The sequence below is a fragment of the Paenibacillus sp. SER-28 genome (assembly GCF_052906305.1).
Genome location: NZ_JBRECM010000014.1, coordinates 1 through 57,671, shown reverse-complemented (window position 1 = coordinate 57,671; position 57,671 = coordinate 1). Strand labels below are relative to the sequence as shown.

The 57,671-nt window shown below is 46.5% G+C and carries 51 protein-coding genes, 1 tRNA gene, 1 pseudogene and 1 other annotated feature (1 of these 54 running past the window's edge); of the genes and pseudogenes, 50 read left to right on the top strand and 3 right to left on the bottom strand.

From position 1 onward, the window contains the following. Window positions 1-1,365, top strand: the 3' portion of a protein-coding gene (gene glpK, locus ACUYLD_RS23235) for a glycerol kinase GlpK (protein WP_446676091.1). The gene continues 129 nt to the left of window position 1, outside the view; the window shows 1,365 of its 1,494 coding nt (coding positions 130-1,494); the start codon falls outside the window, past its left edge; the stop codon is at window positions 1,363-1,365. An 85-nt stretch (window positions 1,366-1,450) separates the two neighbouring features. Here the strand turns inward: glpK and ACUYLD_RS23230 are convergent, their stop codons facing one another. Continuing rightward, window positions 1,451-2,491, bottom strand: a complete 1,041-nt coding sequence (locus ACUYLD_RS23230; protein ID WP_446676090.1) for a LacI family DNA-binding transcriptional regulator — start codon at window positions 2,489-2,491, stop codon at window positions 1,451-1,453. Between the two features lie 295 nt (window positions 2,492-2,786). On the opposite strand from ACUYLD_RS23230, the pseudogene ACUYLD_RS23225 reads away from it, so the two are divergent. The 4 genes and pseudogenes from ACUYLD_RS23225 to ACUYLD_RS23210 all read left to right on the top strand — a co-directional run. Then, a pseudogene (locus ACUYLD_RS23225) lies at window positions 2,787-3,288 on the top strand (carbohydrate ABC transporter permease); the annotation flags it as partial. A 23-nt stretch (window positions 3,289-3,311) separates the two neighbouring features. Further along, window positions 3,312-4,658, top strand: a complete 1,347-nt coding sequence (locus tag ACUYLD_RS23220) for a GH1 family beta-glucosidase (protein ID WP_446676089.1) — start codon at window positions 3,312-3,314, stop codon at window positions 4,656-4,658. Window positions 4,659-4,678: 20 nt separating this feature from the next. Further along, entirely contained in the window at window positions 4,679-5,950 is a 1,272-nt protein-coding gene (locus ACUYLD_RS23215; RefSeq protein ID WP_446676088.1) for a hypothetical protein, read from the top strand. A 17-nt stretch (window positions 5,951-5,967) separates the two neighbouring features. Continuing rightward, a complete protein-coding gene (locus tag ACUYLD_RS23210) occupies window positions 5,968-6,582 on the top strand; it encodes a hypothetical protein (RefSeq protein WP_446676087.1) in 615 nt (204 codons plus the stop codon). Between the two features lie 88 nt (window positions 6,583-6,670). Here ACUYLD_RS23210 and ACUYLD_RS23205 read toward each other — a convergent pair whose 3' ends face one another. Beyond that, the gene (locus tag ACUYLD_RS23205; RefSeq protein WP_165179222.1) at window positions 6,671-7,435 is read right to left on the bottom strand and encodes an exodeoxyribonuclease III; all 765 of its coding nucleotides are present in this window, start codon (window positions 7,433-7,435) and stop codon (window positions 6,671-6,673) included. A gap of 405 nt (window positions 7,436-7,840) precedes the next feature. Continuing rightward, window positions 7,841-7,914 (bottom strand) — tRNA-Arg (locus ACUYLD_RS23200). 257 nt (window positions 7,915-8,171) lie between these two features. Between ACUYLD_RS23200 and ACUYLD_RS23195 the strand changes: the two genes are divergently transcribed. The 45 genes from ACUYLD_RS23195 to ACUYLD_RS22975 all read left to right on the top strand — a co-directional run bounded on the left by ACUYLD_RS23195 (window position 8,172) and on the right by ACUYLD_RS22975 (window position 57,236). Next, window positions 8,172-9,080 carry a hypothetical protein gene (locus ACUYLD_RS23195; RefSeq protein ID WP_013311626.1) on the top strand — a complete coding sequence of 303 codons (909 nt, stop codon included), beginning with the start codon at window positions 8,172-8,174 and terminating at the stop codon, window positions 9,078-9,080. Between the two features lie 143 nt (window positions 9,081-9,223). Further along, window positions 9,224-10,537 (top strand): trigger factor, encoded by a 1,314-nt coding sequence (tig, locus tag ACUYLD_RS23190; protein WP_028541569.1) that lies wholly within the window; start codon window positions 9,224-9,226, stop codon window positions 10,535-10,537. A 410-nt stretch (window positions 10,538-10,947) separates the two neighbouring features. Continuing rightward, complete coding sequence (gene clpP, locus ACUYLD_RS23185) at window positions 10,948-11,538, top strand: ATP-dependent Clp endopeptidase proteolytic subunit ClpP (protein WP_016324659.1); 591 nt, start codon at window positions 10,948-10,950, stop codon at window positions 11,536-11,538. Between the two features lie 12 nt (window positions 11,539-11,550). Then, the gene (clpX, locus tag ACUYLD_RS23180; protein ID WP_013311623.1) at window positions 11,551-12,807 is read left to right on the top strand and encodes an ATP-dependent protease ATP-binding subunit ClpX; all 1,257 of its coding nucleotides are present in this window, start codon (window positions 11,551-11,553) and stop codon (window positions 12,805-12,807) included. 110 nt (window positions 12,808-12,917) lie between these two features. Then, the gene (gene ispG, locus ACUYLD_RS23175) at window positions 12,918-14,036 is read left to right on the top strand and encodes a flavodoxin-dependent (E)-4-hydroxy-3-methylbut-2-enyl-diphosphate synthase (protein WP_446676086.1); all 1,119 of its coding nucleotides are present in this window, start codon (window positions 12,918-12,920) and stop codon (window positions 14,034-14,036) included. Between the two features lie 213 nt (window positions 14,037-14,249). After that, the gene (gene lonB / locus ACUYLD_RS23170) at window positions 14,250-15,977 is read left to right on the top strand and encodes an ATP-dependent protease LonB (RefSeq protein WP_061828822.1); all 1,728 of its coding nucleotides are present in this window, start codon (window positions 14,250-14,252) and stop codon (window positions 15,975-15,977) included. A gap of 110 nt (window positions 15,978-16,087) precedes the next feature. Next, on the top strand, window positions 16,088-18,424 hold the full coding sequence (lon, locus tag ACUYLD_RS23165; RefSeq protein WP_134903684.1) for an endopeptidase La: 2,337 nt from the start codon (window positions 16,088-16,090) through the stop codon (window positions 18,422-18,424). Window positions 18,425-18,442: 18 nt separating this feature from the next. Beyond that, window positions 18,443-19,054 (top strand): ribosome biogenesis GTP-binding protein YihA/YsxC, encoded by a 612-nt coding sequence (yihA, locus tag ACUYLD_RS23160; protein ID WP_061828820.1) that lies wholly within the window; start codon window positions 18,443-18,445, stop codon window positions 19,052-19,054. Window positions 19,055-19,344: 290 nt separating this feature from the next. Then, a complete protein-coding gene (locus tag ACUYLD_RS23155) occupies window positions 19,345-19,932 on the top strand; it encodes a non-ribosomal peptide synthetase module (protein ID WP_134904425.1) in 588 nt (195 codons plus the stop codon). Between the two features lie 267 nt (window positions 19,933-20,199). Further along, window positions 20,200-20,598 carry an adenosylmethionine decarboxylase gene (speD, locus tag ACUYLD_RS23150; RefSeq protein WP_025365654.1) on the top strand — a complete coding sequence of 133 codons (399 nt, stop codon included), beginning with the start codon at window positions 20,200-20,202 and terminating at the stop codon, window positions 20,596-20,598. A gap of 249 nt (window positions 20,599-20,847) precedes the next feature. Next, window positions 20,848-22,242 (top strand): glutamyl-tRNA reductase, encoded by a 1,395-nt coding sequence (gene hemA / locus ACUYLD_RS23145; protein ID WP_069290219.1) that lies wholly within the window; start codon window positions 20,848-20,850, stop codon window positions 22,240-22,242. A 16-nt stretch (window positions 22,243-22,258) separates the two neighbouring features. Continuing rightward, on the top strand, window positions 22,259-23,086 hold the full coding sequence (gene ccsA, locus ACUYLD_RS23140; protein WP_061828817.1) for a cytochrome c biogenesis protein CcsA: 828 nt from the start codon (window positions 22,259-22,261) through the stop codon (window positions 23,084-23,086). Between the two features lie 8 nt (window positions 23,087-23,094). Then, window positions 23,095-23,742, top strand: a complete 648-nt coding sequence (locus ACUYLD_RS23135) for a precorrin-2 dehydrogenase/sirohydrochlorin ferrochelatase family protein (RefSeq protein ID WP_061828816.1) — start codon at window positions 23,095-23,097, stop codon at window positions 23,740-23,742. A gap of 1 nt (window position 23,743) precedes the next feature. Next, the gene (gene hemC, locus ACUYLD_RS23130) at window positions 23,744-24,670 is read left to right on the top strand and encodes a hydroxymethylbilane synthase (protein WP_446676085.1); all 927 of its coding nucleotides are present in this window, start codon (window positions 23,744-23,746) and stop codon (window positions 24,668-24,670) included. A 4-nt stretch (window positions 24,671-24,674) separates the two neighbouring features. Next, window positions 24,675-26,231, top strand: coding sequence for a uroporphyrinogen-III C-methyltransferase (gene cobA / locus ACUYLD_RS23125; RefSeq protein WP_250266511.1), 1,557 nt, complete (start codon window positions 24,675-24,677; stop codon window positions 26,229-26,231). A gap of 47 nt (window positions 26,232-26,278) precedes the next feature. Continuing rightward, a complete protein-coding gene (gene hemB, locus ACUYLD_RS23120; RefSeq protein ID WP_028541574.1) occupies window positions 26,279-27,277 on the top strand; it encodes a porphobilinogen synthase in 999 nt (332 codons plus the stop codon). Between the two features lie 30 nt (window positions 27,278-27,307). Beyond that, window positions 27,308-28,612: a glutamate-1-semialdehyde 2,1-aminomutase gene (hemL, locus tag ACUYLD_RS23115; protein ID WP_235308614.1), complete on the top strand. Its 1,305-nt coding sequence runs from the start codon at window positions 27,308-27,310 to the stop codon at window positions 28,610-28,612. Continuing rightward, a complete protein-coding gene (locus ACUYLD_RS23110) occupies window positions 28,609-29,523 on the top strand; it encodes an RluA family pseudouridine synthase (RefSeq protein WP_250266510.1) in 915 nt (304 codons plus the stop codon). Before hemL ends, ACUYLD_RS23110 begins: the two co-directional genes overlap by 4 nt. A gap of 126 nt (window positions 29,524-29,649) precedes the next feature. Further along, window positions 29,650-30,981, top strand: coding sequence for a LysM peptidoglycan-binding domain-containing protein (locus ACUYLD_RS23105; protein WP_446676084.1), 1,332 nt, complete (start codon window positions 29,650-29,652; stop codon window positions 30,979-30,981). Window positions 30,982-31,390: 409 nt separating this feature from the next. Continuing rightward, window positions 31,391-34,057 (top strand): valine--tRNA ligase, encoded by a 2,667-nt coding sequence (locus ACUYLD_RS23100; protein WP_446676083.1) that lies wholly within the window; start codon window positions 31,391-31,393, stop codon window positions 34,055-34,057. Between the two features lie 36 nt (window positions 34,058-34,093). Then, window positions 34,094-35,470 carry a bifunctional folylpolyglutamate synthase/dihydrofolate synthase gene (locus ACUYLD_RS23095; RefSeq protein WP_103050167.1) on the top strand — a complete coding sequence of 459 codons (1,377 nt, stop codon included), beginning with the start codon at window positions 34,094-34,096 and terminating at the stop codon, window positions 35,468-35,470. Window positions 35,471-35,476: 6 nt separating this feature from the next. Beyond that, entirely contained in the window at window positions 35,477-36,856 is a 1,380-nt protein-coding gene (murC, locus tag ACUYLD_RS23090) for a UDP-N-acetylmuramate--L-alanine ligase (RefSeq protein ID WP_013311605.1), read from the top strand. 166 nt (window positions 36,857-37,022) lie between these two features. After that, window positions 37,023-38,288 (top strand): SPOR domain-containing protein, encoded by a 1,266-nt coding sequence (locus ACUYLD_RS23085; RefSeq protein ID WP_446676082.1) that lies wholly within the window; start codon window positions 37,023-37,025, stop codon window positions 38,286-38,288. A 121-nt stretch (window positions 38,289-38,409) separates the two neighbouring features. Then, complete coding sequence (locus ACUYLD_RS23080; RefSeq protein ID WP_023989955.1) at window positions 38,410-38,652, top strand: DUF4321 domain-containing protein; 243 nt, start codon at window positions 38,410-38,412, stop codon at window positions 38,650-38,652. 22 nt (window positions 38,653-38,674) lie between these two features. Then, window positions 38,675-39,283 carry a Maf family protein gene (locus tag ACUYLD_RS23075; RefSeq protein WP_061828812.1) on the top strand — a complete coding sequence of 203 codons (609 nt, stop codon included), beginning with the start codon at window positions 38,675-38,677 and terminating at the stop codon, window positions 39,281-39,283. Window positions 39,284-39,296: 13 nt separating this feature from the next. Next, on the top strand, window positions 39,297-39,989 hold the full coding sequence (radC, locus tag ACUYLD_RS23070; protein WP_025722728.1) for a RadC family protein: 693 nt from the start codon (window positions 39,297-39,299) through the stop codon (window positions 39,987-39,989). A 105-nt stretch (window positions 39,990-40,094) separates the two neighbouring features. Further along, window positions 40,095-41,129: a rod shape-determining protein gene (locus ACUYLD_RS23065; protein ID WP_013311600.1), complete on the top strand. Its 1,035-nt coding sequence runs from the start codon at window positions 40,095-40,097 to the stop codon at window positions 41,127-41,129. Window positions 41,130-41,184: 55 nt separating this feature from the next. Then, entirely contained in the window at window positions 41,185-42,006 is an 822-nt protein-coding gene (gene mreC / locus ACUYLD_RS23060; protein ID WP_446676105.1) for a rod shape-determining protein MreC, read from the top strand. Then, complete coding sequence (mreD, locus tag ACUYLD_RS23055; protein WP_311079499.1) at window positions 42,006-42,536, top strand: rod shape-determining protein MreD; 531 nt, start codon at window positions 42,006-42,008, stop codon at window positions 42,534-42,536. Before mreC ends, mreD begins: the two co-directional genes overlap by 1 nt. A gap of 82 nt (window positions 42,537-42,618) precedes the next feature. Next, complete coding sequence (minC, locus tag ACUYLD_RS23050) at window positions 42,619-43,281, top strand: septum site-determining protein MinC (RefSeq protein WP_274482426.1); 663 nt, start codon at window positions 42,619-42,621, stop codon at window positions 43,279-43,281. 3 nt (window positions 43,282-43,284) lie between these two features. After that, entirely contained in the window at window positions 43,285-44,082 is a 798-nt protein-coding gene (gene minD, locus ACUYLD_RS23045) for a septum site-determining protein MinD (protein ID WP_061828810.1), read from the top strand. 340 nt (window positions 44,083-44,422) lie between these two features. After that, complete coding sequence (locus tag ACUYLD_RS23040; protein WP_250240093.1) at window positions 44,423-45,268, top strand: peptidoglycan DD-metalloendopeptidase family protein; 846 nt, start codon at window positions 44,423-44,425, stop codon at window positions 45,266-45,268. Next, window positions 45,261-46,139 (top strand): M50 family metallopeptidase, encoded by an 879-nt coding sequence (locus tag ACUYLD_RS23035; RefSeq protein ID WP_446676081.1) that lies wholly within the window; start codon window positions 45,261-45,263, stop codon window positions 46,137-46,139. Before ACUYLD_RS23040 ends, ACUYLD_RS23035 begins: the two co-directional genes overlap by 8 nt. A 48-nt stretch (window positions 46,140-46,187) precedes the next feature. Then, window positions 46,188-47,372, top strand: coding sequence for an Rne/Rng family ribonuclease (locus ACUYLD_RS23030; protein ID WP_446676080.1), 1,185 nt, complete (start codon window positions 46,188-46,190; stop codon window positions 47,370-47,372). 98 nt (window positions 47,373-47,470) lie between these two features. Beyond that, window positions 47,471-47,558, top strand: a sequence feature (ribosomal protein L21 leader region). Window positions 47,559-47,571: 13 nt separating this feature from the next. Continuing rightward, window positions 47,572-47,883, top strand: a complete 312-nt coding sequence (gene rplU, locus ACUYLD_RS23025) for a 50S ribosomal protein L21 (protein ID WP_013311592.1) — start codon at window positions 47,572-47,574, stop codon at window positions 47,881-47,883. A gap of 13 nt (window positions 47,884-47,896) precedes the next feature. Then, complete coding sequence (locus tag ACUYLD_RS23020; protein ID WP_013311591.1) at window positions 47,897-48,235, top strand: ribosomal-processing cysteine protease Prp; 339 nt, start codon at window positions 47,897-47,899, stop codon at window positions 48,233-48,235. 5 nt (window positions 48,236-48,240) lie between these two features. Next, window positions 48,241-48,558, top strand: a complete 318-nt coding sequence (gene rpmA, locus ACUYLD_RS23015) for a 50S ribosomal protein L27 (RefSeq protein WP_039272574.1) — start codon at window positions 48,241-48,243, stop codon at window positions 48,556-48,558. A 146-nt stretch (window positions 48,559-48,704) separates the two neighbouring features. Then, a complete protein-coding gene (locus ACUYLD_RS23010; protein ID WP_328800631.1) occupies window positions 48,705-49,442 on the top strand; it encodes a Spo0B domain-containing protein in 738 nt (245 codons plus the stop codon). A gap of 13 nt (window positions 49,443-49,455) precedes the next feature. Next, window positions 49,456-50,766 carry a GTPase ObgE gene (gene obgE, locus ACUYLD_RS23005; RefSeq protein ID WP_061828806.1) on the top strand — a complete coding sequence of 437 codons (1,311 nt, stop codon included), beginning with the start codon at window positions 49,456-49,458 and terminating at the stop codon, window positions 50,764-50,766. Window positions 50,767-50,922: 156 nt separating this feature from the next. Next, entirely contained in the window at window positions 50,923-51,360 is a 438-nt protein-coding gene (locus tag ACUYLD_RS23000; protein ID WP_013311587.1) for an ACT domain-containing protein, read from the top strand. Window positions 51,361-51,403: 43 nt separating this feature from the next. Next, a complete protein-coding gene (locus ACUYLD_RS22995; RefSeq protein WP_274482419.1) occupies window positions 51,404-52,690 on the top strand; it encodes a homoserine dehydrogenase in 1,287 nt (428 codons plus the stop codon). 27 nt (window positions 52,691-52,717) lie between these two features. After that, a complete protein-coding gene (gene thrB, locus ACUYLD_RS22990) occupies window positions 52,718-53,689 on the top strand; it encodes a homoserine kinase (RefSeq protein WP_446676079.1) in 972 nt (323 codons plus the stop codon). Further along, window positions 53,686-54,585: a prephenate dehydratase gene (gene pheA / locus ACUYLD_RS22985; RefSeq protein ID WP_446676078.1), complete on the top strand. Its 900-nt coding sequence runs from the start codon at window positions 53,686-53,688 to the stop codon at window positions 54,583-54,585. The genes thrB and pheA overlap by 4 nt, the downstream gene beginning before the upstream one ends. Window positions 54,586-54,602: 17 nt before the next feature. Next, window positions 54,603-55,487, top strand: coding sequence for a branched-chain-amino-acid transaminase (gene ilvE / locus ACUYLD_RS22980; RefSeq protein ID WP_322160115.1), 885 nt, complete (start codon window positions 54,603-54,605; stop codon window positions 55,485-55,487). 159 nt (window positions 55,488-55,646) lie between these two features. Then, complete coding sequence (locus ACUYLD_RS22975) at window positions 55,647-57,236, top strand: LysM peptidoglycan-binding domain-containing protein (RefSeq protein WP_446676077.1); 1,590 nt, start codon at window positions 55,647-55,649, stop codon at window positions 57,234-57,236. The last annotated feature ends 435 nt before the right edge of the window (window positions 57,237-57,671 follow it).

Sequence of the window (57,671 nt, the reverse complement as noted above, 5' to 3'; positions counted from 1 at the left end):
GTAGAGCAGAATGCGAATGAAATCTGGAGCTCTATTCTCGGGGTCATTGCCTCCTGTCTTTCCGAATCCGGTGTAAAAGCAAATCAAGTGGCTGCCATCGGCATTACCAATCAGCGAGAATCGGTGGCTGTATGGGACAAAAATACAGGAGTGCCCGTGTATAACGTACTCGTATGGCAATCACGCCAAACCTCGGACATCTGTGAAGAATTGAAGCGACAAGGGCACGAGGAGCTTTTTCACAGCAAAACAGGCCTGTTGATCGACCCGTATTTTTCAGGTACTAAAGTAAAGTGGATACTGGACCATGTGGAGGGCGCGCGGGAAAAGGCGGAACGAGGTGACCTGTTATTCGGTACGATTGACTCGTGGCTGATCTGGAAACTATCCGGCGGAACGGCACATGTAACGGACTACTCCAATGCAGCCAGGACGCTGATGTACAACATTTATGAACTAAAGTGGGACGAAGAACTGCTGGACATTCTGGGTGTTCCGAAAATCATGCTACCTGAGGTAAGACCTTCTTCCGAGGTATATGCGCACACTGTGGATTATCATTTCTTTGGTCAGAATGTACCGATCGCCGGTGCAGCAGGTGACCAGCAGGCAGCCTTGTTTGGTCAGGCATGTTACGAAAAAGGGATGATCAAAAACACTTACGGCACAGGCTGCTTCATGCTGATGAATACGGGGGATCAACCAGTGGAATCCAAGCACGGCCTGATTACGACCATCGCTTGGGGACTGGAGGAAGGCAAAGTGCAATACGCACTCGAGGGGAGTGTGTTTGTAGCAGGGTCGGCGATCCAGTGGCTGCGAGACGGACTACGTATGTTCCGTGAAGCGAAGGACAGTGAACCTTATGCCGCCCGTGTTTCGTCTACGGAAGGAGTGTATCTTGTACCCGCTTTTGTCGGACTGGGCAGCCCCTACTGGGATAGCGAGGTGCGCGGAGCGATGTTCGGTTTGACACGCGGGACCACGAAGGAGCATTTTATCCGCGCCACATTGGAGTCACTCGCTTATCAGACCAAGGATGTGCTTACAGCCATGGAGATTGATTCAGGTATTGCAGTGAAATTGCTGCGGGTGGATGGAGGAGCTGTATTGAACAATTTTCTGATGCAATTCCAGAGCGATATTCTGGATGCAACAGTGGAGCGGCCAGTTATCCATGAGACGACGGCACTGGGGGCTGCATGTCTGGCAGGTTTGGCTATTGGATATTGGAAGAGTACGGATGAACTTCGCAAGCGGGTGAGGGTGGAAACCTCTTTTGCCCCGAATATGGATGAATCAACACGTGAAAGCTTGTATGAAGGTTGGAAAAAGGCTGTGAATGCGACGATGGCCTACAAGTAATAGATTAAGCGATGGGTCTCTGAATATTAAACTGCAAAAAGATGACTTCTGAATTTATCAGGAGTCATCTTTTATAAGGCATATGCTAACTCTTGACCTTCGTATGGTCCCAATGTTGCCGGGCTCCGCAGGAGCTACGAATGACTAGTTCCGGCTCTACTTTAATACATTTCGTATCCATTTGTTTATTCATCAGGTCAAACAGCACCATAGCGGCTAGACGGCCTATTTTTTGCTTGTCTTGTTTTACAGTCGTCAGTGGAGGTTCGGTATATCGACAGGCTTCTATATCATCACATCCCACTACAGCAATATCCTCGGGTACCCTCAAGCCGCTTTCCTTGAAAGCACGTATGGCACCAAAAGCAAGCAGGTCGGTCGCCGCAAAAATAGCTTTTGGTAAATTTCCTTGCTGTATCCACGCCTTCGCGACCTGGTATCCATCTTCTGCCGCGTAGTCCTTACCATACACGACCCATTCAGGTCTAACGTCAAGACTAAACCGCTTTAGTGAGGCGAAAAAGGCTTCCTCTCTCTCTTTAATAACCAAGGAGGGGCGTTCAATGCCTATAAAACCCATTTCGCGGTATCCATTCATGTAAAAGTGCTCAACAACCTTCATTGAAATCTTCTGATTGTCGGACATGATATAGCAGGAACTAGCTCCGGTTAGCTCAATATCGACACCGATGCAGGGGATAGGGCTGGCATCGAGATCAAAAACACTCTTCTCCACCTCATCTCCAGCAATAATAATGCACCCGTCCACTGAAAAATATTTCGAGCGAGCCAAATAGTCCTCTCCATTATCCAGAAATTTCTCATTTGAGAAAAATAGCAGATCGTAACCGAGCAAGCCAATCTGTTTTTTGAAGACATTAATGATATCTACAAAAAAAGGATGACTAAAATCAACATTCAGCTTGCCGGCAAATATAACGCCTACCAGATTAGATTTTTTGGTAGCAAGCGTTTTAGCCGAGGAGGAGGGTCTATAGCCTGTTTCCTCCATGATTTTAAGTACCCGCTGTCGGGTTTCCTCACCGATATCTGTGTAATTGTTAATGATTTTCGAAACCGTTGCCACTGAAACGCCTGCCATGCTAGCTATTGTTTTTATATTCATGGAATCCTCCGCAACTAAACCGATTTAGTTAAATTGACTTTTCTTTTCAAACTTAATGATTACTCGTATTCTATGCTACCTCATAGAAGTGAGTCAACCGTGTGAATAAAGGATGTTGCCTAATATTTCAAGGAGTAATAACGGTGATTTATGTTTTATTTGATAATTTACAATTCTCTATTTACAAATACAGGCTATCCGATACATAATAGTAGCTGCAATTAACTAAACCGCTTTCGTAAAAGTGAATGCATTTATTCTAAGAGTACAGGGGGAATTTTACAATGCTGAAAAAGTGTTTTTCCTGATATCCATGTATCTCCCGAATCCGGCTGATTCCGCAATTTGCTCTCATTAATAGCCTGGACTTTACAATACCCAGCTTGGGTTTTATTTTGCTGAAAACAACAGGTACCGGCATCGCTTTCCTGATGTTTGTGGGGTATATCAAGTCTGTCTCCCGAGAGCTGGATGAAGCGGCTGCCATGGACGGGTGCGGATATTCACGATATTTGTTTACAATTCTTGTCCCGCTGATGAAGCCGGTGTTGGCAACAGGCATTATTTTGACAGCGATTGGGGCGTGGAATGACATTATAGGTCCTACTATTTATTTGTCTGATCCTGCTTATCAGCCAGTGACCAAGGGATTGTTCTCCTTCTACGGACAATACATGAACAACTGGCCGTTGCTCGCTTGCGGTATTTTAATTGTTACATTACCGCTCGTAATTTTGTATATTTTCCTCCAGCGCTTTATTGTCGGCGGTGCAATGGCCGGAGCTGTGAAGTCTTGATTCCTGAAAGGATGATACCGAGTATGAGTGAGAATACCTATACATTCCCCGCCACGTTTATGTGGGGAACTTCGACCTCTTCTTATCAAATTGAAGGTGGCGTGGATGAGGAAGGAAGAACGCCTTCTATTTGGGATACTTTCTGTCGAGCACCCGGGAAGGTGATAGGAGGGGACTGCGGAGATGTGGCTTGTGACCATTTTCACCGCTTTAAGGAAGACGTGCAATTAATGAAGCAACTTGGCTTTTTACATTATCGTTTTTCCGTGGCCTGGCCGCGCATTATTCCCGCACCTGGCGTGGTTAACGAACAGGGGTTGCTCTTCTATGAGCGTCTGCTGGATGAGATTGAGTCGGCCGGGCTAATTCCAATGCTGACGCTGTATCATTGGGATCTACCGCAGTGGATTGAGGACGAAGGCGGTTGGACGCAGCGAGAGATTATCCAACATTTTAAAACGTATGCTTCTGTAATCATGGATCGATTTGGACAGCGTATAAGCTGGTGGAATACGATAAATGAGCCCTACTGCGCCTCTATTTTGGGCTATGGCACAGGAGAACATGCCCCCGGCCATGAGAACTGGAGGGAAGCCTTTACTGCCGCTCATCATATTCTGATGTGTCACGGGATAGCCATGAACTTACACAAGGAAAAGGGCCTGACGGGCAACATCGGTATTACGCTGAACATGGAGCATGTCGATGCAGCCTCTGAACACCCCGAAGATGTAGCCGCTGCTGTCCGGCGGGATGGTTTTATTAATCGATGGTTTGCCGAACCATTGTTTAACGGGAAATACCCTGAGGATATGGTGGAATGGTACGGGGCGCACTTGAATGGATTGGATTTTGTACAGCCTGGTGATATGGAGCTGATTCAGCAGCCAGGGGATTTTTTGGGCATCAACTACTACGCCCGCAGTATCATTCGAGCGACTACAGACGCTTCGTTGCTTCAGGTCGAGCAGGTTTCCATAGAGGAACCGGTAACGGATATGGGATGGGAGATTCACCCTGAATCCTTTTATAAGCTGCTAACGCGGATTGAGAAGGATTTTTCCAAGGGGTTACCCATCCTGATTACGGAAAACGGAGCAGCGATGAAGGACGAACTGGTGAATGGAAAGATTGAGGACATTGGACGTCAGTATTACATTGAGGAACATTTAAAGGCATGCCATCGCTTTATTGTGGAGGGAGGTCAGCTTAAGGGCTATTTTGTCTGGTCATTCCTCGATAACTTTGAATGGGCCTGGGGATACAGCAAACGTTTTGGTATTATACACATCAATTACGACACGCAGGAACGGACACCCAAACAAAGTGCGCTGTGGTTCAAGCAAGTGATGGCGAATAACGGGTTTTAAATAGAAAAGGCGTCGAAGACTTGGTTTCACAGCAGTCTGTGACGACGAATAAAGTGCCTTGTGGGTTTAGCGGCTACACAGCACGACTGGCGGCAGGTACTGCCGTCAATCACTGTACGATCATCGGGCATGTGAATGATATTCACTCTATCAATGAACGGATTACGGAAATCGCAACCATGCCTTATATCGAGCGGAAGGCGGAGGAAGCCAAAGCGTTGATCGAAGAGTTGACGGATGAAATGGCAACGCGGACATCCATTCCGTTATTTGACGAATACTGCCGTCAGAACTATCTGGATAACCTGTTACGTGGTGGTTATCCATTGCTGCTGGACAACGGCACGGAGCAACCATTTGTATATCATGTATTTTCACGCAAGCATGGGGAGCTGGAACCGTTGCTGGGACAGGTGGAGGTGGCAGATCATTCGTCTTTGCGTGCTTTTTTTCAATCGTCGTTCACCCCGGGTGAGCTAATTCAACATATCATTCATGACAACATCGCGCTAAAGCAAACGGTTGAGACGTTTGTAACCGAAGCTCTCAAGCATTCCGAACAATGCTATGAGGCTGATTTTGGTGAAGGTTTCTGGATCGACCATTGGACATATAACATGGATCTAATCGAAAGTTATCTAAGTATCTATCCAGACAAACAAGAGGAACTCTTGCTCGCAACCCGAGAGTACATGTATTACGACAGTCCGGCATGGGTACAGCCACGTCGAAACAAATGCGTGCAGATGAAGGACGGACGTATCTGTCAGTACGGGGCGGTCGTAGAGAGCAAGGAGAAAGAAGCTCAGCTGCACGCCCGGGATCGCGATGTTCATTGGGTTCGAACCGAACATGGAAGCGGAGAGATTTATAAGTCAAATTTATATGAAAAGCTGCTGTCATTAGCAGCCATCAAGCTGTCCACGCTGGACCCAGAGGGCTTGGGAATTGAGATGGAGGCGGGCAAGCCGGGATGGAATGATTCCATGAACGGACTTCCGGGGCTGTTTGCTTCTGGATTCAGTGAACTGTGTGAATTACAGCGACTTGTAAGATTTTTAATACATGCACAGGTGAAGCTTTCGGGCGATTCTGTGCTACGGTTGCCGCGAGAAGTTGCTAAGTTGATCCAACAGCTGAAGCTCGCAATGGAGGAATACTACCACGATTCGGATGAGGCTGATTGCAGGGATGAAAGTAAGGATTACAGCTTCTGGTCACGGATTTCGGATGCTAGAGAAGCGTATCGCGAAACGGTTCGTTTTGGATTGAAGGGGCAGAAACACCATTAGCGTTTGAAGATGTACTGGTGTTTTTGGGCCAAGCTGAACGTAAACTCCAACAGGGGATGGATAAGGCTCTGCTTATCGGTGAGGGGATATATCCAACTTTCTTTTATTATGAAGCCAGAGAATTCGAGGTACAGGAGGATGACTGCGGGGGCAAGCTCGTAAACATACATTCCTTCGAACGTAAGGATACCCCATATTTTCTAGAGGGACCAACCCGGGCTATGAAAGTGGTTGGCGACATTGTAAATGGGCAGGAGCTATATCGGCAAATCAGGCAGAGTGGGCTTTACGACAGGAAGCTGGGTATGTATAAGGTGAATGAAAGTCTGGCGGGGCAGCCGTTTGGCTATGATCATAGGGGACTATCCTTGAGGCTGGAGCCCAAGCTGCCAGGCTGGCTGTTCACAGCTACAGGTGAGCTATCTTTCTGTTTTCTCGGAAGCTGCCAGGTGACCTATTTTAATACGGATCGTAAGGATACTTATGCACCGGAATGCAGAGTGACCCAATATGTACTGCATTACGTCAGTGGCGAAAAGAAGACGATATGCCAGGCTGTATTAGATCAAAAAGAAGCGCAAGATTTGAGAGATCGGTTGATTTCCCGTATCGAGGTATATTTGGGGACATAGCTCCATTAATTAAAGCCGTCATGCTGCCATAGCAGAGCATAACGGCTTTTTAAGGTTTCATAAATCCTTGTGTCAGGACAGGGGGGGCCTATGCTGAAATATCTTGCAAATCCAATATCACAGGGCAGTGGTCACTGCCTGTAATATGACAATCAATGCTCGCATCCATCAAAAGCGGACGAAGTCTCTCCGAGACGAGGAAGTAATCAATCCGCCAGCCGATATTCCTTTCTCTCACCTTTGGCATGTAGGACCACCAGGAATAAACATCCGTCCGGTCAGGATAAAAGGATCTGAAGGTATCTATAAATCCGGCGTCTAGCAGCTGTGACATGCGTTCCCGTTCCTCAGGTGTGAATCCGGCATTTCCGTAGTTAGCCTTGGCATTTTTGAGGTCGATCTCCTGATGAGCTACGTTCAAGTCTCCACAAACGATGACAGGCTTCAAAGCATCCAGTTGTTGCAGGTAGCTGCGAAAACGGTCTTCCCATTCCAGTCTGTAGGGCAGTCGGGATAAGTCCCGTTTGGTATTCGGTGTGTACACATTGACGAGATAAAATTTTTCGAATTCCAGAGTTATGGTTCGGCCCTCTGGTTCTTCGTTTTCCTCAAGTCCATAATGCACAGAGAGCGGCTTGATTTTGGTGAAAATAGCCGTGCCGGAATATCCTTTTTTCTCAGCGTAATTCCAGTATTGTGTGTATTCCTCCATGTTCTCCATGAGGATTTGGCCTTCTTGAAGCTTCGTTTCCTGTACGCAAAAAATATCGGCATTTGTTTCTTTTAGATAAGTATAAAACCCTTTGGTCACACAGGCTCTTAAGCCGTTTACATTCCAAGATATTAATTTCATTTGTTAATCTCCTTGCTAATTCACGCGGTCAAGCGATGTGATTTGTGTGTCCTTTGTTGACATAAGCTTATAAATATCTTCTAACTGGACTTCAAAGGTTTTTCATCAAAATGGTCCTGAAATGGTGCAACATGATAGATGATAGCAATTTCTGCGTTTTTTTGAAAGAGTAGAGACTTGAAACCAGCGCCTAAAGTAGCGTTGGGCAGACTAATCTTTCTACATTATTTATAATGAAAAAAAGCTCCCTTGCGGAAGCTATTTTTGGTGTAATTTATCAAGAGAGATACTCTTCCTATGGTCGGCTGCGAAGTATAGGCTAACGATAGCGATGACCCGACGTTCCCCCGTGGTTTATCTCATGAGAACAAAAAAAGCCTCCATTATGGAAGCTTCTTGTTATGACGTCCCAGGAGGGATTCGAACCCCCGACCGACGGCTTAGAAGGCCGTTGCTCTATCCAGCTGAGCTACTGGGACATAAAATTCAAGCGAATATTAATATATCATATGTATAAAAGAAATTCAAGTCTTATTTTGCATATATCGCTTATTTAGGCTTTATACAGCATAAATTCTGAGTAGACGTAGTTTTTTTTGCCTTATAAAAGGGTATGTTAGAATACAGGTGAATATGTGTAAGACGAGTGGTTGGACTTCGGCTACTGTTTCTCATATAATCTACAAATACTTGAGCTTGCGAAGGAGAGGGGGTGCCTTGAATAAAGGACTCCAAGGTGACGACAAAAGAAAATAATATTGTATTGTTTCCGAAGACACTGGACTATTATCAAATTCAACTTACTGTGATGCTTGAAAACGAACGTTACGGAGAGGCGATGGCGATGCTGCGTTTTTTAATGCAGTGTCAGGGACAGGAGCAGAAGCAATACGATGAATGGAACGCTCTATTACAATGGCTGGAAGCTGCATTTCCACAGTACGCTGACAGCGGGGCGGTAACGGACGCTGTGGAAGAAGAGGTCAGTGAAGTAGAGTTAGCTCGCCGTCATGCACGCTTTAAGCAGGAGCAGGATGCAGGCTACGGCAACAAGCTGTTGCGGATGGCTATGGATGAACCCTTATCCGAACAGACGATTTTAGCGTTGGAGCAGTTGTCCTATCTGGAACTGCCAGAAATCGACGATGCCTTGCTTCGCTGGATTACGGAACGGGAAATCCATCCTTTACTTCAATTCCGTGTTCTACAGACAATGCGACGACGCGGAATGGAAGGGACGATAGAAATCAGACGGGGTGATGAACAAGCGGAAATCGACATTGAAACGGTTCCGTTACAGCCAGGTGATTTTCCAGAGTCGATTATGCGTATTTTGGAACGGGTGGCCGATCAGACTGAGGTGCACGAGCCTACACTATTCTATTTCGCACAGGAGCTGTGGTCACAGTTTGTGATGGCAGTATACGGTACGAAAGATTATAGATCAATGTTGGTGGAAGAGGACGGGATGCCGGATATTTGGGCTGCAGCACTCCATCAGACGGTTTCGGAAAGTTTGAACGGAAATAATAATGAGGAAGAAACCCGGGCTATATATGGCATTACAGATGCGCTGCGCTTCCGTTTTGAGCAGGCGTATCGGTCGATGCGACTATTCGTAGCGGCGGGAATGAACACTCCTTAATGACCGGAAACGTTTACCTGTGAAGCATTCAAAGGGCTGCTCTTGAAAAAGACAGTAATGTTAGATATACTATAGTGGTTATTTTGTGTGCGTTGATTGTAATGAAAACTAAGTGAAGATTTTGTTGGAGGGGAAAGCATAAAATGAAAGCAACTTGGGAGAAAATAGAGAAGAACCTTGGGGTTCTTGAAGTTGAGGTTGACGCGGATCGTGTAGCCGCTGCACTCGACAAAGCTTTTAATAAAGTGGCAAAACAAGTAAGTGTACCAGGATTCCGTAAAGGTAAAGTACCACGTCCTATCTTTGAAAAACGCTATGGTATTGAAAGTCTGTACCAGGATGCAATTGACATCCTGTTGCCAGAAGCTTACAGCCAAGCTGTAGAGCAAACAGACATCTTCCCGGTTGACAGCCCTGACGTTGAAATTGACCAATTTGCTAAAGGCGAATCTTTCAAATTCAAAGCAAAGGTTACTGTTAAACCTGAAGTGACTTTGGGCGATTACAAAGGCGTAGAAGTGCCTGTAAGCAAACTCGAAGTAAGCGACGAAGAACTGGCTCAAGAACTGGAGCGCCTGCAACAACGTCATGCTGAATTGGTTGTCGTTGATGAAGATGCTGCTCAATCCGGTGATACAGCTATTATTGACTTCGACGGTTCCGTGGATGGTGTACCATTCGAAGGCGGACAAGCTGAGAAGTATTCTTTGGAACTGGGCTCTAACACATTTATCCCTGGTTTTGAAGAGCAAGTGGTTGGTTTGCACACTGGTGATTCCAAGGACGTTGAAGTAACGTTCCCTGAGAACTACCATTCTGCTGACCTCGCTGGCAAACAAGCGGTATTCAAAGTGAAAGTTCACGAACTGAAACGCAAAGTTCTTCCTGAACTGGACGATGAATTTGCTAAAGATGTAAGCGAATTTGACACACTGGCTGAATTCAAGGAAGACTTGAAAAAGCAATTATTGGATCGTAAGGAAAACGAAGCTAAAGCAGCCCGCGAGGGTGCTGTAGTGGAGAAAGTTGCTGAGAATGCAACAATCGACATTCCTGAAGCAATGGTGAAGAGCGAAGTGCAAAACATGGTTCGCGATTTTGACAACCGTTTGCGTAGCCAAGGTATGAACCTTGAAATGTTCCTCGGATTCTCTGGTCAAAGCAAGGAAGACCTGGAAGAGCAAATGAAAGCTGATGCTGAGAAGCGCGTACGTAACAACCTCGTGCTGGAGCAAGTGGCTAAAGCAGAAAACATCGAAGTTTCCGAAGCGGAAATTGATGAAGAACTGAAAAACATGGCTGAAGCTTACAAACGTTCAGTTGAGGAAATCCGCAGCATTCTGGAAGGTAACGGCTCGTTCGCTAACCTGAAAGAAGAAATTTCACTGCGCAAAACGATTGCTTTGTTGGTGGAAAACAGCAAAGAAGTAGAAGCGCCAGTTGAAGCTGCTGAATAATTCAGACGATAAAATATACGGAGTATGCTGTAACAAGCTGCAACGTAGCAATTAGATAGGGATAAGGCACGTAGTGAAAGTTACGTGCCTTATTTTTACCTTTGGTAACCCAAATTTTAGTCGTTTATGGAAAGTGCTGTGAGTCGTGTTTTTTGTTTTACATAAGTCACTACCGTATATTTGCACATACATACGAAACATGGTTAAATATGAGAAGGTCTCGGCAGAGTGTACTGTAAACAGCCCGCACTGCATATATGAGCGCATGCAAATATGACACGAGACTCTGAACATGTTAAAATATTTTGTAAGGTGTTCACGTTTCATGCTTGCTGCTTCCGTTTTAATGGGACATAAGGAAGCGGATGAATACAGGTGTTCATTTTAATAAAGAAAAGAGGTTGGTCGTGATGAGTCTCGTCCCTATGGTTGTGGAACAAACGAATCGAGGAGAACGATCTTACGATATTTACTCGCGGTTGCTTAAGGATCGTATTATTTTCCTAAGTGGCCCGATTGATGACGATGTCGCCAATCTCGTCATTGCACAGTTATTGTTCCTTTCTGCGGAAGATCCAGAGAAGGATATTAATTTGTACATTAACTCGCCAGGCGGTTCTGTAACTGCGGGCATGGGTATATATGATACAATGCAATTCATTAAGCCGGACGTATCGACGATCTGTGTAGGCATGGCTGCAAGTATGGGTTCGTTGCTGCTCACAGCGGGTGCGCCAGGCAAGAGATACGCGCTTACCAACAGTGAAGTCATGATCCATCAGCCGCTCGGTGGCATTCAAGGGCAAGCCTCCGATATGCTGATTCATGCGGACTGGATTATCAAAACACGTGCTAAGCTGAATCAAATCTATGTAGAGCGTACGGGTCAGCCCCTCGAAAAAATCGAACGTGATACTGACCGGGATTTCTTCATGGAAGCGGAAGAGGCAAAAGCATACGGTATCATTGACCAGGTGCTGTCTAAACCGATTAATCTGTAAAGGGGTGGCTCTATGTTTAAATTTAATGATGAAAAAGGACAATTGAAATGTTCTTTCTGCGGTAAATCTCAGGATCAGGTTCGCAAGCTTGTTGCTGGACCGGGCGTATATATATGTGACGAATGCATTGAGTTGTGCACGGAGATTGTAGAAGAGGAATTGGGTCATGAAGAAGAAGTAGATCTGAAAGACATTCCGAAACCAATGCAAATCCGTGACATTCTGGACCAATATGTCATTGGTCAGGATCAAGCGAAAAAATCGTTGTCTGTAGCGGTATATAATCACTACAAACGTATTAATACTCAAAACAAAATTGATGATGTGGAACTGCAAAAAAGTAACATTTTGATGCTTGGACCTACAGGTTCGGGTAAAACGTTGCTTGCGCAAACCATGGCTAAAATTTTGAACGTTCCTTTTGCTATCGCAGATGCCACTTCCCTTACGGAAGCAGGTTATGTGGGTGAAGACGTTGAAAATATTTTGTTGAAACTGATTCAAGCTGCCGATTATGATGTGGAAAAAGCCGAACGCGGCATTATCTACATTGACGAAATTGATAAAGTAGCCCGCAAATCCGAAAACCCGTCCATTACGCGTGACGTATCGGGTGAAGGTGTACAGCAGGCGTTGCTTAAGATTTTGGAAGGCACAGTTGCTTCTGTACCTCCGCAAGGCGGTCGCAAGCATCCACATCAAGAGTTCATTCAAATTGACACCACGAATATCCTGTTCATTTGCGGTGGTGCCTTTGATGGTCTGGAGCAAATGATCAAACGCCGTATCGGTAAAAAGGTTATCGGCTTCAACGCTACTAGCGAACAAAAAGATCTGAAACCAGGCGAATATACTTCAATGGTATTGCCTGAGGATCTTTTGAAATTCGGCCTGATTCCGGAATTTGTAGGACGCTTGCCAGTAATTTCTACGCTGGAGCCGCTTGATGAGAACACATTGGTTCGTATTCTGTCCGAACCGAAAAATGCGTTAACCAAGCAATACCAGAAGCTGCTTGAGCTGGATAATGTGCAACTGGAGTTTAAGCAAGATGCTCTGGAAGCTATTGCTCGCGAAGCGATCAAGCGTAACACGGGTGCCCGTGGCCTTCGTGCGATCATCGAAGGTATTATGCTGGACGTAATGTATGAGGTTCCTTCCCGTGAGGATGTGACTACTTGCGTCATCAATGAGCAGGTTGTAAAAGACAAAATCGCACCGGAACTCGGTGGTACAGATAAGGATAAAAAACAAGAAGAGAGCGCCTAAGGATTGATACTTCGCGATCTCTAAAACATGAGAAGCCGGATCTCCACTTCACTAAACCTGTATGAGGTTTTAAGGGGTGGAGGTTTGGCGTTAATGGGAGAGAAAAGTACATGTTCTTAAGACAAGACACACGTCCCGTTAAAGTCGGGAATCTGACGATTGGCGGCAGCAATGAAGTTATCATCCAAAGCATGTGTACAACCAAAACGGCAGATGTGGAAGCTACAGTAGCTGAGATTCTTCGCTTGGAAGAAGCCGGATGTCAGATAGTGCGGGTTACCGTCAACAATGAGGAAGCTGCCGCAGCTATTAAAGAAATTAAGAAACGGATTCATATTCCGTTGGTTGCAGATATTCACTTTAATCACAAGCTGGCTCTACTGGCAATTGAAAATGGAATTGATAAGGTTCGCATTAATCCAGGTAACATTGGACGACGTGAAAAAGTGGAAGCTGTCGTGAAGGCATGTAAGGAAAAAGGGATTCCGATTCGGATAGGTGTGAACGCCGGATCATTGGAACAGCATTTACTGGATAAGTATGGCTACCCTACGCCAGAAGCGATGGTAGAAAGCGCACTGTATCATATCGGGATACTGGAAGAACTTGATTTCCATGACATTATTGTGTCACTGAAAGCGTCTGACGTTCCTATGGCGATTGCAGCTTATACGAAGGCCGCTGAAATTATTAAGTATCCGCTCCATCTCGGTATTACCGAAGCAGGTACGCTCTTTACTGGTACGGTTAAAAGCGCAGCAGGTATGGGTGCTTTGCTGGCCTTAGGCATCGGTTCTACAATGCGTATTTCGCTCAGTGCCGATCCGGTGGAAGAAGTGAAGGTAGCACGTGAGTTGCTCAAGACGTTTGGATTGATCACAAACGCAGCTACACTGATTTCTTGTCCGACTTGCGGACGTCTGGATATAGATCTGTTCTCTATTGCCAACGAGGTGGAGGACTACATTGCAAAACTCAAGGTACCGATTAAAGTATCAGTACTGGGGTGTGCAGTAAATGGCCCGGGTGAAGCGAAGGAAGCTGATATCGGAATTGCTGGGGCACGCGGTGAAGGCCTTTTGTTCCGTTATGGAAAAATGATTCGCAAAGTACCAGAGGCTGATATGGTGGACGAATTGAAAAAAGAAATTGATATCATCGTCAAGGCATATGAGGAAACAGGGAAAATCCCTGGACGTGAAGAACGTCATACCGCCGAGAAGGTGTAGGCAAAGCAGTTATATAAAGAGGCATAGTCATAATCTATTGTCATCATTTAAACGCCGTGGAGAGCAGCTCTGCTACAGAACTGTTCTTCACGGCGTTTTTGTATTTCTCTGATCTTTTGAAAGACCGCCGTTTAGCTATCGCGGAAAAGGAAATACTGTTTTTCATAGAGCGGCATTTTTCAAATTGCTAAGATGAGAAACGGAGGAAATACGATGGACTTGACTATGATTTTGTTATTGGTGCAAATGTTTTTCGGGATTGTTATTGGTCTGTATTTCTGGAACCTCCTGCGGAGCCAGAAAACGAACCGTAGTGCGGTGGATCGGGAATCCCGCAAGGAATTGGATAAGCTGCGCAAATTGCGTTCTATTTCACTTACCAAACCGTTGGCTGAACGCACACGTCCTGCCACATTACAGGATATCGTGGGTCAGAAGGACGGACTGCGCGCACTCAAGGCAGCGTTATGTAGTGCGAATCCGCAGCATGTCATTATTTATGGCCCGCCGGGTGTAGGGAAGACGGCTGCTGCACGCGTGGTGCTGGAAGAGGCTAAGAAGAATCTGTCCTCCCCATTCAAGGGAGATGCCAAATTCACGGAGATTGATGCTACGACGGCCCGCTTTGACGAGCGCGGTATTGCGGACCCGCTGATAGGTTCAGTGCATGATCCAATCTATCAAGGGGCAGGAGCGATGGGGGTAGCGGGAATCCCGCAGCCTAAGCCCGGAGCTGTTACGAAGGCACATGGGGGTATGCTGTTCATTGATGAGATTGGTGAGCTGCATCCAACGCAGATGAATAAACTGTTGAAAGTACTGGAGGATCGCAAGGTATTTTTGGAGAGTGCGTATTACAACTCGGAAGATTCGAACACTCCTGCTTATATTCACGATATTTTCCAAAACGGTTTGCCAGCCGATTTTCGTTTGGTAGGTGCGACGACCCGTTCGCCGCATGAACTGCCACCTGCGATTCGCTCCCGGTGCATGGAGATTTATTTCCGTGCCTTGCAGCCACAGGAGATTGCTCGTATTGCAGAGGATGCTGTCCACAAGCTAGGCTTTGGCCCTTGCCCTGAGGCGGTAGAAGTTGTACAGCGTTACGCAACAAACGGTCGGGAAGCGGTCAATATGATCCAGCTGGCTGCTGGTTTGGCACTTACCGAGAAAAGGGAGCGTCTCAATGCTTCCGACGTGGAATGGGTAGCGGGCAGCAGTCAAATTCAACCACGTCCTGACCGAAAAATACCGGGCTTGCCGCAAATCGGATTCGTTAACGGATTAGCTGTATATGGCCCGAACATGGGGATGCTGCTGGAAATTGAAGTTACAGCAGTTCCGGTTCCTGAGGGAAAGGGAATTTACAATATTACGGGGGTCGTGGATGAGGAAGAAATTGGAGGTGGGTCCCGCACGCTGCGCCGTAAGAGCATGGCTAAAGGTTCTGTGGAAAATGTTTTAACCGTTTTGCGTACGCTTGGCTTGTCTCCATCGAATTACGATTTGCATATCAATTTCCCTGGGGGTACGCCAGTAGATGGCCCGTCCGCAGGAATTGCGATGGCAACAGCCATTGCTTCCGCGATGCGGGGAATTCCGGTGGATCATGAAATTGCTATGACTGGCGAAGTTAGCATCCATGGTCGTGTCAAACCGATTGGTGGTGTATTAGCCAAGGTTGAAGCCGCTTTTCAGGCTGGAGCCAAAAAGGTGATCATTCCGCAGGACAACTGGCAAGCTCTTTTTGACGGTATTGAGGGTTTAAAAGTCATTCCTGTGCAGTCAGTTACCGAAGTGTTCCGACATGTATTTGGGGAAGAAATGACGTCAGATTTGCCTGTGCATGCGCCAATTGAGACTTTTCGCCCATCCCAATCTTCCTTGTTACAGGCTGATGGAACGCATAACGGGACGATATCAGATACAGGATCTTGCTGATGAACCACCCTTTCATTGGTTTTTTCATAAAACATTTGATAAAATATGAAAGATAACAACGTGAGGATTGAAAAATCCGGAACCTGAGAATCACTGGAGGTGCGAAAGCGATGGGACCCACCAAGACAAAAGGTCGTCGTTTTCCTTTGCTGCCCTTAAGAGGACTTCTGGTCTACCCGAGCATGGTTCTGCATCTCGATGTGGGCCGGGAAAAATCGGTCAAGGCTTTGGAAAAAGCGATGGTTGAAGACAATTTGATTCTCCTGTGTTCTCAATCAGAAGTAAATATTGAAGAACCTACACAAGAGGACATCTTTCGAGTCGGCACGGTAGCCAAGGTACGCCAGATGCTCAAGCTTCCTAATGGAACTATTCGAGTATTGGTGGAAGGGCTGGAACGCGCCGAGATTATTCAATATACGGACAATGAAGAATATTACGAGGTAATGGCGAAGGAGCTGCACGAGGCAGAAAACGTACAGCCTGAGACGGATGCGCTTATGCGCACTGTATTAACTCAGTTCGAGCATTATATCAACTTGTCCAAAAAGGTAACACCAGAGACTCTCGCTGCGGTATCCGATATTGAGGAGCCGGGACGACTTGCAGACGTGATCACAAGTCATCTTACGCTCAAAATTAAGGAAAAGCAGGATATACTGGAGACGATCGACGTTACTCAGCGTCTGGAGAAGCTTCTGGATATTTTGAACAATGAGCGTGAAGTACTGGAGCTGGAACGTAAAATCAACCAGCGTGTGAAGAAGCAAATGGAGAAGACGCAGAAGGAGTATTATCTGCGTGAACAAATGAAGGCGATTCAAAAGGAACTTGGCGAGAAGGAAGGCCGCGCAGGAGAAGTTGAAGAACTGCGCAACCAGCTAAGTGAACTGGAGCTACCTGTTCCGGTGAAGGAGAAGGTCGAAAAGGAAATCGATCGTCTGGAAAAAATGCCGGCAAGCTCTGCCGAGGGTGGCGTCATCCGTAATTATGTTGATTGGTTGTTAAGCTTGCCGTGGAACAAGTTTACCGATGATGACCTGGATATCGTCAAAGCGGAAGAGGTACTCAATAACGACCACTACGGACTCGATAAACCCAAGGAACGTGTATTGGAGTATTTGGCTGTGCGCAAGCTGGTGAAGACCATTAAGGGACCGATTCTATGTCTCGTAGGCCCGCCAGGGGTCGGCAAGACCTCGTTGGCTCGTTCGATTGCCAAATCCATGGGTCGGGAATTTGTCCGCATTTCTCTCGGAGGTGTGCGGGATGAAGCGGAAATCCGTGGTCACCGCCGGACTTATGTTGGCGCGATGCCGGGGCGGATCATTCAAGGGATGAAGACCGCAGGAACGTCTAATCCGGTATTTTTGCTGGATGAGATTGATAAAATGGCTTCTGATTTTCGGGGGGATCCATCGGCAGCATTGCTCGAAGTGCTTGATCCTGAACAAAACAATACGTTCAGTGACCATTTTGTCGAGCTGCCGTTTGATCTGTCCAATGTGATGTTTGTAACGACAGCCAATGCTGCACACAACATCCCGCGTCCGCTAATGGACCGTATGGAGACACTCTATATTCCAGGCTACACCGAACTGGAGAAGCTGGAAATCGCCAACCGGTACCTATTGCCCAAGCAGAAGAGAGAGCATGGCTTGAACGAGGAACAGTTGGTCATCGGGGAGGATACGCTCCTGCGTGTCATTCGTGAATATACCCGTGAATCCGGTGTGCGGAATCTAGAACAGCAAATGGCTTCTCTGTGCCGCAAGGCAGCGAAGTCCGTTGTATCTGGTGGCGAAGGGCCGATTCAAATCACACCGGATAATCTGAAGGATTATCTGGGTATCGCTAAATTCCGTTACGGTGTTGCAGAACTGGAGGATCAGATCGGTACGGTTACAGGCTTGGCATGGACAGAGGTCGGTGGTGAAACACTGATGATTGAAGTGACGGTCGTACCTGGTAGTGGTAAACTGATTCTTACGGGTAAACTGGGAGACGTTATGAAGGAATCTGCACAGGCGGCATTCAGCTACACTCGTTCGAAAGCAGTTGATCTGGGCATTGAACTGGACTTTTATGAGAAAAATGATATCCACATTCATATTCCTGAGGGTGCGATTCCGAAGGATGGCCCATCTGCGGGAATTACTATTGCTACCGCATTAATTTCAGCTTTGACCAACCGTCATGTATCCAAGGATGTAGCTATGACGGGCGAAATTACTTTGCGCGGCCGAGTATTGCCGATTGGTGGTTTGAAAGAGAAGTCGCTGGCTGCCCATCGGGCAGGCTACAAAAAAATTCTGCTTCCCAAAGATAATGAACGGGATTTGAAGGATATTCCCGACAGTATCCGGCAGGATGTTGAATTTGTCCCCGTTGCCCATATGGATCAGGTGCTAAAGCATGCTTTGGTTGAGCAGGCAAGGGTACATTAGAGAGGAATTAAGAACACAATGAAAGTAACAAAAGCAGAATTTATAATAAGTGCGGTTGGCCCCGATCAGTTTCCTGTGGACGCTTTGCCAGAGATTGCTCTGGCGGGGCGCTCCAATGTAGGAAAGTCTTCACTGATTAATCGGTTGATTAACCGTAAAAATTTGGCGCGTACCAGTTCTACGCCAGGTAAAACCCAGCAACTCAATTATTACCGGATTAATGATGACCTCTATTTTGTCGATTTTCCCGGTTATGGTTATGCCAAGGTATCCAAAACGTCCCGCAAGGCTTGGGGGCAGATGATTGAGTCTTATTTGCTGGAGCGTGAGCCACTTAAGCTGGTGCTTCAAATGGTGGATTTGCGTCATCCGCCGTCCAAGGACGATATCATGATGCACGATTGGCTGCGCCATCACGGGCTTCCAGTCTGCGTTGTAGGCACTAAGGCAGATAAAATCCCTAAAACGCGGCGAGAAAAGCATTATAAGGTAATCAAGCAGGAACTCGGAATACTTCCCGGGGGATTGTTTATCCCCTTTTCATCCGAAGAAGGTATGGGCAAGGAAGAGCTGTGGTCTGTCATCTCCAGCTATATAGAGAATGACGACGAAGAGCAGACGGAATTGTAAGGTTAGGGACGTCCTTGAGGGCGTCCTTTTTTCATGATTCGGGCTTCACAAAATATTAAACTCACTAAAATGGTGGGAATAATATATAATAACTAAAGGAACTCGTGGAATTTAAGTAGAAGAGTGAGGATATGGGGTATAATGCAGTCTCAACCCTATCATTTTCCGTTTATTTCCGATGTATGGCGGAAATTTATGATTTGATGTGCAAGAAAAGCGTTGTAGGTCTGATGTATAATAAAGCATAAAGCTTAAACTTATAGGTTCAGGAAAGAATTGAGGAGATTGGTATGGCTCAGCGGTTAGCCACAGAGTATGTTAAAACCACTTTGACCTTGTCGGAAACTCAAATGGACGAATTTTTGCGGGCAGTGGATGATCCCCAGGTGCATTACTATATTAAAGTTCTAGATAACGGAAGACAGGAAATCGTTCTGGAGCATAGTGCGGGTGAGGAAGTTCATTTGTTTTTTGAAGCCCAAGAGGGAGCGTTTGTGTGTGAATTGACTTGCCGCTTAATTCATCCGCAACTAACCCTGTTTATACGCAAACTTTTTGTTCGTTTTAAGGGCGAAGGCATCGTTTACCGAATGTATCAAGGATTCACTATGGTGTATTTTTATAATGAAGGTACGGTTCGTAAAATTATGGAGAAGAATGCCGTAGGCTCCAGGCTGGTATTTGAATATAAAAATACGGTTCAGGAACTGCAACAGCTTTTTCAGCATCAGAACGTCGAAAATGAAATATCAGACGTATATCATCTCATTAATTCGTTGCTTGACCAGCGGAATTTGGCGCGTACTTTCTCGGAGTTGGAACAGATTGACCACAAGCTTCGAATGAGTTGCTCGAAATTATTTGCACTGGAAGCTTAATAAGGCATGAATACAAGGAATGAATCGTTATGCAGTGTAGTCCCTTTCTTTACCGAAAGGGGCTTTTTTATTCCAAAAAAATGATTGCATTTGCTTCACATAGATGTTATTTTTAATCTCGTTGAAAATGAATATAGGAACCAGGATTCACTCAGGACATTGAATGTTGCGAGAGGTTATTCCCTCGGGAAGTGAATGACGTAGGTCCTAGCGGATGAAATTTTTTCAAACATTTTATTCCTAGGAAGGGGGAACCGAAAGATGGAATTGGAGTACTCAACTTTCGGAAGACACGTTGCCGTAGATACTTGGGGTGTTGAGTTTGAATTACTGAATGATGCGCAGTTTTTGGAGGCTCAATTAGTTGAAGCAGCTGAAGCTTGCGGAGCTACGGTGATGTCCGTTCAATCCAAGCAATTCGAACCACAGGGAGCTACCGTGCTTGTACTGTTGTCGGAGAGTCATCTCTCTATTCATACGTATCCTGAGAGAGGATTTGCCGCTATTGATTGTTATACTTGCGGTGAGACTGTCGATCCGCAGCTAGCTATTGATTACCTGGTATCCGTTCTAAAACCGAAAAAAACATATGCGAAGAAGCTGATTCGCGGCTTGGGAGAACTTCAGGTGGAATCACCGGAGTGCAAGCTGGCCGAGTTGGTGTAAATCGTTCTTTTATGGAGCCATTTGTGCGTCCTATATTATAACCATGGAACATTTCCATGGTTATTTGTTTTAAAAGTGGTTTACACTAAATCAAATCCTACAGAACGTGCTAGATATTCATGAACGCCATCCAATTTTCATAAACAATTCATAAAACAGCCGGAGGACATTCGGACTTCTGTGATATAATTAACATAGTTTATGATAACAGTGGTTATTCTTATTACAGTTTAGGCAGGTGAATTTGCAATGCACATCGTCGTTGTTGGGTTGAATTATCGTACGGCGCCTGTGGAAGTCAGAGAGCGTTTTACATTTGCAGAAGAAGATTTGCCAAAAGCGCTGGAACAACTCAAACTTACCAAAAGTGTGTTGGAGGGCGTAGTTGTCGCAACCTGCAATCGGACTGAAATATATGTTGTGGTGGACCGCCTTCACATGTGCGGTTATTTTATACGCAGTTTTATGGAGCAATGGTTTGGCATTCCGCGTGATCAATTTACACAACATTTATATATATATGAGGACGAGCAGGCGATTCGGCATTTGTTCCGTGTGACTTGTGGCCTTGATTCTATGGTAATCGGAGAAACACAAATTTTGGGACAGGTAAAGAACGCTTTTCTTCAGGCTCAATCCCAGAAAATTACGGCAACGTGGTTTAATATGTTGTTTAAGCAGGCCGTCACATTGGGCAAGCGTGCCCATTCGGAGACGTCTATTGGAGAAAGTGCCGTATCTGTCAGCTATGCAGCAGTTGAGCTGGGCAAACGGATTTTCGGGATGTTTACCGATAAAAAGGTACTGATTCTCGGTGCTGGTAAAATGAGCGAGCTTACTGTTAAGCATTTGTACAGCGGTGGAGCAGCTGAGGTTATTGTAGCAAACCGAACCCTGTCCCGTGCGGAAGACCTTGCCTCTAAGTTCCATGGAACGCCGGTTACGATGGAGGAAGGCATGAATCGGTTGGCGGATGTGGATATTGTCATTAGCTCGACAGGTGCCCAGGGTTATATTCTGGATCGGACTCGGGTTGAAGCAAGTATGAAACGTCGACAGTCCCGTCCTTTGTTTATGATTGATATTGCGGTTCCGCGTGATCTCGACCCGGCTATTGGTGAATTACAGAATGTTTTCCTGTACGATATTGATGATCTGGAAGGGATCGTGGAGAGCAATTTGGAAATGCGCCGTACCGAAGCTACAAAAATCGAGCATATGATCGAAGATGAGCTTAGCGAGTTTTATCAATGGTTGAAAACGATGGGAGTGCGTCCGGTGATTCGTGCTTTACAGGAAAAAGCGGAGTCTGTACATCAGGATACGTTGGAAAGCTTGTTCAATAAGCTTCCCGAGCTGGATGAACGGCAACGCAAAGTGATTAGCCGCTTGACGAAAAGTATGCTGAATCAGATGATGCATGATCCGATCAATCGGGTAAAAGAACTGGCTGTTCAAAAGCAGGGAAATGAGGCCCTAGACATGTTTAGCCATATTTTTGCTCTGGAGGATCGTTTGGATGACGCCGCTCAGAAAGTAGATAAAAGCGATGCATCTGCGTTAATGAAACCGGAAGCCGGTGTTCATGAAAAAACCGTTCAGGCTCAGGCTTTGCCAGCGTCGTTTGCGCCGGCCAGCCTGTAAAGGTGGGTGAACAGAAGTGGCTTCAGGCATGCTTATATATGATTCAATGATTTATGTTTTTGCCCTGAGCCTTCTGTTTGTATTCTCGGATGGGATTCGTCGCAATGCGAATGCTAAACGGACAGGTACAGGGCTTCTTGTTGTCGTTCTGGTGCTCCAGCTTGCTTATATGGGGATAAGAACCTGGAATGAAGGGCATCTTCCTATTTTCGTGACCTACGATTTTCTATTTCTGTTCTCAGTTATTTTGGTACTGATTTCTTTGATTCTGACACGTTATCAGCGATCCGAATTTGCGGTATTGTTGCTTAATATTATTAGTTTTGCAGTGCTAGTGCTCAACAATATATGGATGGAGCCTCTCGACAACCCGCTTGGAAATTGGCATACCGTGCATGGTCTGCTCCTGATTCATATTGCGCTGGCTAATCTTGGTTTTGTAGCAATGACGGTAGCAGCTGTATTTTCGGGGTTATATCTGTTTTTGCATCGTAAATTGAAAGTAAAGAAATGGAATGACACGATCAGACGCCTGCCAAGTCTGGAAATGATGGATCGGTATACGCATATGGCGCTGTTGATTGGTACTCCTTTGTTGGGAGTCTCTATTGTAGTTGCCGTTATTTCTATTATTGCCGAGGAACGCTGGCGTCTCTTGCTAGATACCAAGGTGTTGATGACAGCGATTGCCTTGTGCGTGTATATTATATTTTTAGTGAGCAAAAGATTGAATCAGCGTTCAGGGCTTGTCATGGCAAAGTGGGCATTGGTCGGCTACACGCTATTGATTCTTAATTTTTTGCTGAATTCCTGGTCTGTATTTCATCAGTGGACGGGAGAGTGAAAAGCCTTTTGCAGCATTTTGTCCCGATTTCGTTGAATTGTAAGAATAAGATCTGTTGTGTTGTAGGTGGCGGTAGAATTGCGGAACGAAAGGTAAAGGGGATGATGGAAAGTGGGGCATTCATTACCGTCATTAGCCCGAATATAACGCCGGATTTACAGGTTCTGGCGGATCACAAGCAGCTCCACTGGGTAAATCGCGTATATCGCGAGGGTGACCTCCAGGGAGCCTTTCTTGTATATGCGGCGACGAACCAGAGAGAAGTGAATTATGAGGTTGCGCACGAGGCCAGACAAAGGGGTATACTGGTAAATGTGGCGGATCGATCGGAAGAGGGAGACTTTATAACGCCGGGTACCATTCGACGAGGAAGACTGACGATTAGTATTTCTACAGAAGGGGCTGGCCCTGCTGTGACCACTGATATTACATCAGCTTTGAATACGTTGTTTGGTAGCGAATACGAGCCATATCTGGATTTCATGCACGATATGCGACAGATCATCAAACGTAAGATAAGTTCCCCACAGCAAAGGACCAAACTACTGAGGCGCTTGGCGAGTAGCGGAATTTTGGATCAAATACGGCGTCATGAATTTATGGCTTGGACCGAAAAAGAAATAGACCTATGGATTGCGCAAAATCAGGAGGAATAACATGCGAACAATTGTGGTAGGCAGCAGACAGAGTGCGCTGGCGTTAACTCAGACCGGGCATGTCATTGAAGATTTGAACGCGCTGTGCGCGAAGCATGGAATGGATTTGCAATTTGTCGTGAAGAAAATCCTGACCAAGGGTGATCGAATATTGGATGTAACCTTGTCCAAAGTGGGTGGCAAAGGGCTTTTTGTCAAAGAAATTGAACAGGCCCTGCTGGCTGGTGAGATTGATATGGCAGTACATAGTATGAAGGATATGCCTTCCGAATTGCCGGAAGGGCTTGTCAACGGCGCTGTGCCGCGCCGTGAGGACCCACGTGATTGCCTGATCACATTGGGTGCCAAGAGCCTGGAGGATTTGCCTCAAGGGGCAAAGGTGGGCACGAGCAGCCTGCGCAGAGCCAGTCAAATCAAGTCCATGCGACCTGATCTACAATTGGAGCCTGTGCGTGGTAATATTGATTCCCGTCTGAAAAAGCTGGAGACGGAAGGTTTTGACGCTATCATTTTGGCGGCAGCAGGCTTGCATCGGATGGGCTGGAAAGAGCGAATTACATCCTATATACCGGAAGAAGACTGTTTGCCGGCGGTTGGGCAGGGAGCGCTAGGTATTGAATGTCGTGCGAGCGATGAAGAACTATTGGCCTTGCTGCGCCTTTACAACGACCGGGATACCTCGGCTACCGTTGCGGCAGAACGAACCTTTCTGGGCGTGTTAAATGGGGGGTGTCAAGTGCCGATCGGGGCTCATGCGGTCTGGGCTGGTCAAGAAATCAGCCTCACGGGCATGGTAGGCTCGCCAGATGGCGAGGTTATTTTGAAGGAAACGCTCCAGGGAAATGATTCGCAAAAGCTGGGAGAAGCGGTGGCGGCCAGTTTGATAGCCAAAGGAGCGGAACAGATTCTTGCGCAGGTGAGGGGATGATAGCATGGCAGGAAAAGTATATTTGGTAGGTGCAGGACCCGGAGACGCAAGATTAATTACGGTCAAGGGTTGGGAATGCATTCAATTGGGCGATGTCATTGTATATGACAGACTGGCAAGCCCGCGCCTCTTGGGATTAATGAAGCCAGGTGCCCAAAAAATCTATGTCGGCAAGTTGCCAGATCGTCACACCATGAAGCAAGAGGAAATTAATCAGCTGCTGGTGGATTTGGCCTTGGAAGGAAAAACAGTTGTTCGTCTTAAAGGGGGAGACCCCACTATATTTGGACGAGTCGGCGAGGAAGCCGGGCTACTGCGTAAACATGGTATTTCTTATGAAATTATACCCGGCATCACATCAGCAATCAGTGTGCCCGCCTATGCGGGCATTCCAGTCACACACCGGGATATGGCCTCATCGCTGTCTATCATTACAGGTCATGAAAGTCCCGATAAACTCGACAAAAGTATTCATTGGGATAAAGTGACGAACGCAACGGGCACACTGATCTTTATGATGGGTGTAGCAAAGATCGGCTATATCAGTGAACAGCTGATAAAACACGGCAAGCCGTCAAATACTCCTGTTGCCTTGATCCGTTGGGGGACCCGCGCTGAGCAGGATACGCTGGTGGGTACGCTGGCGGATATTGAAGCTAAGGTGAAGGCCGCGAATTTCCAACCTCCCGCCGTCATCGTTGTCGGAGAAGTGGTCAATCAACGTGAACAGTTAAAATGGGCTGAGGACATGCCTTTGTTTGGCAAGCGGATTTTGGTTACTCGCGCGCGTGCGCAGGCCAGCAGTCTGGTTCACCGGATTGAGGAGCTTGGTGGCGAGCCATATGAATTTCCAGTTATTCAGACGGTCGCCCCTTCGGACGAGCCAACCAAACAGGAAATTAAAGAGGCATTTGCGCGACTACCTGAATATGATTGGGTGTTTTTCACCAGCGTTAATGGAGTTGAATACTTTTTCACGCACTTAAAGGAACAGGGCAAGGACGTACGCATGCTGTTCAAAGCGCGTATTGCCGCAGTCGGACCAGCTACAGCAGCTGCGCTTCGGACACACGGAATTGTGGCAGAACAGATCGAAGGCCCTTTTCAGGCAGAAGGCTTGCTCGAAGGGTTTGAGCAGGATTTGCAGGCAGGGCAGAACGTATTTCTACCTAGAGGTGATCTAGCACGGCCGTGGCTGCCAGAAAAGCTGAGGGAGATGGGGCTTCATGTGACCGAGGCTGATTTGTATCAAACTGTGCTGGCAGCCAACACACAGGATGACGAGCTCCTCAAGCTGCTTGAGGAACGTGCCATTCATGCGATTACGTTTACGAGTTCCTCAACCGTCACCTTTTTTCTGGAAGCGCTCAGGCAAATGGGGATCCATGATCCGTTGTCGCTGCTGGAGGGAGTTACGATTGCTGTGATAGGTCCTTTGACCGGTGAGACAGCTACCCAAGCCGGTTTGACTGTGAGTTTTATGTCAGAGAAGGCAACCATTGAAAGCCTGATCCAATCGTTATGTGACTGGAAACGATCAAGTACTCTTATGACATTATAATTTTTTGTTTTTGCTAATGAATGTATAAAAAATGGAGGTTTGTATTCATGAGTGTTCCTTTTACTAGACATCGTCGTTTGCGCCAGTCGGCTGCAATTCGCAGTATGGTGCGTGAGACGGTATTAAATCCCGCTGATTTTATCCAACCGATCTACGTAACATTTGGCACTGGGGTGAAACAGGAAATTAGCTCTATGCCAGGTGTATACCGTTTTTCTCTGGATCGACTGGAGGAAGAACTAAAAGAGATTAGTGAGCTTGGCATTCCCGCCGTGCTCCTGTTTGGCATACCGGAAACAAAAGACAGTGTAGGGACTTCGGCTTTTGTGGACGATGGTATTGTTCAGGAAGCTACTCGTTTGATCAAGTCTCGTTATCCCGAACTGCTGGTTGTGGCTGACACTTGTTTGTGTGAGTTTACGGACCATGGACACTGCGGTATGGTACACATGCATGAGCATGATGGTGAGGTATGCGGTGAAGTATTGAATGATGAATCTCTTGAGGTGCTGGTACGTACAGCCGTTTCTCAGGCCAGAGCTGGTGCGGATATTATCGCGCCATCTAATATGATGGACGGTTTTGTACAAGCGATTCGGCAGGGGCTGGATCTGGAAGGCTTTTCACATATTCCGATTATGTCGTATTCCGTCAAATATGCGTCTGCTTTTTATGGTCCTTTCCGGGAAGCCGCAGATTCTGCGCCGCAGTTTGGTGACCGCAAATCCTATCAGATGGACCCTGCCAATGCACGTGAAGCATTGCGAGAAGCGGAGTCTGATGTGCTGGAGGGTGCGGATATGCTGATGGTGAAGCCTTCTCTTTCTTACCTGGACGTGATGCGCACGATTAAGGATCAATTTGATCTGCCTATGGTGGCTTACAACGTTAGTGGTGAATATGCCATGGTCAAGGCAGCCGCTCTCCAAGGCTGGATTGATGAAAAAGCAATGGTGCTGGAGATTTTGACAAGCATGAAGCGTGCGGGTGCAGATATGATTATTACCTATTCGGCCAAGGATGCGGCAAGATGGTTGAAGCAATAAGTCTATTTTCAGAAGATAGGAGTGGTCAGATTGATCGACGAACAACGAAAAGTGCGTAAGGATACGAACTCCAAAGTAGCCTTTGATGAGGCAAAACAATACATTCCGGGTGGCGTTAACAGCCCGGTACGGGCTTTTAAATCTGTTGGGATTACACCTGTGTATATCGACCATGGCGAAGGATCGCGTGTATATGATATTGATGGTCAATCCTATTTAGACTATGTATGTTCATGGGGACCGCTTATTATGGGCCATGCACATCCCGAAGTGGTTAAAGCTCTACAGGCTGCTGTTGTAAAAGGAACCAGCTTCGGCGCACCAACGTTGGCAGAAACCGAAATGGCCAAGCTCGTATGTGAGCGTGTTCCTTCTATGGACATTGTACGTATGGTTAACTCCGGAACTGAGGCGACTATGAGTGCGATTCGACTCGCACGCGGATTTACGAGCCGTAGTAAAATTCTTAAATTTGAGGGATCATATCACGGTCATGCGGACAGCTTGCTGATTAAAGCAGGCTCTGGGGTTGCGACATTAGGTTTGCCCGATAGTCCGGGCGTACCTGAAGTCGTAGCTACCCATACCATCACCGTCCCTTATAATGATTTGGCTTCGGTGAAGCTAGCTTTTGAGAAATTTGGCGAAGAGATTGCCGCAATTATTGTCGAGCCAGTAGCAGGCAATATGGGAGTTGTACCGCCACAGCCTGGATTTTTGGAAGGTTTGCGTGAGGTAACCCAGCAGTACGGAAGTCTGCTGATTTTTGATGAAGTGATGACTGGATTCCGGGTTGGACTTCATTCGGCTCAAGGTCGCTTTGGTGTGACGCCGGATCTTACCTGTCTGGGTAAAGTGATTGGTGGTGGACTCCCTGTAGGTGCTTACGGCGGACGTCGCGATATTATGGAGCAGATTGCTCCATCGGGGCCAATTTATCAAGCGGGTACGCTTAGCGGAAATCCGCTGGCTATGGCAGCAGGTTATTCGACACTTAAATTGCTGACGCCAGAAGTATACGATCGCCTGGAAGAGCGGGCAGCAAGACTTCAAGCCGGATTCGAACGTAATGCGAGCGAGCTGGGTATCCCTGTCACGATCAATCGCGTGGGTTCCATGGTTTGTCCATTTTTTACAGAAGAAAAGGTTGTCAATTTTGACACAGCTAAAACGAGTAATCAGGACCACTTCCGCCGTTACTTTACTGAAATGGTGAATGAGGGAGTCAGTGTGGCACCATCTCAATTTGAGGGTATGTTTGTGTCGGGCGTGCATACGGTAGAGGATATTGATGCCACCATTGAGGCGAACTATCGCGCGCTCAAACGTCTATGAGCTGGCAAGGTGGCTGGAAAAGAAGAGGACCGTGGCTGGAAGTCACGCCAGGACGGGAAATCACAGACGGGGAAAAAAACAATGCTGATGCTGTAGATCAGTGGTTGCTGAATCGTTTGGAATTACCGGAAAAGCTGTGGCGCAGACTGCGTCATGCAAAAGAGATTGAACTTACAGGGGACCGGCTGCGGCTGGCCCTTTTTCCTGTAATGAACCTTGGAATCACCCCTCGTTGGTATGATTTGAAGGTACTGTATGAAGATGATTTTTGCCTGGTAGTGCATAAACCGGCAGGTATGGCAGTACATCCGGACGGCGCTGTGCAGGATGGTCCGCTGACGTTGGATCATGCTGTCGCATCCTACTATGAGATGAATGGCATTCATGCGGCGGTACGGCATGTACATCGTCTGGATGTGGATACGACGGGCCCAGTGCTATATGCCAAAAATGAATTTGCGTTGCTCAAGCTGGACGAGCAAATGCGAGCTAAGGATATAGGCCGCAGGTATGTAGCTTTGGTACGAGGGAAAGTACCCCCATCGCTGCGAACGTTGGATTGGCCGATTGGCAAGGACAGGCATCATAAGCAGCGCCGTCGTGTATCTCCAACTGGGCAAAAGGCGGTTACCCATATTGAACTCGGGGAAGTATGGGGAAGCGGTCCAAGTGCAGTGAGTCTCGTATATCTGACGCTGGAGACAGGCCGGACGCACCAGATTCGCGTACATCTTAGTCATGCTGGCTACCCGTTGCTTGGGGATGTATTATACGGGGGGCGGGCTACTGATTTTGGCAGGCAGGCGCTGCACGGAGAGCGTCTTACCTTCTGTCATCCGCTGAGTGGCGAAACGATTACCGTGGAGGATGCTTGGCCGGATGATTTTCAAAAGCTACACAAACAGCTATAAAAGATGGCATGCCTTCTATTTTGGCGCATATACTTGAACCTAGAAACGGTTTGCAATATGGAGTTTCCGTGCGCCTGACCAGAAGTCAGAGGATGTGCGGAGACTGCCCAAAGGAGGATGCCATCCTTGAACAAACAACAGAATGATCAGCCGCAAGGCTTGCGTTTTGATATTTATGAACGCATTCATTTGACGGAGGAAGCTGCCGGGATTGCTGAGTTGGAGGAAATTGAGCTTCTGCCACGCATTCAGGTTGTAACCCACGGCGACCATGCCGCTTTGCGAGGGCATTTGCTGCTGGAGGGCGTGTACCGCACACCTGAACAGATCACGAGCGAGCTTCATCATTTGATCCCTGTGGAAATTACCATTCCGCTAAACCGCGTAGGGAGATTGGAAGATATCTCTGTCGAGATTGAAAATTTTGATGTGGACCTGCTTTCTTTACGTAGTCTAAACATTACAGGCGTTCTTTCTTTGCATGGCGTGGAAAGCTCGCACGCGGAGGAGACGGCGGTTTGGCTGGATGAGGAATTTACCGTAGTGCATGCACCTGAGCATCCGGTTCAATCCCTTTCCGCCGATGGAGAGCATCATCATGCAGAGGCCTATTCTACCAATGACTCGTCCTCCGATCACGTTACAGATCCTGAAACTTCCTACAGAGTGCCATCACAACAGGAGTCCGTTTCTTGGGAACAGCCGTCTGAGGACCATGAGGAACAGAAGTCATTGTCGGAACAGCAAGCTTATGAGTCGGCAGTAGATCCTAACCGATTCTATGAGCCTTGGACGGGCAAAGCAGTTGAAGACAGCTCTCCCGAGGTCAAGCATGAGCATGGGTCTCCGGAAGTGTGGGGATTTCAGCAAGAGGAAGCATGGGCAGGGGGAAATGAGCCCAAAGTATCTTCCGCATCTCCTAATATAGTATATGAACCTTTGCTGTCTGAACCGCATCCTGGCACGGAGTCCGAGGTCTATCTGGAGACACAGTTGGAAGCGAGTCAAGTAGATAACTTCGACTTCAGGCCTGAAGCGTCAGAACAGGTTAACCACGAGGCCCATGAGACCTTTACTGAGGATAAGCCAGAGATGCGTGTAGCGCTCAACAGTAAAAAGGATGAAGGGGCAGACGAGCCAGACCCGGTTGTCTACTCATCATTGCTCCAATCCAGCCGTTCGGTGAAGGAAGCCGAATACCAGCAGCAGTTGGAGCAGGAGCCGCAGGATCAGGATCAGAAAGCCGAAGAAGAGCGAGAGAATGCCAAGTGGAAGAACCTTTTTTTTCATACACAAGATGAAACACCTTTTCGCAAGGTGCGGTTATGCATTGTACAGCGCGAGGATACACTGGAAACCATAGCTGACCGTTATCAGCTCAGCACACGTGAGCTTCAACTGTATAACAGATTGGCGGAGCATCATGTGGAAGAAGGACAGGTATTGTATATCCCTTGATCCGGTTGCTGAAAAATGCACGGCGGGTGTTGACTATAGTCAATGGGAAATGTATGATGTGGTATAGTTATTGAAAGACTGAGATCGGGAAGAGTAGGCAGCAAGCCCTTCAGAGAGTGGAATTGCAGCGCTGTGAGGTTCCGCAGGAAGCTACTGGCCGAAGTCACCCGGGAGTCGCCTGTTTGAACGGTTCCTCATTTAATTCCTACGGAAGATAAGAGGCTCACGGTAGAATAAGGCCGGTCCGCAACCGTTATCTGCATAAAGTGTCACACCATGTGTAATGGATCAGTGGATACATACACTAGGGGTGAAACAAAGGTGGTACCGCGAGAGAACAGCCTTTCGTCCTTTGAGGATGAAAGGCTTTTTTTATTTGCCAATTGAAAAATCATGGAGGTATCCTGATATGTCAGAACAAGACAACAAGACAACCTTGGAAATGCCAACAACGTACGATCCAAAATCAGCAGAACAAAAATGGTACAAAACGTGGATGGAGAAGGGTTATTTCCGCGCTGGGCAACATCCAGAGGCAGAGCCTTTTACAATCGTTATTCCACCACCGAATGTTACAGGTATGTTGCATATTGGACATGCTCTTGACTTTACTTTGCAGGATATTATTATTCGCGCCAAGCGGATGCAGGGGTATGATGCCTTGTGGCTGCCAGGGGCAGACCATGCGGGTATTGCTACCCAAACAAAGGTAGAGCAAAAGCTGCGTGAAGAAGGCCTGACACGTTATGATTTGGGCCGCGAGAAGTTTTTGGAGAAAGTGTGGGAGTGGAAGGATCTTTATCTAGATAATATCCATAACCAATGGGAAAAGATGGGCTTTTCTCTCGATTATTCTCGTGAGCGTTTTACGCTGGATGAGGGACTGTCCCAAGCGGTACGTGAGGTATTCGTTAAACTGTACAAGAAAGGTCTGATTTATCGCGGTAAACGCATCATTAACTGGGACCCTGCTGCACGTACTGCATTATCGGACATTGAGGTGGAATACAAAGAGGTGAACGGAAATCTGTATCACCTGCAATATCCACTGAAAGACAGTAGCGGATTTATTACGGTAGCGACTACACGTCCTGAAACGATGCTGGGCGATACAGCTGTAGCTGTACACCCGGAAGATGAACGCTACAAGCAAATGATCGGCAAAACGCTTGTGCTCCCAATCATCGGACGGGAAATTCCGGTCATTGCGGATGATTATGTTGATAAAGATTTCGGTAGCGGCGCGGTTAAAATTACACCGGCTCACGACCCGAATGACTTTGAAATGGGACAACGTCACCAGCTGCCACAAATTACGGTGATGGACGAAACGGGAACGATGAATGCCGAAGCAGGCAAATATCAGGGCCTTGATCGTAGCGATTGCCGTAAGCAAATCGTCGCTGATCTGAAAGAGCAGGGCGTACTGATTCGTATTGAAGAGCACGTACACCAAGTAGGCCACAGTGAGCGTACAGGTGTAGTTGTAGAACCTTATCTGTCCACACAATGGTTTGTGGAAATGAAGCCTCTGGCAGCTAAAGCGATTGAAGTGCAGAAGGCTGGCAACGGAGTAAACTTTGTACCGGATCGCTTTGAACGTACTTATCTGCATTGGATTGAAAATGTGCGTGACTGGTGTATTTCCCGTCAATTATGGTGGGGACACCGTATTCCGGCTTGGTACGATGAAGAGACCGGAGAAGTTATTGTATCGGCGGAGGACCCTACAACTTTGCCTGAGTATGCTGGCAGAAAGTTAAAACAGGATGAGGATGTGCTGGATACTTGGTTCAGCTCGGCTTTATGGCCGTTTTCGACACTGGGCTGGCCTGAGCAGACAGAGGACCTCAAACGCTACTATCCGACTAATGTCTTGGTTACAGGCTATGACATTATTTATTTCTGGGTATCGCGTATGATTTTTACCGCGTTGGAGTTTACGGAAGAGATTCCGTTCAAGGACGTACTTATGCACGGGTTGGTTCGTGATGCGGACGGTAGAAAAATGTCCAAATCCCTCGGCAACGGTGTTGATCCGCTCGACGTGATTGACCAATATGGTACCGATGCCATGCGTTATATGATTTCCACCAGTAGCACGCCTGGGCAAGACCTTCGTTTCCGCTGGGAGCGGGTAGAGCAGGCCCGTAACTTTGCCAATAAAATTTGGAATGCGTCACGCTTTGCGCTGATGAATCTGGAAGGCGTCACTTCGGCAGATATAGACATTACTGGTGACTTAAGCACTGCTGATCGTTGGATTTTGCATCGTCTAAACGAAACTTCACGCGACATCACGCGTCTAATAGATGCTTATGAATTTGGCGAGACAGGCCGCCTTCTGTATAACTTTATTTGGGATGATTTGTGCGACTGGTACATCGAGTTTGCGAAGCTTTCCCTATATGGCGAAAATGCAGAGGCGAAAAAGAAAACGCAGTCCGTACTTGCATATGTATTGGATCGGACACTGCGCATGATTCATCCGTTCATGCCGTTTATCTCTGAGGAAATATGGCAGCATCTTCCGCATGAGGGGGAGACGATTACACTGGCCGCTTGGCCTGTTTATGATCCTTCTTTTGAGGATAAGGATGCAGTTGCAGAAATGAATTTGCTGATCGATGTAATTCGCGCTGTGCGCAATATCCGTGCTGAAGTCAACGTGCCGATGAGTAAAAAAATTGAATTACTCATAAAACCCGGTGATCAAGCCGTTCTCGATATCATTAACCGCAATGGGGAATATGTACGTAGATTCTGTAATACGTCTGAATTCGACGCGGGATTAGAATTCACCGTTCCAGATAAAGCGATGACATCTATAGTTAGCGGCGCAGAGCTATACCTGCCGCTGGCCGGACTGCTTGATATTGCCCAGGAAATTAGCAGACTGGAAAAAGAACTTCAGCATTTGAACAGTGAAGTGGAGCGCGTGGAGAAAAAGTTATCTAACCAAGGCTTTGTGGCGAAGGCACCAGCTAAAGTCATCGAGGAAGAGAAGGCCAAGCAAGCCGATTACTCAGATAAGCGCGCTAAAGTTATCGCACGTATTGAAGAACTCAAGGGATAATTTCACTCACAATAAAATGACCTGAAGGTGAAGAGGATGTCAGATACGATCAGGGGCGGAGACACGGCTCCTTTACAAAGCTATGATGAAGCAGTGGAATGGATTAACGGCTTGATTCCGTTTGGTATCAGACCCGGATTGGAACGAATTGAACAGCTAATGAGTAAGTTAGGTGATCCGCAACGACATCTGAAATTTGTGCATATTGCGGGAACCAACGGTAAAGGCTCGACTTGTGCATTTCTGACCTCTGTGCTACTGAAATGTGGGTACGATGTCGGAACTTTTACGTCTCCGTACATCACCCGATTTACGAACCGCTTTCAATTCAATGGGACCGATATTCCCGATGAAACGCTGGTTTTGCTTGCCAATCGCTTGTATCCGTTGGTGAAAGAAATCGCAGATAGTGAATTGGGATCACCTACAATGTTTGAGGTATCGACAGCGTTGGCTATTTTATACTATGCTACGGTATCTTTCCCAGATGTTGTGGTATGGGAGACAGGCCTCGGGGGAAGGATGGATGTAACTAATATCGTGAATCCAATCCTCTCGGTTATTACGAATGTCGGCTATGACCATACGGATATTTTGGGAGATACGCTCGAACAGATTGCAAGGGAAAAAGCCGGTATCATCAAACCGGGTGTACCTGTCGTCAGTTGTGTTTCCCAACCCGAGGCTATTCAGGTCATACGGGAAACGGCGACAAAGCAAGGAGCTACCTTGTACCTGGCAGGAGAACAGTTTACGTATGAACGGCTAAATGGGGATGAAACAGCTCAGACTTTTTCATTCGCGGGGCCCTTCCGACATATGGAAATTGACATCACGTTGTTAGGCGAGCACCAATGTTCTAATGCGGCAGGAGCTATGATGGCACTTGAGGTCCTGCGTCAGTATATGGCTTTTGTGTTGGATGATGCAGAATTGCTGGAGGGCTTTAGGCAAACTGCCTGGGCAGGGCGTCTCGAACAAGTCAGTACCTCTCCGAGAATTGTCCTTGACGGAGCTCATAATCCAGAAGGAGCACAGACGCTGGCCAAGAGTCTTCCTCAAGTGTATTCGTACAAAAAATTGGTTTTAATGATGGGGATGCTGTCAAACAAGCATCATGAAGCATACTTGCAGCATATACTGCCACTAGTGGATACGCTTATCCTGACCGAGCCCGATTTTCGCCGCAAAATGAATGCCGCTGAATTGGCTCATCTCGTGGAGAAGCTGCGGCCGTCTTATGCCAAAACGGATTTAAAAATAATTGTAGAAGGTGACTGGAAAAAGGCTCTTGGCCTGCTTCAGTCACATACGGAAGCGGAAGATCTGGGGGTGGTGTCCGGCACACTGTACCTTATTGCGGATGTACGGGCTACCCTTATGTATCAAACCGATTCGGAAAAAGGTTGGTGAAATTTGTTGATTACTTCGGAACATGTTCATTTTATCGGTATCGGCGGCTACGGGATGAGCGCGATTGCTCGGGTCATGCTGGAGATGGGTTATACCGTGACTGGCTCAGATGTGGCATCACAGGAGCTGACAGAAAAACTGGCGGCAAAAGGCGCAAAAATATATATTGGACACACGCCTGAGCATATTGCAGGCGCGGATATCGTCGTCTATTCAACAGCATTGTCACGTGACAATGTGGAGCGGGTGGCAGCGGAGGAATTGAATATTCCAACTCTGCATCGTTCGCAGATGCTGGCTCGCTTGCTTAACGAACGTAAGGGCATAGCTGTTGCGGGTGCGCACGGTAAAACGACAACTTCTTCCATGATCGCTCTGGTTATGGAGAGATGTAACGTTGATCCAACGTATATTATTGGCGGCGAAATCACGAATTTGGGGACGAATGCCAAAGCAGGTAAAAGCGAGTTTGTCGTTGCTGAGGCGGATGAGAGTGATGGTTCTTTCCTGCAATATCATCCTTGGCAAGGTATTGTAACCAATATTGAAGCGGACCATTTGGAAAATTACGATGGCGACTTTAATCGTCTGAAAAGTGCCTATGTACAGTTTTTGAGTCAAATTCGACCGGATGGAGCGGCTATTGTATGCGCAGATGATCAGAACATTCGGGAAATGTTGCCTCAACTTCAGACTCGGGTCATTACTTATGGAGTGGAGCATGAAGCGGATTATATGGCGACAGATATCCAATTAGGTGACCGTCGATTAAGCTTCACTATGAGCCGTAAGGGAACAGCACTCGGAACGATCGAACTATCTGTACCGGGTAAACATAACATGTATAATGCGATGGCTACTGTGATTTCCTGTTTGGAAGCAGGGATTCCATTTGATCAAATTGCTGCTACTATTGTAGAATTTCACGGAGCGAAGCGTCGTTTTCAAGTACTAGGTGAAAGCAATGACATACTGATTATTGATGACTATGCGCATCATCCAACAGAGATTGAGGCTACGATTAGCGCAGCGAGAGCGACTGGCAAGCGTATTATTGCTGTATTCCAGCCGCAACGCTATAGCCGTACCTTTTTCCTGCTCGATGCGTTCAGCCGCGCGTTTAGCGAGGCTAGTGAAGTCATAATTACCGATATTTATTCACCAGCGGGAGAAAAACAGATTGAAGGCGTGCATTCTTCCAAGCTCGTGGATTTAATCGTCCAAAACAGCAATGCTAATGCAATCTATTTGCCGACCAAAGAAGCCGTGATCGAGGAGTTGAAAGATCGGTTACAGCCGGGTGATCTTGTGCTGACGATGGGAGCGGGAGATATCTGGAAAGCAGGTGACGCGTTAGCGCGCCATCTTCGCGGACAGCAAGTGTAATACGTATATAATGAGTTGTTACGCCAATGAATTACATTTATTCAAGGGTATTCCGAACACGACTGTGTTTCGGGATACCCTTTTTTTGTAATGCTGGGGCATATATTCTTAGCTTGACTCATACAACAGACTATGAGGAAGTATGGGACAAGGAGGGAGTGCATCCATGAACAAGACCAAGATGACATTCCGGTTCGACCAACAGTTGCCGGAGACAAGCCGGGAGGATAAGCTACAGGTGCTTCCGTACAAAAACGAGTCGATTACGAACGAACAGCGTGAAACGATTAGAGATAAGGGGTTATATCAAAAAGATAAGCTTCATCAAGCTGATAACCCGCAAAAAGAAACGGAACGGATTAGAGGAATGAAGAAAAATACTGAAACTACGCAAGAAGCAGAGCTCAATGAGCCTGAGGATCTGAATAAACGCATTTCAAGTCGGCGCTTTGCTCCGACATTAAGAGTAGAAGAGGGATGGGATGACCCCTTTGGCCGTTCGGCGGCTTCTTGGTCAGATGCGGACGTTCTACCAGATAGCCTGGAAGAGGATGAGGAAGCTTATCATTCTGGCCAAGAGTACAGAAAGCGTCCGCCCCACCCTTCTAGATGGAAACTGGTTGGCTCTGTAGCCAGCGCACTGGTGACCGGGGGTATGTTTGGATATATTATGTTGTTACTGTTTAACGGAGGAGGCATGGTCCCGGGAGCAGACCCTTCAGTAGAAGAGGCTGTACCGGTCTTTAAAGAATCTGTTGGTGTGGATGAAATATCTGCAAAAGAGAATTCTGCCCCTGTCACTGTCATAGAGGCTCAGGTACCTCCACAAACCTACTATTTGCTGCAATATGGGGTGTTCAGCACTCCAGAACGTGCCTTGCAAGCAAAAGAAGAACTGTTGAAGGCAGGCATTGCAGCAGGAGGGGATACCGAAGACCAAAACCGGGTATATGCAGGAATATCACCAGATAGGGAGCAAGCCAAGTTGCTCAGCAATCAGTTGAAAACACAAGGAGTCGAATTGTATGTCCGTGAACTTGAATTGCCTGGATTCGAAAAAGCGGCTTACGGAGGCGAAGGTGATAAACTCATTAGCTTTTTTCAGTTAAGCAGTTCATTGGTGGGTAAGTTGAGCGGACTTTCCTCGACCTTGCTCGGAGAAGGAGGTCCGAATACGGTGCCAGCCTCCGACATGAAGGAGCTGAACGACTTGCATCAGCAGTGGACACAAAATATCACTGCACTTCCCACCGGTCTTTCGAAGGAAGCGACTGTCTCCGCAACCTCACTTGAAAAGGCGATGAACAGTGCGATCTCTGCACTTGGGGAATATAATAAGAATACAGCCAAGGAACACATTTGGGAGATTCAGTCCTCCATGATGGAATATGTTTTGCGTGAGAAGGAATTTATCCAATTCATAAAACAATAGGCTAACCATATTTTCCGGCAAGGAACTGGAAATAGTTCCCCATGCCGGATTTCTGTTTGTATTGCAGTACAAATCACCGTATAATAATGAAGGTGTCAAAAAATGGCGAGGGAAGATCAGGATGAAAAAAAATGTAGGAATGCTTATACTGTTTTTGTTGCTCGGTTGGCTCTTGGGTGCATGGATTGCCAAAGCCCTTCAATCGATCAAATTCCTTTCCTTTCTGACCCACCCCACTAGGATATCTTGGTCGCCGAGAGCGGACCTAGATATTATCAGCTACAACATAACGATAAATTTTGAATTGAGCCTGCTTAGTCTGATCGGCATCATTGCCGCGTTCTGGCTGTACCGCAGGCTCTAACTGATGAAAAGGAGCTTCCCTTATGGACGGGAAAATTACGCCCCGCATTATTCTGGCATCGACTTCACCAAGAAGGAAGGAATTGCTCGCATTTTTGAGACTCCCCTTTGAAGTGGTGCCGAGTCATGCGGATGAGAGCACGCCTGAGAGCTGGACGCCTCAGCAAATCGTGGAGACCCTTGCGGCACGCAAAGCCGAAGCGGTCGTGAACACCGCCACTCAGTCGAAGGAAGCCGGACTGGTGATTGGCAGTGATACCATTGTCGTGCTGGATGGCTCGGTACTGGGCAAGCCTGCCGACCATGCGGATGCGGTTCGTATGCTGACTGCATTGCAGGGAAGAACACACCGTGTGTACACGGGGGTAGCCTGCATACATACCGGAACCGGCGAAATGCTTGTCAGACATCGCCAAACGGAGGTTACAATGAAGCCTCTGAGTCAAGAGCAAATTGTGGCATACGTGAATACTGGTGAACCGTCTGATAAAGCAGGAGCGTATGGCATTCAAGGCATGGGTGCTACGCTGGTGGAATCTATTCAGGGTTGTTATTTTAACGTCGTAGGATTGCCGCTTTCCTTGCTGTCGGACATGCTGTCCGATTTTGGAGTGAATGTGTTGCGTCCATAAAGGGGATAAACATATGCTGGAGTCGCCAATACTGATGCTTCGCGACCTCCCCCATGAAGAACGACCAAGAGAGCGCATGATGACATATGGGGCGGATGCCTTAAGCAACGCGGAGTTGCTGGCAATATTGCTGCGTACAGGAACGCAAAATGAGTCTTCGGTGCATTTAGCGCAGCGTATTTTGCAGCAGGCAGGAAATTTGCGTCAACTGGTGGATATGAGCTTGAGCGAGTTGACCCAGATTAAGGGCATTGGGGATGCTAAAGCGATACAGCTAAAAGCGGGTATCGAACTGGGACGTCGATTAGCGTTGTCTCGCCATTTGGAGACCCCGGTGATTAGTTGCCCGCGGGATGTGGCAGATCTGCTGTTTGAGCAGCTTCGTTATTTGCAGAAAGAGCATTTTGTATGCTTGTTCCTTAACACTAAAAATCATGTCATTGCTCAGGAAACACTATCTATGGGGAGCCTGAATTCTGCCATCGTGCATCCTCGTGAAGTATTTCGGGCAGCAATCAAATGCAGCAGTGCTTCAATAATTTGCGCTCATAACCATCCGAGCGGTGATCCGAAGCCAAGCCCGGAGGATGTCCAGTTGACTCGCCGCCTGATGGAAGCGGGCAACATCGTAGGTATCGACGTGCTTGATCATATTGTGATCGGGGACGGGACCTTTGTAAGTTTGAAGGAACAAGGTCTGATATAATATAATATTTAAATCAAACATTTAAACACGACCGGATAATCCGGCCTGAATAAACCGTTTATACATGGATAACAGATTTCAGGGAAGAGAAAAGGAGATTACATCATGCTGGGTGGCTTTACAAAAGATTTGGGAATAGACTTGGGGACGGCAAACACGCTTGTATATGTAAGAGGTAAAGGAATTGTGGTTCGTGAACCATCTGTAGTTGCTTTGCGTACAGATACCAAAACCATTGAGGCTGTTGGTGAATCTGCGAAAAAAATGATCGGTCGCACACCGGGGAATATCCGTGCGATTCGTCCGATGAAGGACGGTGTCATTGCTGATTTTGATACAACAGCAACGATGATCAAATATTTTATCCGTCAGGCGCAAGCCCAACGCTCTTTGTTTCCACGCCATCCGAACGTGATGGTTTGTGTGCCTTCAGGCATTACTGCGGTGGAGCAGCGTGCTGTTGAAGATGCGACGAAGCAAGCAGGTGCAAGAGAGGCATATACGATAGAGGAGCCGTTTGCAGCAGCAATTGGCGCTGATCTTCCTGTATGGGAGCCTACAGGCAGTATGGTTGTCGATATCGGTGGAGGTACAACCGAGGTGGCAGTCATCTCCCTCGGCGGGATTGTAACAAGCCGCTCCGTGCGTGTGGCAGGCGATGAAATGGACGAGTCCATCATCCAATACGTGAAGCGCCAATACAATCTGATGATTGGTGAACGGACTTCAGAGCAACTGAAAATGGAAGTTGGTTCAGCTATGCCATTAGAACAAGTGGAAACCTCGGAAATCCGCGGACGTGATCTGGTAACAGGTTTGCCGAAGACGATTACGATTACTTCTGATGAAATTAGCGAAGCATTATCGGATACAGTCAATGCAATCGTGGATGCGGTCAAAGTAACATTGGAAAAATGCCCTCCCGAGTTGGCAGCGGACATCATGGATAGAGGAATCGTACTGACTGGTGGTGGAGCACTTCTGCGTAATCTGGACAAACTGTTGGCAGGTGAAACCGGAATGCCGGTGATCGTAGCAGAAAATCCTCTGGATTGTGTGGCAATCGGTACAGGCAGAGCGCTGGAAAATATTCATTTGTTCAAATCGCGCAGCAGTTCTGCCGTCCGTTCCAAACGTTGAATCGGGGGTGTAGGAACTGTTTAAGCTGTTTGGCAATAAAAGACTATTTGTTCTACTGATCGGAATCGTTCTGTTTATTGCCCTTATGGGGATTACACTTGGACAGAGAAATTCCTTAACCTGGCCCGAGAAGTTCGCCAGAGATTCAATTGGCTTTGTGCAAGGTATCTTTTACAGGCCCGCTTCAGCAATAGCGGGCTTCTTTGAAGATATCGGAAATATGCGCAGCATCTACGAAGAAAATGAACGATTAAAAATTGCTGTGGCAAAGCTGACTCGTGACCAGATTCAGACCCATAATTATGTTGAAACAAATGCCAGACTGCAGAATGAACTGAAGTTCACCCAAACGCAAAAGGCGAAGAATAATTATGATTATCGTGTTGCTCAAGTGAACAGCGTCAGCAATGATTCCAAAACGCTTGTGATCGATATTGGTGAGAAGGACGGAGCGAAGGTTGGTCAGGAAGTCAGTTCGCTTGAAGGATTTGTAGGAGTCATTAGTCGTACGGGGAATTTTACGTCCACCGTTACGTTGTTAACTACATTAGATCCTAAAAATCCAAATTCTTATGCCATTGCAGCGACAGTCTTGGGCAAGGAAAATCAATCGTTTGGTATGATTGAAAGCTATGATCCGGGTACGAACAGATTTCAAATGACTCGCATTGAAGAAAAAGATCCAATCGCAAAGGGCGATCAGATTATTACATCTGGTGCAGGTGGGAAATTCCGCAAAAACCTAATGATTGGAACGGTAGAGAAGATTCAGGTTGGGGATTTTGGCAAAACACGGACAGCGATTATTAAACCGGCAGCCAGCTTTGTGGATTGGAAAGAACTGCTCATCCTTTATACTCCTGAGGTACCGGAATAATGAAGATGCGCGGTCAGGTTCTAATACTGCTGCTGTTTGTACTGTTTATAGCTGAAGGGACGATTCTTCCGTGGCTTCTTCCGGATAGTTGGCATTCAAGAATGGTTCCGAATTTTGTGTATGTCGTGATCTTGTTTGTGTCTGTGTATTACAGTCGTCATACAGCATTGGTGCTAGGTATTGTTTTTGGACTTATTCATGATGTAGTGTTCTACGGGTTTATCATTGGGCCTTACTCTTTTGCAATGGGGTTGTCTGCATACTTATTGGGGCTTGTTTTTACAGCTCGACGTGCGCCGATGCCTATTATGATGGCAGCCGTGTTGATTGGTAGTTTCCTGCTGGATTCTATGCTTTTTGCTATTGACCAGCTGTTCCAGCTGAATCATCAGACTTTCAATTGGGCACTTGCTCAGTATATGATTCCTGATTTATTTATCCATTTTCTGTTCGCCCTCATCATTTATGTCCCAGTTCGCAAGCAATTGCAGCGTTTGGGTACCCGTGTGAAAAAGGAAGAGGTCGTCTAGGTCTTTTTACACACATTTTGTCCGGGTTAGCAGGGATTTGACGTCCCGGGGACGAAATGATTGAGATAGGAGGGACAGGCTAATGGCGGTGAAATCGAATCATGTCACGATTAAAGGCATCAAAGATGGCCTGGTATTCCTGCTGGACGATCAATGCGAGTTTGAGGATTTGCTGGGTGAGCTGCGTTTTAAGCTGGAGCACAGTCATCAAAATATTTTAACAGGCCCGATCATTCATGTGGATATTAAGCTGGGAAGCCGAGAAGTGACAGAGGAACAGAAGGAAAGTATTCTGGAGATCTTGAAGCAAAAGGGGAATCTCCTTATCAGGTCTGTAGAATCACCTGGACTGCCTGTGGAAGTGCAGGGAAAGCCCCCTATTCACACGGTGACAGGGATTATCCGTTCTGGCCAAGTGCTTCATCACAGTGGGAACCTACTCTTTTTGGGAGATGTAAACCCGGGTGGAATTATAACATGTACTGGTGATATTTATGTCCTCGGCGCTTTGCGAGGCATGGCGCATGCAGGGATGGAGGGAAATAGTGAAGCGATTATTGCGGCTTCCTATTTTGCACCGACACAGCTGCGAATTTCCGAAATGATCAGCCGTCCACCAGACGAATGGGAGACACGTGAATCCGGTATGGAATTTGCGTATCTCAAGGATGGCGCTATGCAAATAGATAAAATGAGCAATATTGTGCGTCTGGGCCGCGATTTTAACGTGTTCAAAGGGGTGTAGCACATGGGAGAGGCTATCGTCGTCACTTCAGGAAAAGGCGGCGTCGGCAAAACGACGACGTCAGCCAATATAGGAACAGCGCTTGCACTGCTCGGCAAAAAGGTATGTTTGGTGGATACGGATATCGGTTTGCGTAATCTAGACGTTGTGATGGGTCTGGAAAACCGGATTATTTACGACCTTGTTGATGTAGCGGAAGGTCGTTGCCGTTTAAATCAGGCACTGGTTAAGGACAAGCGTTTTGAGGAGCTGTATATGCTGCCAGCCGCTCAAACCAAGGACAAGAGTGCTGTTACGCCGGAGCAGGTTAAGGATATTATTTTGGAACTTAAAAAGGATTTTGAATATATATTGATCGACTGCCCTGCGGGTATTGAACAGGGCTTTAAAAATGCCATTGCCGGGGCCGATCAGGCCATTGTTGTGACCACCCCGGAAAATGCAGCCGTACGCGATGCAGACCGGGTAATTGGTTTACTGGAAAGCTCACATGTGGTATCACCCAAGTTGGTGGTTAACCGCATTCGCAATAGCATGGTTAAATCCGGAGATATGTTGGATATTGATGGGATTTTACAAGTGCTTAGCATAGACCTTATTGGGATTGTGCCGGATGATGAAATGGTAATTAAAGCCGCTAATACAGGGGAGCCTACCGTTATGAATCCAGATTCACAGGCCGCGATTGCTTACCGTAACATTGCGAGACGGATTTTGGGTGATACAGTGCCCCTCATGCAGCTGGACCAGAAGAAAAGCGTGATGACACGCTTTAAGAAGTTTTTTGGTATGGGTGGATGAGGAAAACAGGAAGTTATGGCTGGTAAACTGCTTCCACACTTCCTACGTGATTTTCCATTGGTTCTAAGGTAGGAGCTGTAGTAGTATTCACTTGTAATACTAGACACTTAAATAAGGAATAATCTTATTTAAGTGTTTTTGGTTTGTCTTTTTAAATTCCTATAATACGGTTTCTCAAAATTTAGGGTCACTACATAAATATCATAAATACAAAACATATCCGGTGCGCTAGCGCCGGTTTTTTTGATTTTTAGGTGCGTAATCCCGAACCGGACAACATAAGTTGAAGCCCGTCCTCATAAGATGTATCAAACATACCTCGCTGAGGGGGCTGAACAGGATGAATAAAAATTCCGGAATCAAGCAGCGCAGAGAAGAACGTATACAGCAGCTAATCGCGGGAAGCAAAGCAGAGTCGTATCCCTCTGGCATATATCAGAACAGGCACGGGGATAAAGATATGAAGTCGATGCCTATAGTTAGTGCCAACTCGCCCAGAGACCCAGAAACTGAGTGGAAAAATGAGCGGCAACGCTGGCAGCAATCTTTTGGGACGAATCGTGGTCCGTCTTTTTGGACTTCCTTTTGGCGAAGATCAGTCATAGCAACGGTGTTATTTGGAATGGTATGGGGAATGTTTCGTTGGGATATTCCCTATGCAGTGAATTTGAGAATGTTTATTGCGGATGCCTTGAATAAGGATATGGATTTTGCAGCCGTTGGGCAATGGTATGAAACTTATTTTGACGGAGCACCTTCCTTTTTACCGATTTTTGGCGAGGAGCATGAAACGCACAAGGTAGACGCAAGTCGAAAGGGCTCTCCACCGATTGAAGGCAATATAACACAGCCTTTTGTACTGAGCCTTAAAGGGGTAGAAATTACGCCGAATATTACCGATAACGGGGCAATCGCTGTTAAAAGTATAGATGCAGGACGAGTATTAGACATATTAAATCATCCCAAAAGCGGGATTTCGGTTACAGTTCGGCACACTGGCGGTATCACAGCAACTTACGGAAGGCTTTCCCGCTCTACCTTAAAAGTGAACGACTGGGTACAGGAGGGAGATGAGATCGGTGTATTGCCAGCAAGTCACAGCGGCAGCGAGGCGGCAACTTTGTTTTTGGCAGTTCAGAGAGGGGATCAATACATTGACCCGTCAGAAGTGGTAGCCCTTGATTAATGTCCGAGGGGTGACCTTATCACTACATCCACTGTTTGTATTGGTCATGCTGACCTCTATATTAACTGGACATTTTATCGAGATTATAACTTTATTTACATTGGTATTTATTCATGAGCTAGGTCATGCGACAGCTGCTTCGTTGTTGGGTGCGCGGGTGCTTTCCATACAGATGTTACCCTTTGGAGGAGTGGCGGTCATTGAGGATCAGGGGAAGCTCAATGCGTGGAAGGAGATTGTCATTGCGCTAGCAGGGCCCCTGCAAAATGGAATCATGATCATCATCCTTTTGTGGTTCAGAAATGTGAGTGGGCTGGAGTATAATTATGTAAATTATATCATTCAGGGGAATGCAGTTATTGCACTGTTTAATTTGCTGCCCATTTTACCACTTGACGGTGGGAAAATATTGCAGGCACTGATTAGCTTATCCTTTTCTTATCACCGCACATTAGTGTGGACTTTTAGAGCCAGTATCGTAACGAGTCTGCTATTTTGTATATATGGTATTTCGCCGTTGTTAAGGCAAAATGGACCTATCCATTTAAATCTGCTGGCGGTAGGGATTTTTTTGCTTTATTCTAATATTGTGGATTATCGGAATATCCCTTACCGTTTTATACGGTTTTTGCTGGGGAGGGACGAGCTTTTTTACCGCGAAGTAGCTAAGGGAAGTATTGCCTTACCTATTGTATCCCTACCAGTGAAACATTTGGAGCCTATTTTGCGTCTTTTCAGAAGAGATCGGTATCATATGGTTTATGTTATGAATGAACAGGGACGGATTGTAGCCGTACTGCCGGAGCAACGTCTTATTCGCTCTTATTTTGCGACACGCCCGCCAGATGGTGGAGAACCCAAGCCCAAATAATGTTTTATGAGTTAAGGAAGAGGCTGTATCCAGAGAGGTTGAAAAACCATGAAGCAAATGATTGTACAATGCCAGCAGCAGATGACCCAAATGGCGCTGTTGGAAGAGGGACGATTGGTTGAATATGCGGCTGAACTACCGCGAAAACGGGGAATTCTAGGTTCTTTTTTCAAAGCGAGGGTGGTCAATGTGCTACCAGGTATGCAAGCCGCCTTTGTTGACATTGGACAGCGAAAAAATGCCTTTTTGTATGTAGATGACGTACTTCATGCTCATTTGGACAAGCAGCCGGAGGTAAAACCATCTATTTCTGAAGTGTTAAAGGTAGGGCAGGAAATTGTAGTGCAGGTATTAAAAGAGGCTGTTGGTAGCAAAGGAGCGAGGGTCACCACTCATTTTTCACTTCCGGGTCGCTGGATCGTATATATGCCCCGTGCTGATTATGTGGCCGTGTCCAAGAAGATCGAACGTGAGGGCGAACGTACCCGTTTGAAAGCAATGGGAGAGCAGCTACGCACAAGCGAGGAAGGACTCATAATCCGTACCGTTTCGGAGGACATGAGTATAGAGGCGATTGAAAATGATCTGAATCAACTACGTAAGCAGTGGGCGGCTATTCAGCGTAAAGCTGGTGAACACTCGGCTCCGTGCGAATTACACCGGGATTTAAGTATTGTTCAACGGTTGATTCGAGATGTGTTTACACCTGAACAGGATGAACTGGTCATTGACAGTGAAGAGCAAGCAAAGGATGCAGAAATCATGCTGCAACAGATTGGTCCTGCGAGAGCTCATGTAAGTATATTTCGTGGTGCAGAAGAAACAATTTTCAAAACTTATGGCATTCATGAGCAGCTGGAACGCGATTTTGCGCGAAAGGTATGGCTGCAGGGCGGTGGATACATTGTCATTGATCATACGGAGGCACTAACCGTCATTGATGTGAATACCGGGAAGTTTACGGGAGGCAGTAATCTGGAAGAAACGGTAACCCGGACTAACATTGAAGCAGCTGAAGAGATTGCCCGCCTGGTACGTGTGCGTGATATTGGTGGTATCATCATCATTGATTTTATTGACATGGAACAAGAGGAGAACCGTCGGGAAGTATCCTCTGTGCTGGAAGCAAGGTTGAAGAAGGATCGGACCAAATCTTATGTTGTCGGTTGGACGCGGTTAGGTTTGCTGGAAATGACCCGCAAAAAAGTGCGTGAGGAAAAGACGTTCGTGTAGAGCGATGCGTAACCAAAAATCATTTTAAAACTAAAGGTTGAATGTGTATAAAGCTTGTGCTACAATCATTTAGTATGTGTGATGCGTAAGATTGGCTGCACATGCTGTAACCGCTCCAATCAGGTACTGAAGTGCAGTATCCTAAGGGAATCTGCCACCTGCTATTAGGCGAGTCTGAGACATAAGGAGGTGCAAGCAAATGTACGCAATTATCGAAACAGGTGGTAAGCAATACAAAGTTCAAGAGGGCGACGTATTGTTCATCGAGAAGTTGGAAGCTAATGATGGTGAAACTGTAACGTTCGATCGTGTTCTGGCAGTGTCCGGCGACAATGGCTTGACAGCAGGTACACCGCTTCTTTCTGGAGCTTCTGTAACAGCTAAAGTTGAGAAGCATGGTCAAGGTCAAAAGGTCATCGTATACAAATACAAACCTAAAAAGAACTACCATGTGAAGCAAGGTCATCGTCAACCGTACACGAAAGTGACGATTGAAAAAATCCAAGCGTAAGAGGGTGCGATAAGTGATTATCGTGCGTATTACACGACTGGAGGATGGCAGCATACAGGGGTTTTCCGTTAAAGGACATGCGAATTTCGCTAAATCTGGCGAGGATATCGTATGTGCTGGCGTTTCAGCGGTAACGGTAGGAACTGTCAATTCGATTGGAGCTCTTACGGACGTTGAGATGGAAACGGAAATGGAAAACGGCTTTTTAAGCGCGTATCTTTCTCCTGAAAGTTATCATGATGCAAACGCACAGGTTCAACTGTTGCTGGAGTCCATGGTGATTATGCTGACAAGTATTGCTGAATCATACGGTAAGTATATTCAAATAGAAAATAATCAAAGAAGGAGGTAGACATCATGTTGAAATTGACATTGGATCTTCAATTATTCGCATCGAAAAAAGGTGTAGGTTCCACAAAAAACGGACGTGACAGTAAATCGAAACGTCTTGGAGTGAAACGTGCTGACGGTCAAGCAGTTACCGGCGGTAGCATCCTGGTTCGTCAACGCGGAACGAAAATTCACCCGGGCACGAACGTGGGCATCGGTAAGGACGACACTCTGTTCGCGAAAGTGGACGGCGTTGTGAAGTTCGAACGTTGGGGCCGTGATCGCAAAAAGGTGAGCATCTACCCGATCGACGTTGCTCCAGTAGCAGCTACTGTAGAAGCTTAATAGCGGCTTAGACACGCTGAAAAGCCTCCGGCACTTTTGTCGGAGGCTTTTTTGCATGATGGTAATGAATTGGAAAGTTAGTCTGTGCTATACTGGATTAAGGTTCTTTAATAATCCATTTAATTATCGCAGAACGGAGAGAAGCCATGTTCCAGCGGATAAGAGCGCCTTATCTGGCGTTGGGTTCCATTCTGATTCCTTTGGTTTTTTCACTGCTCTATCCTGAAGTATTAACGATTATCTTATTAGCAGTATGGTCTGTAGTTACTGCATGCTTTGGTATGTGGTATACGCAAAGACAGGTTGAGCATGAACGGAAAGCTGCTTTGCGTTCTTTTGAGCGTACAGCGATTTCAATGCTTAACCATCATCGGCATGACTGGATGAATGACTTGCAGGTGCTTTATGGATATATTCGTATGAATAAGCATGATAAATCTGTTGCTTATGTGGAAACAATAAAAGGGCGCGTGGCGGAAGACAGTAAAATATCTAAGTTGGGTATTCCCTCACTGGTGTTTTATTTGCAGTCTTTTCGGGTGAACGCCGGTAATTTACAGTTGTCGGTACAGGTTGAGGAGCAGTTAAAGTTAGACGCTGTCATGTCTCCCGAAGACGGCGAGTCGCTTGCCTCGGCCGTCATAGAAACGGTGCGTGCGTATCAATATGGCGGGGGCCGGTCGTCCTGGGGAGAAGTGCGCAGATTGACACTTTTTTTCGGTATGGATCAGAATGATGTTATCGTCCGTTTTGAAGGAAGTGATATACCTGCGGATTTGAATATCCTAAAGCAGGTCAGATCCGTACCCGGAAGTAAACGCATTCGAACAGAGAAGCTTCCTACGGGCGAAATGCTTCAAATTCGGATGCAGTGCCAGACATAAGGAAGGTGTAACCATGTTTGTAGATAAAGCGAAGATTTTTGTTAAAGGCGGTGACGGTGGAGACGGATTAATTGCGTTTCGCCGTGAGAAATACGTTCCTGAAGGTGGCCCAGGTGGTGGTGACGGAGGGAACGGTGGAGACGTAATTTTCCGTGTAGATGAGGGTTTGCGTACCTTGATGGATTTTCGGTACCAACGTCATTTTAAAGCCCAGCGTGGAGTAAAAGGTCGCAACAAAAGCCAACACGGAGCCAATGCGGAGCACATGATCGTACGTATACCACCGGGAACGGTCATCATAGATGATGATACTGGTGAAGTAGTAGCAGATATGACACGTCATGGTCAACAAGTCGTCGTAGCTAAAGGAGGACGCGGGGGACGCGGGAACATCCGTTTTGCTACGCCGAGTAATCCAGCGCCTGAGTTGGCTGAGAACGGTGCAGAGGGACAAGAACGTTATATCACGCTTGAGTTAAAAGTAATGGCTGACGTAGGCTTGGTCGGTTTCCCTAGTGTAGGGAAGTCTACCTTGTTGTCGGTTGTATCTTCCGCAAAACCGAAAATTGGGGCATACCACTTTACAACGATTACTCCGAATTTGGGTGTTGTGGATGTGGGTGATCATCGTAATTTTGTGATGGCGGATTTGCCTGGTTTGATTGAAGGAGCTCATGAAGGTATTGGGCTGGGACATGAATTTCTGCGGCACATTGAGCGGACGCGTATTATTATCCATGTCGTGGATATGGCGGGCTCCGAAGGACGTGACCCGTTTGAAGATTGGACTAAAATTAACGACGAATTGAAGCAATATAATGCAGCATTGGCTGAGCGTCCGCAAATTGTGGCGGCCAATAAAATGGATATGCCAGAAGCTGAAGAAAACCTGGCTCACTTCAAAGAGCAGATTGCTTCTATACGTCCTGATCTTGAAATCATGCCTATTTCCTCACTGACACGTCAAGGTGTAAAGGAACTGCTCTACCGGGCTGCTGATTTGCTGGATCAAATACCGGACGAGCCGGTTGTTGAGGAAGTAGCAGAAGTCAATGAACGTAAGGTATTTAAGCTGGATACAGCAGAAGACGATGGCTTTACAATTGTGCGCGAAAACGACACATTCGTGGTGCAGAGCCCTAAAATTGAGCGCATGATGAAGCGCATGCAGTTGAACTCGCATGATGCCATTTTAAAATTAGCAAGAACGTTACGCCATATGGGTGTGGATGCTGAGTTACGCAAGCGTGGCGCCAAAGATGGTACATCTGTACGCATTGCTGATTTCGAGTTCGAATTTGTTGAAGGCAGCAGCTACTACTAAAAATCAAATAAAGGTCTAAAACCTGAACGGTTACTGTACTATGGGAAATTCTATAGAGGCAGTAGCCGTTTTTTGCAATGTTAGCTTGCCGATTTTCATGAGTTTCGATATAATGTCCTCTATACAAAAACATAAGTCTTTGAGGAGAGGACGTTCTTGAAAGAGCGCTATTACTTGGTACGGGAAGATATTTTGCCTGAAGCTATTGTTAAGACTATACAGGTGAAACTGCTGCTGGCTTCAGGAGATGTTAAAACCGTGCATGATGCCGTGGAGCAAGTTGGGCTAAGCCGAAGCGCCTTTTATAAATATAAGGATGGCATACATTTGGTTAACCAGCTGGAGCGTGAGCGAATTGTCAATATCTCTATTGATTTAGAGCATCAATCCGGAATGTTGTCCAGGGTGCTTGGCAGAGTGGCTGATTTCGGAGGCAATGTGCTGACGATTCAGCAAAGTATTCCACTGCAAGGCAGAGCCAACGTAGTTATCTCGGTAGAAATGTCCAGACTCAGTGAAGAGTTGGGTGTTCTACTGGAGGGCTTGGAGGACATCTCCGGAGTCAAACGTGTTCGCCTGATTGGGCAAGGTTAAGGCAATTCAGTTCATTAGACATAAGTTCGCGGGAGGGGAATGGATGAAACCGGTCAAAGTAGGATTGTTAGGTTTGGGGACGGTAGGAACGGGAGTCGTTCGAATCGTAGAAGGCAATCAGGAAGATTTGAGCAGACAAGTCGGTTCACCGATCATCATTGAAAAAATAGCTGTAAAAAACATAGAAAAATATCGTTCCATTGAAGTGGACACGGCCAAGCTTACTGAGGACCCATGGGAAGTTATTCGAGACCCTGAAATTGATGTGATTATCGAAGTTATGGGCGGGGTTGATCAGACGAAGGAGTACATTCTTGAAGCGCTGGAGCGGGGTAAACACATCGTAACAGCTAACAAGGACTTAATGGCTTTGCACGGTTCTGAAGTATTAGCAAAGGCGCAGGAAAAGCAATGTGATATTTTTTATGAAGCTAGTGTAGCAGGTGGTATCCCGATTATTCGTACACTCATTGAAGGTTTCTCCTCCGACCGTATTACCCGCATTATGGGGATTGTGAACGGTACGACAAACTTTATTTTAACAAAAATGAGTCAGGAAGGGGCCTCGTACGAGGAAGTTCTCAAGGAAGCGCAGGAGCTTGGGTATGCTGAATCCGATCCGACTTCAGACGTGGAAGGACTGGATGCAGCTCGTAAAATGGCAATTCTTGGCACGCTTGGTTTCCGCTCTAATGTAGAGCTCAAGGATGTAAGTGTCAGCGGCATTTCAAAGGTAACCAGTGAAGATATTGCTTTTGCTAAAAAACTAGGATATGAAATGAAATTGCTCGGCATTGCAGAGCGTCAGGGTGATGAATTTACCATTAACGTTCAGCCGACCATGGTACGCAAGCAGCATCCACTGGCTTCGGTGAACGGGGTATTCAACGCGGTGTATGTGCATGGTGAAGCAGTGGGTGAAACCATGTTTTATGGTGCGGGTGCAGGTGAAATGCCGACGGCAACATCGGTTGTAGCCGATTTAGTAGCTGTAGTGAAAAATCTCAAACTTGGTGTCAATGGGCTTAAAGCCATCGTACCTTACAACCCTAAAAAAATTAGTAGCGACGAAGATGTGTATTTCAAAAACTTCGTGCTTCTGCATGTGGATGATAAAGCGGGGGTGTTGGCACGGATTACGCAAGTATTTGCTGAATTTAATGTCAGTCTGGCATCTGTTGTGCAACAACCGAATGAGGTTAACCCCGATGCTGAAATTATTATCGTGACTCATTTAGCCAGTAAAGCGAGTATGAAAAAGGTTTTGGAGCATTTTGAAACTTTAGACGTCATCCGTCGCATCAAGAGCGTATATCGAGTAGAGGGATAGTCAATAAAAGCAGGAGGAATTGTCTGTATGACCGTTTTAAAAAAAACAGCAAGAGTGCGTGTGCCTGCGAGTACGGCCAACTTGGGTCCCGGCTTTGATACATTGGGCATGGCATTGTCCTTATATGCATGGATTGAAATAAAGGAGGCCGAACAGACGGCTTTTCATTTATACGGAGATGAAATGAATGGTGTTCCCCAAGATAAAACTAATCTGATTTTCAAGGTAGCACAAATGGTTTTTCGGGAAGCAGGTGTATCTGTTCCTGAGCTCGATATTTCGATGTACTCGGATATTCCACTCACTCGCGGTTTGGGCAGCAGTGCTTCTGCCATTGTGGGCGCCTTGGTCGCTGCCAATACGTTGATTGGCTCACCTTTGCCGGCTTCCAAGCTGTTCGATATGGCAAGCGCCATTGAAAAACACCCGGACAATGTTGGAGCTTCCTTGTTTGGTGGTATTATTACAGCGATGTGGGACGGCGAGCATGCTAGGCATTTACGGCTTGAACCAGATGCCAATCTGGAGGTTATGGTAGTTATTCCAGATTTTCAGCTGTCCACGTCGAAAGCTAGAGAGGTTCTACCCGCGCATGTATCATTGAAAGATGCTGTATATAATATAAGTCATGCTTCCATGCTAGTAGCAGCATTGGCGTCAGGACGAACCGATTTAATCGCCGAAGCGATGCGTGATCAGCTTCATCAGCCTTACCGCGCGGCACTTGTGCCAGGTATGACAGAGATCCTGCAGGATGCGCACCATTATGGTGCTTTGGGTGTGGCTCTAAGTGGGGCTGGACCAACGTTGCTGGCATTGACAGATCGGCGGGAAAATCGGAAAGCAGAGCTGGAGCAGTATTTAACGGATACCATGAACAAAGAGGGGATCACTGCTTCTGTTTTAAAATTGCGCCCTGAGAATGAAGGAGTTAAAGTATATACAGAAGGGAATACTCTCCCTTTTATGGATATGATTAAAGGGGAACTTACGATATGAAACGAATTGCACTTCTTCCTGAGGGGACTGTTTCTCATGAAGCGATTAAGTATTTGTTAGGAGATACGTCCCATGAATTACTTTTTTACAAACATATTGCGGACGTATTTCAGGCAGTAGACAAGGGTCAGGCAGACTATAGTGTAATTCCCATTGAAAATACGATTGATGGCTCTGTAAGTTTGCATATGGATTGGCTTGTACATGAAGTAGACATTCAAATGCAGGCGGAATGGGTATATCCTTCAATTCAAAATCTTATTGGTCATCGCAGTGAATTTACGAAGGATTTGGACAAGCTGGATTTGAGCAAAGTGGTCAAAATTATGTCTCATCCTGTGGCGCTTCCCCAGTGTAAAGAATTCATACAGGCTTCCGCTCCTCAGGCCGAGTTGGAGAGTGCAGGAAGTACGGCAGAAGCCGTCGAAATTGTTAAACATAACCCCGGTAAAGGCTGGACCGCTCTCGGAACCAAGCTTGCGGCTGCCAAACATGGATTGGATATTTTGGCCAGCAAAGTGACGGATCACGATAACAACTTTACCCGCTTTGTCTTGATCGGTCATCAACCTATAAGTCTCCCGGGTACGCCTGAAGGTCAGCGAACCAGTATTTTGGTCACGCCGCCGCAGGATTTCCCGGGAGCGCTGCATCAGGTTTTATCCGCATTTGCATGGCGCAGGTTAAATCTGTCTCGTATTGAATCGCGTCCGACCAAAAAGCAATTGGGGAATTATTATTTTTACATTGAAGTTTTGGATTCTCTGCATTCCGTGCTGCTTCCGGCAGCCTTTGCAGAGATCGAGGCTTTGGGGTGCCATGTACGTGTTCTTGGCTCTTATCCAAGCTACAAGTATGTTGAAGCAGCGATCGAACCTATTTTAAAGGAACATTAATCGGAGGTGTGGTTTTAATGGCAGAACAATGGATCTATCTGGATGGGCAGCATGTGACTAAGGAAAACGCAAAGGTTTCCGTATATGATCATGGATTCTTGTACGGAGACGGTATATTTGAGGGCATTCGTATCTATAACGGGAATATTTTTAAATGTAAGGAGCACTTGGAGCGTCTGTATGATTCTGCGAAATCCATTCAGTTAAACATTCCTTTGTCTCCTGATGAAATGTTGGAAGCAATGGCTGAAACGATTCGTCTTAACGAAATGCGTAACGGATATATCCGTCTGATTGTATCCCGAGGTGCAGGAAATCTAGGTTTAGATCCTCTTCGTTGTGCGAAGGCGAGTGTCATCATTATCGTGGAGCAGCTTGCCATTTACCCGGAAGAAGCTTACTTGACTGGCCTGAAGACAATTTCTGTCTCTCAGCGTCGCAACATCCCAGACGCTTTGAATCCGAAGATTAAATCATTGAACTATCTTAACAATATCCTCGTGAAGATCCAGTCTAACTATGCTGGTGTAGGTGAGGCTATTATGCTCAATTCCCAAGGGTATGTGACGGAAGGCTCTGCGGACAACATTTTCATTGTCAAAAATGGAGTGTTATATACACCTCCTTGCTATTTGGGGGCGCTTGAAGGGATTACTCGTAATGCTATTATCGATTTGTGTGCTAAGCTTGGATACCCCCTTAAGGAACAACCTTTTACACTGCATGATGTATATGTTGCGGACGAGGTGTTTTTTACAGGAACTGCGGCAGAAGTTATTGCAGCTTATGAAGTGGATGGTCGTACGATCGGCTCCGGCGTTGCTGGCTCAGTGACTTTGGAGCTCTTGGCTGAGTTCCGGAAGATCGTGGATCAGGATGGCTACAAAGTGTGGCAGGACTAAAATAAAACCGAATCCTTTTAACTGAATGCTCGCGTGAGTATTCGGTTGAGAGGATTTTTTTGTTTGTATGGGGTCATTCGCCCGGGAGGTGCATAGGATGTAATAACAGAAGCCGGGCGTTTATCCCGCCCGAACGAAAGTCTAGGAGGTTTGTGACCTGTGAAAATACACATCGTCAAAAAAGGTGACACTCTGTACTTGCTGGCACAGAAGTATAATGTGACGCTGGAGAAAGTTATTGCCGCCAATCCCCAATTGGCAGACCCTAATCAGTTGAGTATCGGCGAGAAAATTAAAATTCCAACAGACCCAGTTACGATGGAAACACAGCCGTCAACGGTATATCAACACAAGGTTAAGCAAGGAGATTCATTGTGGAAGTTGTCCAAGGCGTGGAATGTACCGCTTAAGCTAATTATTGATGCCAATTCCCAGCTTAAAAACCCGAACGCACTTCTGGTTGGAGAAACAGTTAATATTCCACACTACAAAGAAGAGGCGTCTGATTTTACTGAGAATAAAAAAAATACCGCAGCCAAAGAAGAGATGACACAGCCTAAACCACCTGAATCCCCAACCAAGCAAGAACTTACCCAGCCCAAGGCGGAGTTGACGCAGCCTAAGCAGGAAAATATGCCTAGCCCCAAAGAAGAGATGACACAGCCAAAAGAAACAGTGAATCCTCCTAAGCTTCCTGAATTAAAACTGCCTGAAGTTTCTATGGCACCCGTAAATCCTGCTCCACCTCAAATGCAGCCCATAGTTACTCCACCTGCTCCGCCTCAAAAGCAACCTATAGTTACCCAACCCATCGCATCTAAGCCACAGCTTCCTACAACTATTGTGAAGCAACCTGTAGCTGAAAAATTTTGCGGCTGCACAAAATCGGAGCCGATGGTAAATTCCGAGTGGTCGATACAACAGCCGACATTTGATTATAGCCCACAAATAAATGCAATGCCGAACTCGTGGTATCCGGGGATTGAGTCTCCTCAAACTTGGGGGAATGCGCCTATAAATACCTCCTTAGCAGAACACGCCTCTCCTACTGTAGTTTCTGATCAGGGCTATCATCATGATTGTGAGCATCCATGGTGCTGGGGGTCTGTGCAGACACCACCTATAAATGCCCATCCAACACCTTATCCTGCCTATTCAGATTGCTGCGCCCCTGGATATTATCCGAGTCATGAGGCGTCTGAAAATGCATCCTACCCTGTCTATCCTCCATTTATCCATCAAGGGCATCCACAGCAGTATCCAGAGAGTACAGTCCAGGGCAGTCAATGGAGCCAGGCATGGGGAGGACCTCCATATGGTTCGCCTGCGGGTGGGCACGTGTCCGATTATAGCCAACTACAAGGACAACAATCTGCGAATTCCCCTTATCATCCGTTTGCGCATGGGAATGCACCTATGTATCCATTAGAGGGATATACAACACCCTACATGTTTATGCCAGACTGTGGATGCCGGGAAGAGAACGTCCAGTCGGCACCAGCAATTCCAGAATCGCAGGAGATTGGTAACAATCTGACTATTGCATCCCAAAATGAAGTTGGTTCTTCTTCTAAACCAAAGGATCGTAGCGTGCGTAAAGGTAAATCAAAAGACAGCTCTGGCAGTACATCCAAAGAAGAGACATCCAAAGCCAAGGTTTCCAGTAAAAATGCTACTAATAAAAAGCAAAAATCCCGCTCCTCATCCTATAATGCACGTTCGCGTAAAAATCCGTGGATTAAGGACTGACGTGGCTATATGTAAAAGGAGAGGAACCTCATGGTAGTGCCCGGCTTTATTATTCATTAAGAGGAAGAAATGAATGTTAAAGAGACTGTTATTCTGCTTGTGGGAATAATGGTCTCTTGATTTAAATGCAGTGATTTTAAAGATGAGAAAAAAACTAAAAAAAGGTGTTGCCTTTTAGCGTAATTTTATGGTATATTCTTTTAGCTGTCTTTTGCAAGATAGTTAGCAACACGAAAACAAAGCAGAATTGATTGAAAAATTCTTTTGAAAAAAAGTGTTGCAAAGACCTGAAAAACATGATATATTATTTAAGTCGCCGCTGAGATGCGGTGGTGAAACAGAGTAAGACATTATGCAGGTTTGATCTTTGAAAACTGAACAACGAGTGAGTAAAACGATTTTGTTCGCAAAATCAAACAAGAGATATTTTTATCT

Bases quoted from the DNA above. Each gene is read 5' to 3' on its own strand.
- ACUYLD_RS23100 (WP_446676083.1), top strand. From the start codon at position 31,391: ATGTCAGAACAAGACAACAAGACAACCTTGGAAATGCCAACAACGTAC.
- rpmA (WP_039272574.1), top strand. From the start codon at position 48,241: ATGTTGAAATTGACATTGGATCTTCAATTATTCGCATCGAAAAAAGGT.
- ilvE (WP_322160115.1), top strand. From the start codon at position 54,603: ATGGCAGAACAATGGATCTATCTGGATGGGCAGCATGTGACTAAGGAA.
- hemA (WP_069290219.1), top strand. From the start codon at position 20,848: ATGCACATCGTCGTTGTTGGGTTGAATTATCGTACGGCGCCTGTGGAA.
- ACUYLD_RS23220 (WP_446676089.1), top strand. From the start codon at position 3,312: ATGAGTGAGAATACCTATACATTCCCCGCCACGTTTATGTGGGGAACT.
- obgE (WP_061828806.1), top strand. From the start codon at position 49,456: ATGTTTGTAGATAAAGCGAAGATTTTTGTTAAAGGCGGTGACGGTGGA.
- minC (WP_274482426.1), top strand. From the start codon at position 42,619: ATGGCGGTGAAATCGAATCATGTCACGATTAAAGGCATCAAAGATGGC.
- hemB (WP_028541574.1), top strand. From the start codon at position 26,279: ATGAGTGTTCCTTTTACTAGACATCGTCGTTTGCGCCAGTCGGCTGCA.
- ACUYLD_RS23110 (WP_250266510.1), top strand. From the start codon at position 28,609: ATGAGCTGGCAAGGTGGCTGGAAAAGAAGAGGACCGTGGCTGGAAGTC.
- ACUYLD_RS23205 (WP_165179222.1), bottom strand. From the start codon at position 7,435: ATGAAATTAATATCTTGGAATGTAAACGGCTTAAGAGCCTGTGTGACC.
- ispG (WP_446676086.1), top strand. From the start codon at position 12,918: ATGTTCTTAAGACAAGACACACGTCCCGTTAAAGTCGGGAATCTGACG.
- hemC (WP_446676085.1), top strand. From the start codon at position 23,744: ATGCGAACAATTGTGGTAGGCAGCAGACAGAGTGCGCTGGCGTTAACT.
- ACUYLD_RS23030 (WP_446676080.1), top strand. From the start codon at position 46,188: ATGAAGCAAATGATTGTACAATGCCAGCAGCAGATGACCCAAATGGCG.
- pheA (WP_446676078.1), top strand. From the start codon at position 53,686: ATGAAACGAATTGCACTTCTTCCTGAGGGGACTGTTTCTCATGAAGCG.
- ACUYLD_RS23065 (WP_013311600.1), top strand. From the start codon at position 40,095: ATGCTGGGTGGCTTTACAAAAGATTTGGGAATAGACTTGGGGACGGCA.
- mreD (WP_311079499.1), top strand. From the start codon at position 42,006: ATGAAGATGCGCGGTCAGGTTCTAATACTGCTGCTGTTTGTACTGTTT.
- ACUYLD_RS23075 (WP_061828812.1), top strand. From the start codon at position 38,675: ATGGACGGGAAAATTACGCCCCGCATTATTCTGGCATCGACTTCACCA.
- clpP (WP_016324659.1), top strand. From the start codon at position 10,948: ATGAGTCTCGTCCCTATGGTTGTGGAACAAACGAATCGAGGAGAACGA.
- ACUYLD_RS23230 (WP_446676090.1), bottom strand. From the start codon at position 2,491: ATGAATATAAAAACAATAGCTAGCATGGCAGGCGTTTCAGTGGCAACG.
- ACUYLD_RS23095 (WP_103050167.1), top strand. From the start codon at position 34,094: ATGTCAGATACGATCAGGGGCGGAGACACGGCTCCTTTACAAAGCTAT.
- tig (WP_028541569.1), top strand. From the start codon at position 9,224: ATGAAAGCAACTTGGGAGAAAATAGAGAAGAACCTTGGGGTTCTTGAA.
- lonB (WP_061828822.1), top strand. From the start codon at position 14,250: ATGGACTTGACTATGATTTTGTTATTGGTGCAAATGTTTTTCGGGATT.
- thrB (WP_446676079.1), top strand. From the start codon at position 52,718: ATGACCGTTTTAAAAAAAACAGCAAGAGTGCGTGTGCCTGCGAGTACG.
- rplU (WP_013311592.1), top strand. From the start codon at position 47,572: ATGTACGCAATTATCGAAACAGGTGGTAAGCAATACAAAGTTCAAGAG.
- yihA (WP_061828820.1), top strand. From the start codon at position 18,443: ATGAAAGTAACAAAAGCAGAATTTATAATAAGTGCGGTTGGCCCCGAT.
- clpX (WP_013311623.1), top strand. From the start codon at position 11,551: ATGTTTAAATTTAATGATGAAAAAGGACAATTGAAATGTTCTTTCTGC.
- ACUYLD_RS22995 (WP_274482419.1), top strand. From the start codon at position 51,404: ATGAAACCGGTCAAAGTAGGATTGTTAGGTTTGGGGACGGTAGGAACG.
- cobA (WP_250266511.1), top strand. From the start codon at position 24,675: ATGGCAGGAAAAGTATATTTGGTAGGTGCAGGACCCGGAGACGCAAGA.
- ACUYLD_RS23040 (WP_250240093.1), top strand. From the start codon at position 44,423: ATGAATAAAAATTCCGGAATCAAGCAGCGCAGAGAAGAACGTATACAG.
- ACUYLD_RS23085 (WP_446676082.1), top strand. From the start codon at position 37,023: ATGAACAAGACCAAGATGACATTCCGGTTCGACCAACAGTTGCCGGAG.
- ACUYLD_RS23155 (WP_134904425.1), top strand. From the start codon at position 19,345: ATGGCTCAGCGGTTAGCCACAGAGTATGTTAAAACCACTTTGACCTTG.
- minD (WP_061828810.1), top strand. From the start codon at position 43,285: ATGGGAGAGGCTATCGTCGTCACTTCAGGAAAAGGCGGCGTCGGCAAA.
- ACUYLD_RS23010 (WP_328800631.1), top strand. From the start codon at position 48,705: ATGTTCCAGCGGATAAGAGCGCCTTATCTGGCGTTGGGTTCCATTCTG.
- radC (WP_025722728.1), top strand. From the start codon at position 39,297: ATGCTGGAGTCGCCAATACTGATGCTTCGCGACCTCCCCCATGAAGAA.
- lon (WP_134903684.1), top strand. From the start codon at position 16,088: ATGGGACCCACCAAGACAAAAGGTCGTCGTTTTCCTTTGCTGCCCTTA.
- ACUYLD_RS23080 (WP_023989955.1), top strand. From the start codon at position 38,410: ATGAAAAAAAATGTAGGAATGCTTATACTGTTTTTGTTGCTCGGTTGG.